At 65.4% G+C, this 56,978-nt stretch carries 48 protein-coding genes (1 of these 48 running past the window's edge); 24 read left to right on the top strand and 24 right to left on the bottom strand.

Features of this window, described 5'->3' with window-relative positions; all coding sequences use genetic code 11:
• The 7 genes from ACVJNE_RS15825 to ACVJNE_RS15795 all read left to right on the top strand — a co-directional run.
• Positions 1–1,432, top strand: partial view of a sugar ABC transporter ATP-binding protein gene (locus ACVJNE_RS15825; protein ID WP_499567081.1) — the 3' portion only. Its footprint begins 71 nt before the window's first position; the window shows 1,432 of its 1,503 coding nt (coding positions 72–1,503); the start codon falls outside the window, past its left edge; it ends in the stop codon at positions 1,430–1,432.
• Positions 1,432–2,415, top strand: coding sequence for an ABC transporter permease (locus ACVJNE_RS15820; RefSeq protein WP_499567079.1), 984 nt, complete (start codon positions 1,432–1,434; stop codon positions 2,413–2,415). The genes ACVJNE_RS15825 and ACVJNE_RS15820 overlap by 1 nt, the downstream gene beginning before the upstream one ends.
• Entirely contained in the window at positions 2,412–3,407 is a 996-nt protein-coding gene (locus tag ACVJNE_RS15815; protein WP_499567077.1) for an ABC transporter permease, read from the top strand. Before ACVJNE_RS15820 ends, ACVJNE_RS15815 begins: the two co-directional genes overlap by 4 nt.
• Complete coding sequence (locus tag ACVJNE_RS15810; protein WP_499567075.1) at positions 3,404–4,423, top strand: LacI family DNA-binding transcriptional regulator; 1,020 nt, start codon at positions 3,404–3,406, stop codon at positions 4,421–4,423. The genes ACVJNE_RS15815 and ACVJNE_RS15810 overlap by 4 nt, the downstream gene beginning before the upstream one ends.
• 25 nt (positions 4,424–4,448) lie before the next feature.
• Positions 4,449–5,693, top strand: a complete 1,245-nt coding sequence (locus ACVJNE_RS15805; RefSeq protein WP_499567073.1) for a Gfo/Idh/MocA family protein — start codon at positions 4,449–4,451, stop codon at positions 5,691–5,693.
• A gap of 10 nt (positions 5,694–5,703) precedes the next feature.
• Positions 5,704–6,609, top strand: coding sequence for a carbohydrate kinase family protein (locus ACVJNE_RS15800; RefSeq protein ID WP_499567071.1), 906 nt, complete (start codon positions 5,704–5,706; stop codon positions 6,607–6,609).
• 63 nt (positions 6,610–6,672) lie between these two features.
• On the top strand, positions 6,673–7,038 hold the full coding sequence (locus ACVJNE_RS15795; protein WP_368802804.1) for a cytochrome c oxidase subunit II: 366 nt from the start codon (positions 6,673–6,675) through the stop codon (positions 7,036–7,038).
• Here ACVJNE_RS15795 and ACVJNE_RS15790 read toward each other — a convergent pair.
• The gene (locus ACVJNE_RS15790; protein ID WP_499567069.1) at positions 7,032–11,636 is read right to left on the bottom strand and encodes a translocation/assembly module TamB domain-containing protein; all 4,605 of its coding nucleotides are present in this window, start codon (positions 11,634–11,636) and stop codon (positions 7,032–7,034) included. The genes ACVJNE_RS15795 and ACVJNE_RS15790 overlap by 7 nt on opposite strands.
• Positions 11,636–13,501 (bottom strand): autotransporter assembly complex protein TamA, encoded by a 1,866-nt coding sequence (locus ACVJNE_RS15785; RefSeq protein WP_499567409.1) that lies wholly within the window; start codon positions 13,499–13,501, stop codon positions 11,636–11,638. The genes ACVJNE_RS15790 and ACVJNE_RS15785 overlap by 1 nt, the downstream gene beginning before the upstream one ends.
• A 291-nt stretch (positions 13,502–13,792) precedes the next feature.
• Here ACVJNE_RS15785 and ACVJNE_RS15780 point away from each other — a divergent pair, with 291 nt between their 5' ends.
• A complete protein-coding gene (locus ACVJNE_RS15780; RefSeq protein ID WP_421929866.1) occupies positions 13,793–13,978 on the top strand; it encodes a DUF3008 family protein in 186 nt (61 codons plus the stop codon).
• 228 nt (positions 13,979–14,206) lie between these two features.
• On the opposite strand, the gene ACVJNE_RS15775 is transcribed toward ACVJNE_RS15780, so the two are convergent.
• The 5 genes from ACVJNE_RS15775 to ACVJNE_RS15755 are packed head-to-tail and all read right to left on the bottom strand — an operon-like array spanning position 14,207 to position 18,213.
• Complete coding sequence (locus tag ACVJNE_RS15775) at positions 14,207–14,698, bottom strand: GAF domain-containing protein (protein ID WP_499567067.1); 492 nt, start codon at positions 14,696–14,698, stop codon at positions 14,207–14,209.
• Positions 14,699–14,706: 8 nt separating this feature from the next.
• Positions 14,707–15,450 carry an ABC transporter ATP-binding protein gene (locus ACVJNE_RS15770; protein WP_499567065.1) on the bottom strand — a complete coding sequence of 248 codons (744 nt, stop codon included), beginning with the start codon at positions 15,448–15,450 and terminating at the stop codon, positions 14,707–14,709.
• Positions 15,447–16,283: an ABC transporter ATP-binding protein gene (locus ACVJNE_RS15765; RefSeq protein ID WP_499567063.1), complete on the bottom strand. Its 837-nt coding sequence runs from the start codon at positions 16,281–16,283 to the stop codon at positions 15,447–15,449. The genes ACVJNE_RS15770 and ACVJNE_RS15765 overlap by 4 nt, the downstream gene beginning before the upstream one ends.
• Complete coding sequence (locus ACVJNE_RS15760) at positions 16,280–17,185, bottom strand: ABC transporter permease (RefSeq protein ID WP_499567061.1); 906 nt, start codon at positions 17,183–17,185, stop codon at positions 16,280–16,282. Before ACVJNE_RS15760 ends, ACVJNE_RS15765 begins: the two co-directional genes overlap by 4 nt.
• Positions 17,186–17,190: 5 nt before the next feature.
• Positions 17,191–18,213, bottom strand: a complete 1,023-nt coding sequence (locus ACVJNE_RS15755) for an ABC transporter permease (RefSeq protein ID WP_499567407.1) — start codon at positions 18,211–18,213, stop codon at positions 17,191–17,193.
• A gap of 294 nt (positions 18,214–18,507) precedes the next feature.
• Here ACVJNE_RS15755 and ACVJNE_RS15750 point away from each other — a divergent pair, with 294 nt between their 5' ends.
• From ACVJNE_RS15750 to ACVJNE_RS15740, 3 genes are all read left to right on the top strand, one after another.
• Positions 18,508–19,104 (top strand): helix-turn-helix domain-containing protein, encoded by a 597-nt coding sequence (locus ACVJNE_RS15750; RefSeq protein ID WP_499567059.1) that lies wholly within the window; start codon positions 18,508–18,510, stop codon positions 19,102–19,104.
• Positions 19,101–20,693, top strand: coding sequence for an ABC transporter substrate-binding protein (locus ACVJNE_RS15745; RefSeq protein ID WP_499567057.1), 1,593 nt, complete (start codon positions 19,101–19,103; stop codon positions 20,691–20,693). The genes ACVJNE_RS15750 and ACVJNE_RS15745 overlap by 4 nt, the downstream gene beginning before the upstream one ends.
• An 81-nt stretch (positions 20,694–20,774) precedes the next feature.
• Entirely contained in the window at positions 20,775–21,875 is a 1,101-nt protein-coding gene (locus tag ACVJNE_RS15740) for a M24 family metallopeptidase (RefSeq protein WP_499567055.1), read from the top strand.
• A gap of 38 nt (positions 21,876–21,913) precedes the next feature.
• On the opposite strand, the gene ACVJNE_RS15735 is transcribed toward ACVJNE_RS15740, so the two are convergent.
• Together ACVJNE_RS15735 and ACVJNE_RS15730 are read right to left on the bottom strand one after the other, a co-directional pair.
• Positions 21,914–22,042 (bottom strand): hypothetical protein, encoded by a 129-nt coding sequence (locus ACVJNE_RS15735; protein ID WP_444725371.1) that lies wholly within the window; start codon positions 22,040–22,042, stop codon positions 21,914–21,916.
• 41 nt (positions 22,043–22,083) lie between these two features.
• On the bottom strand, positions 22,084–23,250 hold the full coding sequence (locus ACVJNE_RS15730; RefSeq protein WP_499567053.1) for a diphosphate--fructose-6-phosphate 1-phosphotransferase: 1,167 nt from the start codon (positions 23,248–23,250) through the stop codon (positions 22,084–22,086).
• 171 nt (positions 23,251–23,421) lie between these two features.
• Here ACVJNE_RS15730 and ACVJNE_RS15725 point away from each other — a divergent pair, with 171 nt between their 5' ends.
• A complete protein-coding gene (locus ACVJNE_RS15725; RefSeq protein ID WP_499567051.1) occupies positions 23,422–23,727 on the top strand; it encodes a hypothetical protein in 306 nt (101 codons plus the stop codon).
• 5 nt (positions 23,728–23,732) lie between these two features.
• Here the strand turns inward: ACVJNE_RS15725 and ACVJNE_RS15720 are convergent, their stop codons facing one another.
• The 3 genes from ACVJNE_RS15720 to ACVJNE_RS15710 form a co-directional block, all read right to left on the bottom strand.
• The gene (locus ACVJNE_RS15720; RefSeq protein ID WP_499567049.1) at positions 23,733–26,183 is read right to left on the bottom strand and encodes a GcvT family protein; all 2,451 of its coding nucleotides are present in this window, start codon (positions 26,181–26,183) and stop codon (positions 23,733–23,735) included.
• Between the two features lie 214 nt (positions 26,184–26,397).
• The gene (locus ACVJNE_RS15715; RefSeq protein ID WP_499567047.1) at positions 26,398–27,582 is read right to left on the bottom strand and encodes a pyridoxal phosphate-dependent aminotransferase; all 1,185 of its coding nucleotides are present in this window, start codon (positions 27,580–27,582) and stop codon (positions 26,398–26,400) included.
• 19 nt (positions 27,583–27,601) lie between these two features.
• Positions 27,602–30,055 (bottom strand): GcvT family protein, encoded by a 2,454-nt coding sequence (locus tag ACVJNE_RS15710; protein ID WP_499567405.1) that lies wholly within the window; start codon positions 30,053–30,055, stop codon positions 27,602–27,604.
• A 183-nt stretch (positions 30,056–30,238) separates the two neighbouring features.
• Here ACVJNE_RS15710 and ACVJNE_RS15705 point away from each other — a divergent pair, with 183 nt between their 5' ends.
• Positions 30,239–30,949 carry a nitroreductase gene (locus ACVJNE_RS15705; RefSeq protein ID WP_499567045.1) on the top strand — a complete coding sequence of 237 codons (711 nt, stop codon included), beginning with the start codon at positions 30,239–30,241 and terminating at the stop codon, positions 30,947–30,949.
• 6 nt (positions 30,950–30,955) lie between these two features.
• Here ACVJNE_RS15705 and ACVJNE_RS15700 read toward each other — a convergent pair whose 3' ends face one another.
• Positions 30,956–31,873: an AraC family transcriptional regulator gene (locus tag ACVJNE_RS15700; protein WP_499567043.1), complete on the bottom strand. Its 918-nt coding sequence runs from the start codon at positions 31,871–31,873 to the stop codon at positions 30,956–30,958.
• A 207-nt stretch (positions 31,874–32,080) separates the two neighbouring features.
• Between ACVJNE_RS15700 and ACVJNE_RS15695 the strand changes: the two genes are divergently transcribed.
• Positions 32,081–32,221 (top strand): hypothetical protein, encoded by a 141-nt coding sequence (locus ACVJNE_RS15695; RefSeq protein WP_173190697.1) that lies wholly within the window; start codon positions 32,081–32,083, stop codon positions 32,219–32,221.
• A 106-nt stretch (positions 32,222–32,327) separates the two neighbouring features.
• The gene (locus ACVJNE_RS15690; protein ID WP_173190699.1) at positions 32,328–32,576 is read left to right on the top strand and encodes an Atu4866 domain-containing protein; all 249 of its coding nucleotides are present in this window, start codon (positions 32,328–32,330) and stop codon (positions 32,574–32,576) included.
• Between the two features lie 15 nt (positions 32,577–32,591).
• Here the strand turns inward: ACVJNE_RS15690 and ACVJNE_RS15685 are convergent, their stop codons facing one another.
• Positions 32,592–33,455: an AraC family transcriptional regulator gene (locus ACVJNE_RS15685; protein WP_499567041.1), complete on the bottom strand. Its 864-nt coding sequence runs from the start codon at positions 33,453–33,455 to the stop codon at positions 32,592–32,594.
• Between the two features lie 30 nt (positions 33,456–33,485).
• Between ACVJNE_RS15685 and ACVJNE_RS15680 the strand changes: the two genes are divergently transcribed.
• Complete coding sequence (locus tag ACVJNE_RS15680) at positions 33,486–33,893, top strand: DUF2000 family protein (protein WP_499567039.1); 408 nt, start codon at positions 33,486–33,488, stop codon at positions 33,891–33,893.
• 36 nt (positions 33,894–33,929) lie between these two features.
• Here ACVJNE_RS15680 and ACVJNE_RS15675 read toward each other — a convergent pair whose 3' ends face one another.
• Together ACVJNE_RS15675 and ACVJNE_RS15670 are read right to left on the bottom strand one after the other, a co-directional pair.
• A complete protein-coding gene (locus ACVJNE_RS15675) occupies positions 33,930–34,448 on the bottom strand; it encodes a hypothetical protein (protein WP_499567037.1) in 519 nt (172 codons plus the stop codon).
• Positions 34,449–34,565: 117 nt separating this feature from the next.
• Positions 34,566–35,186, bottom strand: coding sequence for a TetR/AcrR family transcriptional regulator (locus ACVJNE_RS15670; RefSeq protein ID WP_499567035.1), 621 nt, complete (start codon positions 35,184–35,186; stop codon positions 34,566–34,568).
• A gap of 93 nt (positions 35,187–35,279) precedes the next feature.
• Between ACVJNE_RS15670 and ACVJNE_RS15665 the strand changes: the two genes are divergently transcribed.
• On the top strand, positions 35,280–36,026 hold the full coding sequence (locus ACVJNE_RS15665; RefSeq protein ID WP_499567403.1) for an SDR family NAD(P)-dependent oxidoreductase: 747 nt from the start codon (positions 35,280–35,282) through the stop codon (positions 36,024–36,026).
• Positions 36,027–36,236: 210 nt separating this feature from the next.
• Here the strand turns inward: ACVJNE_RS15665 and soxG are convergent, their stop codons facing one another.
• The 4 genes from soxG to ACVJNE_RS15645 are packed head-to-tail and all read right to left on the bottom strand — an operon-like array spanning position 36,237 to position 41,343.
• Positions 36,237–36,824 carry a sarcosine oxidase subunit gamma family protein gene (gene soxG / locus ACVJNE_RS15660; RefSeq protein ID WP_499567034.1) on the bottom strand — a complete coding sequence of 196 codons (588 nt, stop codon included), beginning with the start codon at positions 36,822–36,824 and terminating at the stop codon, positions 36,237–36,239.
• On the bottom strand, positions 36,817–39,810 hold the full coding sequence (locus tag ACVJNE_RS15655) for a sarcosine oxidase subunit alpha family protein (protein ID WP_499567032.1): 2,994 nt from the start codon (positions 39,808–39,810) through the stop codon (positions 36,817–36,819). Before ACVJNE_RS15655 ends, soxG begins: the two co-directional genes overlap by 8 nt.
• The gene (locus ACVJNE_RS15650) at positions 39,807–40,070 is read right to left on the bottom strand and encodes a sarcosine oxidase subunit delta (protein ID WP_499567030.1); all 264 of its coding nucleotides are present in this window, start codon (positions 40,068–40,070) and stop codon (positions 39,807–39,809) included. Before ACVJNE_RS15650 ends, ACVJNE_RS15655 begins: the two co-directional genes overlap by 4 nt.
• 10 nt (positions 40,071–40,080) lie before the next feature.
• A complete protein-coding gene (locus ACVJNE_RS15645; RefSeq protein WP_499567028.1) occupies positions 40,081–41,343 on the bottom strand; it encodes a sarcosine oxidase subunit beta family protein in 1,263 nt (420 codons plus the stop codon).
• A gap of 183 nt (positions 41,344–41,526) precedes the next feature.
• On the opposite strand from ACVJNE_RS15645, the gene ACVJNE_RS15640 reads away from it, so the two are divergent.
• From ACVJNE_RS15640 to aspS, 5 genes are all read left to right on the top strand, one after another.
• Positions 41,527–44,025, top strand: coding sequence for a mechanosensitive ion channel domain-containing protein (locus ACVJNE_RS15640; RefSeq protein WP_499567026.1), 2,499 nt, complete (start codon positions 41,527–41,529; stop codon positions 44,023–44,025).
• Positions 44,026–44,115: 90 nt separating this feature from the next.
• A complete protein-coding gene (locus ACVJNE_RS15635) occupies positions 44,116–44,391 on the top strand; it encodes a hypothetical protein (RefSeq protein ID WP_499567024.1) in 276 nt (91 codons plus the stop codon).
• Positions 44,392–44,560: 169 nt separating this feature from the next.
• Entirely contained in the window at positions 44,561–47,122 is a 2,562-nt protein-coding gene (locus ACVJNE_RS15630) for a GcvT family protein (RefSeq protein WP_499567022.1), read from the top strand.
• A 97-nt stretch (positions 47,123–47,219) separates the two neighbouring features.
• Positions 47,220–48,041: a DUF1194 domain-containing protein gene (locus ACVJNE_RS15625; protein WP_499567020.1), complete on the top strand. Its 822-nt coding sequence runs from the start codon at positions 47,220–47,222 to the stop codon at positions 48,039–48,041.
• A gap of 130 nt (positions 48,042–48,171) precedes the next feature.
• The gene (gene aspS, locus ACVJNE_RS15620; RefSeq protein ID WP_499567019.1) at positions 48,172–49,962 is read left to right on the top strand and encodes an aspartate--tRNA ligase; all 1,791 of its coding nucleotides are present in this window, start codon (positions 48,172–48,174) and stop codon (positions 49,960–49,962) included.
• A 578-nt stretch (positions 49,963–50,540) separates the two neighbouring features.
• Here aspS and map read toward each other — a convergent pair.
• Positions 50,541–51,338, bottom strand: a complete 798-nt coding sequence (gene map, locus ACVJNE_RS15615) for a type I methionyl aminopeptidase (protein ID WP_499567017.1) — start codon at positions 51,336–51,338, stop codon at positions 50,541–50,543.
• Positions 51,335–51,547 (bottom strand): ParD-like family protein, encoded by a 213-nt coding sequence (locus ACVJNE_RS15610; protein ID WP_499567015.1) that lies wholly within the window; start codon positions 51,545–51,547, stop codon positions 51,335–51,337. The genes map and ACVJNE_RS15610 overlap by 4 nt, the downstream gene beginning before the upstream one ends.
• Before the next feature lie 161 nt (positions 51,548–51,708).
• Between ACVJNE_RS15610 and ACVJNE_RS15605 the strand changes: the two genes are divergently transcribed.
• Positions 51,709–52,341, top strand: coding sequence for a pyroglutamyl-peptidase I (locus tag ACVJNE_RS15605; RefSeq protein WP_499567013.1), 633 nt, complete (start codon positions 51,709–51,711; stop codon positions 52,339–52,341).
• A gap of 35 nt (positions 52,342–52,376) precedes the next feature.
• Here ACVJNE_RS15605 and ACVJNE_RS15600 read toward each other — a convergent pair whose 3' ends face one another.
• Entirely contained in the window at positions 52,377–53,555 is a 1,179-nt protein-coding gene (locus ACVJNE_RS15600) for an aq_1923 C-terminal domain (RefSeq protein WP_499567011.1), read from the bottom strand.
• A 219-nt stretch (positions 53,556–53,774) separates the two neighbouring features.
• On the opposite strand from ACVJNE_RS15600, the gene parC reads away from it, so the two are divergent.
• Positions 53,775–56,054 (top strand): DNA topoisomerase IV subunit A, encoded by a 2,280-nt coding sequence (parC, locus tag ACVJNE_RS15595; RefSeq protein ID WP_499567009.1) that lies wholly within the window; start codon positions 53,775–53,777, stop codon positions 56,052–56,054.
• A gap of 91 nt (positions 56,055–56,145) precedes the next feature.
• Here parC and ACVJNE_RS15590 read toward each other — a convergent pair whose 3' ends face one another.
• Positions 56,146–56,448 carry a hypothetical protein gene (locus ACVJNE_RS15590; protein ID WP_499567007.1) on the bottom strand — a complete coding sequence of 101 codons (303 nt, stop codon included), beginning with the start codon at positions 56,446–56,448 and terminating at the stop codon, positions 56,146–56,148.
• Between the last annotated feature and the right edge of the window lie 530 nt (positions 56,449–56,978).

Below are 56,978 nucleotides of genomic sequence, written 5' to 3'. Positions count from 1 at the left end.
CGACCTCAAGGGCGGTGAAGTGCACGTGTTGATCGGCTCGAACGGGTCGGGCAAGAGCACGCTTTGCAAGATCGTCGCCGGTTCGGTGAAGCCGGACGCCGGCGAGGTCATCCTCAACGGCCAGCCCGTCACCATCGCCGGCCCGCAGGCTTCCCGCGCGCTCGGCATCGGCATTTTCTATCAGGAGCTCAGCCTGTCGGCGCGGCGTACGGTCGCTGAGAACATCCTGCTCCCCGACCTGCCGATGAAGGGCGGGCTGTTCGTCGATCGGGCCGCACTCGCCAGCCGTGCGGCGGGCTACATCGCGGAGTTCGACGGCGTTTCCGGCGAAGGGTTCGCCGCCGACACGCCCGTTTTCAAGCTGCGCGCCGACCAGCGCCAGCTCGTCGAGATCATGAAGACGCTGGCGACCGAGGCGCCCATCCTCATCTTCGACGAGCCGACCTCCGCGCTCGACCGGGCGCAGGTCGAACGGTTCTTCGAAATCCTTAAGCGGTTGAAGGGCGAGGGCAGGGCCATCGTCTTCATCTCGCACCGCATGGACGAAATCTTCGCCATCGGCGATCGTGTCACCGTCATCCGCGACGGCGAGACGGTGGCGACCTCCAACATCGCCGAAACGGATGTCCCATCCGTCATCCGCCAGATGGTCGGGGAGCATGACGAGGTTGTCGCGGCCCCGCCCGCCGCACCGGCCGTATCCGGCGATACCGGCATCGCTCTCAGCGTGGAAGGCCTCGGCGGAAGCGGCTTTGCTGACGTGTCGTTCTCTGTCGCGCGCGGTGAAATCCTCGGTTTCGGCGGGCTGCACGGGCAGGGCCAGTCGGCGGTTTTGCGCGCGATCTTCGGCGCCACGCCGCATGCGTCCGGCGCCATTGCGGTGCGGGGCGAGCCTTTCGCCGCGGCCAACCCCCGTCAGGCGATCGCCCGTGGCGTTGCCTATGTGTCGGGCGATCGCGGCCGCGACGGGATCGTGCAGGGCAGGCCGATCCTGGAAAACGTGACGCCGGTCCATTTCCTGCGCAACCGGCTGCGCATCGTGCGTCCGGGAGAGCTGCAGAAGAAGGCGGCGGGGCCGCTCGACGCGCTCAAGACGAAGTTCCAGACCATCGACCATCCGATCAATTCGCTGTCGGGCGGCAACCAGCAGAAGGTAGTCATCGCCCGCTGGCTGATCGACCGGCCAGACGTCCTCTTGCTCGATGATCCCACCAAGGGCATCGACCTTCAGGCCAAGTCGGATCTCTTCGCGCTGATCCGCCAGCTTGCCGGCGAAGGTCTCGGCATCGTGCTCTATTCGTCCGAAGATGCCGAGCTCCTGGCCAATGCCGACCGCATCCTCGTCTTCAACTCGGGCAGCGTCACGCGCGAGCTGAGCGGCGAGGACCGCACCCGTTACAACCTCTATCACGCCGCTTACGAGGCCGCCTGATGACGAGCCTTTCCGCTTCATCCCAACGCAGCGGCTTTGCAGCCGCAATCGAGCGCCTGCCATTCCTGCCCGCCGTGCTCATTCTGGTCGCTCTCATTGCGCTCAATGGCTGGTTCGAGCCCAATAGCCTCGGCTTCCGCGCCGTCACCGGCCTCGTTAGCACCTATTTGGCGCTGATGATGCTGGCGATTGCCCAGACCTATGTGGTCATGGCGGGCGACATCGACCTGTCCGTGGGCGCGATCCTGTCGCTGGTCAACGTTGTCGTCATCGTGCTGATGGACCAATGGGGTGGGGGCGGATTGACGGTTCTGGCGGCCTGTTTCGGCGGCATCCTCACCGGTCTCGCCTGTGGACTGGTCAACGGCCTCGTGGTCGCGGCCCTCCGGCTCCAGGCGATCGTTGCGACCTTTGCCACCTCGATCTTCTTCACCGGCCTTGCGCTCTACGTGCTGCCGGTTGCGGGAACGCCGGCGCCGGCCGCGTTCTGGCGCACCTATGGCGGCCGCATACTCGAAATCCCGTTCGTCTTCTGGGCTGTGGCGGTGCTTGCGCTCCTCCTCGTGGCCTTGGTGCGCACGCGGCTGACCACCTTGCTGCTCGCCGTCGGCGACGATGCGCAGGGCGCCTTCCAGAGTGGCCTGCCGGTCGTTGCCATTCGCATCAAGGGCTATGTGCTTTGCGGCCTGTTCGCCGCGCTTGCCGCACTCTGCATCACCGGTGACACGGCCAGCGGCGACCCGTTGGTCGGCGGCAAGATGACGCTCTACAGCGTCGCGGCCGTCGTTCTCGGCGGCAGCGCGCTTTCAGGCGGCAAGGGCACGGTGGTCGGCTCGCTGGTTGGCGCGCTCATCATCGGTCTCATCAATTCGCTGGTGTTCTTCGTCGGCACGCCATCCGAGTGGCAGAACCTCGTCCAGGGCCTCGCGATCCTCATCGCGCTAATGGCCGGCGTCTTCGTCGGCCGGAGGGTCGGACAATGAGCGCACCGGCAAGCACCCAAAAGACGACGCCCGGCGGCAATGCCGTGCTCGATCTCGTCAAGCAGCCCATCGTCGTCGCTCTGATTCTGATCGCCGTTTTGCTCGCCCTTGGCGAGGCGCTGTCGCCCGGTTTCGCCTCGCTGCAGCAGATCCTGCGGCTGGCCATCGTGGCCGCATTGCTCGGCATCGTGGCGGCCGGCCAGAACCTCGTCATCCTCGGCGGCCGCGAAGGCATCGACCTGTCGGTGGGCGGTGTCGTCTCCCTGTCGGCGATCCTAGCCGGCAACATCATGTCGGGTCAGGATGGCGGCATCCTGCCGGCCGTTCTCGCCTGCGTGGCCGTCGGCGCTCTCTTCGGGCTCTTCAACGGCCTCGGCGTGACCTTGCTGCGCATCCCGCCGCTGGTCATGACGCTGGGCATGCTGGGCGTGCTTCAGGGGCTGCTGGTGGTCATCCGCCAGGGCATCCCCTCCGGGCGCGCAGCACCCGCCCTGTCGCAATTCGTGTCCCAGCCGTTCCTGTTTGGCCTGCCCGGCATCATCTGGCTGTGGATCGCGATCGGCCTGTTCATGGCCTTCCTGCTCAAGCGCACCGTGTTTGGTCACCGCATCTATGCGGTCGGCTCCAACGAGCAGGCGGCGTTCATGGCGGGCGTTCCGGTGCGCACCATCAGGGTGGCGCTGTTCATGCTGTCGGGCATGTTCGCGGCCATCGCCGGCATCTGCCTGCTCGGTTATTCCGGCTCGTCCTTCGCCAATGTCGGCGAGACCTACATGCTGCCGTCGATCATCGCCGTGGTGCTGGGCGGTACGCCGCTTGCCGGCGGTCGCGGTGGCTACACCGGCACGATGGCAGGCGCCATGCTGCTGGTGGTGCTGCAAAGCATCCTGACGACCATCAACATCGACGAATCCGGCCGCCAGATGATCTTCGGTGCCACGCTTCTAGTGCTGATGCTGTTCTACGGCCGCGGGAAAGCGATGCGGGGATGAACAGTCGCGCCAAGATCAAGGACATCGCGGCGTCGGTCGGCGTATCGCCGGCAACCGTCTCGCGCGCGCTGACCGGGTCTGGCCTCGTGGCGGAACCCACGCTCAGCCGCATCCGCGAAGCGGCGCAGAAGATGCATTATCGCCCCAACGTCTCGGCGCGCAACCTGCGCACCCAGCGTTCGATGGCGGTGTTGATGGTCGTACGCGACGTCGGCAACCCCTTCTATCTCGAGATCCTCAAGGGCGTGGAAACGACGGCCCGCGAGGCCGGCTACTCCGTCCTCATGGGCAACACCGAGAACAACCCCGAGCGCGAGGTCGAATATTTCGACATGCTGCGCGACGGCCATGCCGACGGCATGATCCTGATGACGGGCAAGCTCCCCGACCGCGCCGGCTATTCCGAACAGGTGCGTGGCCTGCCCGTGGTTGTGGCACTGGAAGAGATCGCCGAAAGCGGGCTCCCGCACGTCATGATCGACAACGAGGCCGCATCGCGCCGCGCCGTCGAGCATCTGATCGGCCTCGGCCATCGCCGCATCGCCCACATCACCGGCCCCGTGCCCGAAATCATGAGCCTGCGCCGTCAGGACGGCTATCGTCGCGCCATGGCCGCTGCGGGGCTGCCGATACCGGAGGGATACGAACCGGTAGGTGATTATCTTCTGCATACCGGCGAGCGCCTTTGCCGCGACCTGTTCTCGCTGGCCGAGCCGCCCACGGCCGTCTTCGTTGCCAATGACGAGATGGCCTTCGGCGCGATCAACGAGCTGCGCCGCATGGGGCTCGACGTGCCCGGCGACGTGTCGGTGGTCGGCTTCGACGACCTTTTCCTGAGCCAGGCCTTCCACCCGCCGCTGACCACCGTCAGCCAGCCGCGCATGGCCATCGGCCAGCAGGCGATGGAGCTGCTGCTGCGCGTCTTCTCCGACGAGGGCGTGGCCCCGTCGGCGGTGGAGATGCCGACCGAACTCAAGTTGCGCGGATCCACTGCGGCGCCGCGCGCCCAATCCTGAAAAGACAGAACAACGGAGACAACCCATGGGCTTCGAGCCGAAGAACACGCTGCGTATCGGTCTGGTCGGCACGGGCTTCATCGCCCAGTTCCATCTGCGTTCGATGCTGGGCGTACGCAACGTCGAGGTGACGGGCGTCTACAGCCGCAGCGGCGACAAGCGGCAGAAGATTGTCGAGCTGGTCGACGAGCTGGGCCTTGGCCACTGTACCGCGCATGAGAGCCTGGAAGGCCTGCTGCAGGCCGGCGATGTCGATGCGGTCTGGATTCTCTCGCCCAACCACACCCGGCTCGACATCATGCGCACCATTCATCAGGAGGTGACGGCTGGGCGTTCGAAGATTTTCGCCGTCGCCTGCGAAAAGCCGCTGGCGCGCACCATCGGCGAGGCGCGCGAGATGCTTCGGCTCGCCGAGGAGGCCGGCCTCAACCACGGTTACCTCGAGAACCAGGTGTTCTGTACGCCCGTCATTCGCGGCAAGGAGATCATCTGGCGCCGCGGTGCATCGACCACCGGCAGGCCCTATCTGGCGCGCGCGGCGGAGGAGCATTCCGGCCCGCACGAGGCATGGTTCTGGCAGGGCGACAAGCAGGGCGGTGGCGTGCTGTCGGACATGATGTGCCACAGCGTCGAGGTCGGCCGACACCTGCTGACGGCGCCCGGCGCGCCGCGCAATTCGCTCACCGTCAAGGCTGTCAACGGCATGGTCGCCAACCTCAAATGGACGCGCCCGCATTATGCCGACCAGCTTCGCGAGCGTTACGGGGCCGAAGTCGACTACCGCAATCGCCCGTCCGAGGACTTCGCCCGCGCGACGATTTCGCTGGAGGACGAGGAGGGCAACGAACTGGTGATAGAGGCCTCGACCTCCTGGGCCTATGTCGGTGCGGGTCTGCGCATCCAGCTCGAGCTGCTGGGCCCGGAATATGCGATGGAGTTCAACTCGCTGGCGACCGGCCTGAAAGTCTTCATGTCGCGCGCCGTCACCGGGTCGGAGGGTGAGGACCTCGTCGAGAAGCAGAATGCCGAGCAGGGGCTGATGCCGGTGCTTGAGGACGAAGCCGGCGTCTACGGCTACACCGACGAAAACCGCCACATGGTGGAGTGCTTCCGCAAGGGCGAGACGCCCCTCGAGACCTTCCACGATGGCCTCGCCGTCGTCGAGATGCTGATCGGCCTCTACCGTTCGGCAGAGACCGGTCAGACGGTGAATTTCCCCGCGCCGGAGCTGGAAGACTACGTGCCGCCCGTCGCGCGTCCCCGGGCCTGACGGTCGCACCGTGGAAGCCGAACGCATTCTGGTTCTTGGCAACGTCAACGTCGATCTCGTCATGGGCGAGGTCGACGGCTGGCCTGCCGTCGGCACGGAGGTGATCCTCCCACGCAGCGAGATGCGTGCGGGCGGCTCCGCCGGCAACACAGCTCTGGCTTTGTCGGGCCTGCGCGTCCCCCACCGGCTGGTCGCCTCGGTCGGCACCGACATGATGGGCGACTGGCTCGCCGGCTGCTTCGACGACGCCTACTCGACATGGATCGCGCTGGATGGCGCCACCACGCTGACGGTCGGCATCGTGCACAAGGGCGGCGACCGCGCCTTCTTCACCACGACCGGGCATCTGGCCGTCGCCGGTGTCCGGGAACTCCTTGCGCACGCTCCGCAAGCGCCGGCAGGCAACGCCTACGCCATCATTTCCGGTGGCTTCCTGATGCCCGAGATCGAGCGCGAAACCTCCACCTTGATCGCCGCGCTGCAGGCGAGGGGCTGGAAAGTAACCATCGATCCCGGCTGGCCGCCCGCCGGCTGGACGGCACAGACCCGCGAACTGATGCGTGTGTGGCTGGCTGCGGCCGACATCGCGCTCATCAATGCGGAAGAGGCGAAGGGCATCGCCGCGGCGGATACGCTCGATGCCGCGATGATGTCCCTGCGCCCGGAAGCGGCTTCGGACCGGATGCTGGTGGTCAAGAGCGGCGCCGACGGGGCGATTGTTATCCAGCGCGACGAGACGATCGCCATCGAGGCGCCCAAGGTCGAGGTCATCGACACGGTCGGAGCCGGCGACACCTTCAATGCCTGCTTCCTCTCCGTGCTCGCGCGCGGCGGCAGCCTGCGCGAGGCCGGCGAGGGCGGTGTCCGCGCCGCCTCCAGCGCCATCTCCACTTTCCCGCGACGTTACGACCTCTGATCCACCCTCCACGGGTGGAGCGTTTTCCACCTCTGCGCGTTGTTTGCGCAGAGGAGACTGATCATGACTGAGATACTCTGGCTGCTGATCGTTATAGGCGGCCCCATTTTGATCGCCGTACTTTTGGCATACGCGATGCTTAATCGCCGGAAACGCTCGACAGGCGAGGTGGCCGCGCAGCGCAGTGCCACGCGCCAGCTCTACGAAGAGAAGGAAAAGCCTGCTCCCGCGCCACTCAACAAAGTGGCGACGCCCGACGAGTCGCGTGAAACGCCTGCGACGCGCTCCCTGCGCGCCGAACGGGCTCGCGCAGACGCCGAAGAAGAACTGGAAGAGGGGCTGGAAGACACGTTTCCCGCCAGCGATCCGGTTTCAGCCACGTCCACCACAACCACCGGCGCGCCGAAGCAGCGCCGCAACGGTCAGTAGTCGCGCTCGAAGAACACGCCGAGGGACGAGTCGCCGTCGCTTCCGAGCGAGCCGCGCGCCTTCAGTTCCTCGGTGATGTCGAGATTGATCGTCCCGCGCGTCGAGCCCTGCGCGCCGGCTTCCACGCCCAGATAGATGTTGTGGCTGATGTAGCGGCCAGCCCGCACGGCCGCATTGCCTTCGCTGTCGGTCACGACGTCGAGATCGTCGAGGCCCGTCGCGTTACGCAGGCTGCCGAGCAGCGAGGTGTTCGAGCCGCCCGCCAGTTCGGCCGCCGCTGCCGCAAGCTGCGCGATCTGCAGCGGCGACAATTCGCTCAGGCCCCGGTTGAAGATCAACCGCGCCAGCACCTCGTCCTCCGGCAGCTCCGGCTGCGAGGAGAACGATATGTCGAGATCGGAAATGCGTCCCGACACCGTGATGAACACCGTGATGTCATCGCTACCTGAACGGGCGACGAAGTTGAGGAACGGATCGAGGTCCCCCACCATCGTTACCGTGCCTTCGTCGAAGGTGATACGCTGGGCGAGGATCGAAAGCCGGCCGCGAATGAGGTTGAAGCCCCCCACCGGCTGGATGTCGGTCACCGGCCCCGTAAGCTGCACGCGCCCGCCGAGTTCCGCGTCGAGCCCTCGGCCGCGCACGAAGATGCGGGCAGGGGCGTTCACACCGACATTGAGCCGCAGCACGCTCGGCCGCGCCGAGGGCGTCGGCGTGCCGTCATTGGCCCGCGCGCGCTCCAGTGTCCGCTGTACGCCGGGCGGTGGGTTTCGGTGGATGACGTCGATGGAAGCAGCACCTCCGGCCAGATTGTCCGGCACGGTGATCTCCGCGCGCTCGACATTGATTTCGCCCGCAAGTACCGGATCCCGGGTCAGCGCGCCGGTAACTGCAAGGTTGCCGTTCACCGTTGCGACCACCATGTCGCCGTCTGCATAGCGCGCCTGGTTCAGCGCGACGCGGATGTCGGCCGGGAAGCCCGCCGCTGCGTTGGTCGACATCGTACCGCTGGCGCTCAGGCTGCCGCCGGCCGACAGCGCGGCGTTTGCCGAGCGGATGGTCACGGTCTCGCCGTCGATCGACGCCATCACGTTGATGTCGCGCAGGCCGACATTGCTTTCGGGATCGATCACCTGCGCGCCGTTGGTCGAGGCCATGCCGCGGATGACTGGCTGCTGAATGCTGCCTGACACAGAGCCGCTGAGCTGCACGACGCCGACGAGCTGCGTGCCGCGGTCGGCCAGGAAGCGGTTCGCCAGCGACAGCGGTGCAGCGCCGTTGAGGTTCACGGAAAGGCCGTTGCCGGAAAGGGGCACCGTGCCGCTCGCGTCGAGCGACAGGCCGGCCGGTCCGCTTACCGAAACGGCCGAAAGGGTCACCGCCTGATCGGCGAAGCGGCCCGCTGCGGTCGCGTCAAGCGAAGCAATGCCTGCCGCCTGCAGGGGAGCGGCGCTGAGGCTGCTGCCGCGCAGGTTGAAATTCGCCTGCGGCGCGCTCGTCGTCCCGGCAACCCGCGCGGTTCCGGTTATGGTTCCGCCGAGGTTCTGGCCGGGCGCAACGCGGTTCAACGCCGCCAGCGGAAACGCATTGAGGTCGATGTCCAGCGCGAGCTGGCCGTCATCGAGCGGCACGCCTCCGCGCACATCGGCGCGCAGGCCTTCCGGGCTGCTGATTGCGGCGTCCACATTCAGCCGCTGGCCGGTCGTCTCGCCGCTCGCCCGCACGGTTAGTGAGCTTTGTCCCGCCTGCTGCAACGCAGCCGCGGTAATCGCGTCTCCACTGAGCGTGAATCGCGCGTTCGGCGCGTTGCGCTCGCCGGAAACGGTCGCATCGGCGTTGAGCGTGCCGCCGAGGCCGAGGTCCGGACGTACCAGATTGGCAATCGACAGCGGCAGCCGCGCGATCGAAACGTCGAGGTCGATGGTCCGCGCGATGTTGCCGTCCGCCGAGATGCGTCCACCGGCGACGTCGACGGCCAGCGAATCGATCTCGATGCTGTCGCCGACGATCAGCAGAGATGCCGGTTCCAGCAGGCGGGCGGTGACGACGCCCTGGCCGAGCGACGCTTCCTCGAGACCGATGCGGAAGCCATCGCCTTCAGGGGCAAGCGCGCCGCGTGCCCGCGCCTCGGTGCCGTTATCCAGCGTGGCGTCGGCCTCGAAGGCGGTGGTCTCGCCGCTGCTCTGCGCGCTCGCGTTAAGGGTCGCGACTTCGACGCCGCCTGCAACCAGCGCCTCCGCCCTGATGGTGCCATCAACGACCGGCACGCCGAAGAGGTCTTCGAGCTGCGCTTCGATGTCGGCCTGGCCGAGCTGCGTTTCGCCCATGCGGAAGCCGCGCACGGTCGCCTCCGCCGTTGCGTTCTGTTTGCCTTCCTCGGTTGCGGAAAGCGCCACAGTCGCATCGACGGCACCTGCCGCTTCAACGAGGAACAGGGCGGCAGCCGTCGAGATGTCTGCGGCGTCGACAGCCAGATCGCCGTCGAGCAGGCCGGTCGGGCCCTGCGTGACCGATCCGGTGAGCCGTGCGCCGCCGGCGGTGAATTCGAGGTCGCTTAGGCGGCGCTCGCTGGCCGCTGAAGCAACGCCAGCCGAGAGCTGGACGCGCACGCCGTCGAGGAAAGCGTCGCCGCCGACCGTGCCAGCAACCGCGCCGCCGTCCAGCGTGCCGTCGAAGGCGATCTGTGCCTGCGTCAGGCGCTTGCCCGCGAGGCTGCCGTCGGCCACCCGCGCTAGCGTGTTGATGGCGATTGGCCCTTCGCTGCCGGAAAGCCGTCCGCGCGCTTCGAGCCGGCCCTGCGCCTGCTGCGATACGAGCGCGAGGTCGGAAAGGGTCAGCGCGTAGTCGAAATCGGCCGCGCCCGTGGCGATGGTGCCGTCTGCGGTCAATTCGATACGCTCGTTGCCGACGCGCAGGTTCTCGGCGGACAGCCCGTTCTCGCCGCGCGCGACCCGGCCGGTTATCGTTGTTTCCCCGCCCAGCAGATTGTCCGCGGCCTCGATCCCGATGCGCAGTTCGTTCGCCGCACTGTCGATCGTGAGGTCGAACGCGCCGCTGACGGGCCGCACCTCGCCATTGGCGCGCAGGTCGAGAGAGCCTTGCAGGTCGCGGCCTGCGAGGCCGGAGAAGGGCGCTATGCTTTGCGCCTGAACCGCCATGTCGCCGTTGAAGGCCAGTTCGGCGATCGTGCCTTCCAGCGAGACCGATAGGCCGTTGCCGGAAAGCACCGCGTTGGCGAGGTCCACTGGCGCGCCGGCGTTCCATGAGCCGTCGACATCGAGTGTGATCTCGTCGCCCAGCGCCTCGCTCACATCCGCGCGGGCTGCGATGATGCCCGACAGGGCCCCGTCGACGCCAAAGGTGATGCTGCGCGCGTCCGGCCGGTCGAGGTTGCGGGCGAGCCCGCCGAGATCGAAGACTGCGCGCTCGGCGGTGAACTCGGGCGTCGCCAGCGCGTCGACCGCGATTTGGCCCGACCATTCTTCGCTGCCGGCTTCGCCGAAGGAGAGGTCCACCGTGGCGCGTCCGACGGTCGTCTCGCCGCCCGGCAGCGGGAGCACCACGCGCTCGTCGCTGCCGTTGTCGATCGTCGCATCGAGGTTCAGACGGCGCAGAAACCCGTCGGCCTGCGTTTCGGCTGTAGCCTGCAGCGACAGTGCCGCGCTGCGCAGATCGAGCGTATCGAGCCGCATGCCGCCTGCATCCTTGACGACGCCGCGCGCCTCGAGCGTCGTTTCCGCGCCGAAGAAGTCGCGGAACTGTACCGGGATCAGCCTTGCGATCGGCCCGGAAAGCTCCGCGCCATAGGCCAGGCCTTCGTCCTGTCGGCGGATCTGCGTGATGCCGCTCAGCACGCGCTCGCCGTCGGCGTCGAGCGCCAGCGTCACGTCGAGGCTCGACAATGGCCCCGCGCCGGTAACCTCGAGAGCGACCGGTGGCCGGCCCTCGATATTCAGCGCGTTGGCGACAATGCCGTCTGCCGGTTCGGAAAGCTTCAGATCGAGGTCCAGCTCCTCGGTTTCGTTCGCATAGGTTGCCGTCAGGCCGAACTGCCCGCCGGGGCCGTCCAGTCGCGTGATGTCGAGAGCGGTATCGAGCGAACCGTCTTCCAGCCGGATGCGGCCCGCGACCGAAAGCTCGGATTCAAGGCCGAACACGTCCTGTCCGAAGCTGATCGAAGGCACTTCCAGCGCATCCAGATTGATCGCGATGGGTAGTTCGGGGATCTGGAACGAGCTCGATTCCGGCGCCGGCAGGCTTTCGTCCGGGATCGGCTTGCGAACCACCTCGATCCGTTCGGCGCTCAGCGTGTCGATCTGCAGGCGCTGCCGCAACAACAGCGTCGTCCGGCTCCATACGATGGAGGCGTTGACGATGCGCAGCCACACACCTTCATTGTCGGCGACGGTGATCTGGCCTATCTGCGCATTGGAGGACAGAGCGCCCTGGATGCCCTGTATCCGGATCTGACGGTTCGGCGCGGACAGCCGGTCCTCGATGAAGGACATCAGGAGCCCGCGTTCCTCTTCCGGCGTTTCCTGCTGCGCAAGGGCAGGGGCCGTCATTAGGAACATCAGAAGGGCGGCGAGAATGCGCATCAGAATGCCTGTCCTATGCCGACATAGACGCCGACGCTGGGATCGCCCTCCCGGCGGTCGAGCGGAACGGCCACGTCGAGCCGGATCGGCCCGAGCCCGGTGATGTAGCGCAGGCCCACACCAGCGCCCACCCGCACATCCTCGTTGAAGCTCGGGATCGTGTCCTCGCCGACATAGCCGGCATCGACGAACCCGACGACGCCGATGGAATCGGTGACGCGAACGCGCGCCTCGACCGATGCTTCCGCCAGCGAGCGGCCGCCGATCACATTGCCGGCGGCCGTCGGCACACCGATATTGCGGTAGCCGTAGCCGCGTACCGAGCCGCCGCCGCCGGCAAAAAACAGCATGTCCGGCGGCAATTGGGCGATCGAGGGCCCCGTCAGCATCCCCAGCTTGAGCCGACCAGCCAGCACGAAGCGGTTCTCCGCGCCGAACCCGTAATAGGCGCGGGCCTCGGCGGTGGCTTTGAAGGCCGGGTTGCCGTATTCGAACTCGTAGAACGGATAAGCGGTCGCCTCGAGGAACAGGCCCTCGGTTGCGTCTGCGGCGTTGTCGCGGCTGTCATAGCTGAGGCTGCCCGACACGCCGATGGTGGTGAAATCGCGCCTGCCGAATTCGTCGTCGTCGAAACGCGCCCGCCCACCCATCAGGAACAGCTTGGCCGACAGCTCCTCGCTGAAGAGGTGCGTGAAGCCGCCGGTCGCGGTGACGGCGGTGCGGGTATAGGCGTCAAGCACCTCGCGGTCGCCGAAGAGCGATGCCGTGAAATCGGTATCCGGCGTATAAACGCCGGGCTTTACGAAGGTCGCGCCCACGCGATAGGTGAATTCGTCCGGTTTGAAGGTTTCGCCGATGCCAGCGACCTTGGCTTCGACACGCAGCCGCTCGGCGCGCCCGAAGAGGTTGCGGTGCAGCCAGAAGGTCTCGAGCCCCAGCCCGTCGATGGTCGAATAGGTGCCGCCGACACCGAAGCGGCGCGGCAGCCGTTCCTGCACGATATAGGTGATCGGCAGCATGCCGTTGGCGTCCAGCATCTCCGCTTCCTGGAAGCGTGCGGCGCGGAAGACGTCGAGGCGGGCGATGCGGGTGCCGGCCCGCTTGATGTCGTCGGGGTCGTATTCCTGCCCCTGCCGTAACCCGGTCATCCAGGCGAGCCATTCCGGGTCGATCCGCTCCGCGCCCTCCACGGTCACCGGTCCGTAATAGGCCTTCTGGCCCGGATCGACGGTAATGCGTGCATCGATGACATCGGCATCGTGTGCCGCCTCGACGCGCCGGTCGGCTATCTCGGCCTTGGCATGACCCTGCTGGCGCCAGGCTTCCACCGCAAGCCGCTCGGCGCGCAGCACGGCGCCCGACTTTGCGACCTCACCAGCGGCGAAACCTTCGTCACGCGGGTCGTCGACCTCGTCGCGGCGGTTGGTTGCCGGCGGCGCCTGGTTGACGATCTCGGCCTCGCGGAAAGTGAAGAGGGGGCCTGGATCGACGGTCACCAGCACGGTGGCCGGCTCGGCCAGCGTGGCATCGGGCGCAAGCTCGGCGGCCTCACGTCCGTCTATGCGGATCGAGATCGTGCCGCCGTAGCGTCCTTCGGAATAAAGCGTCGCAAGCAGCCGGCGATAGTCGCCACGGGCCTTTGCCAGCAGGCCGGCAGCACCCGAGGCCGGTTCCTCGCGGTCGGCCCATAGCGTCGAGGCGCCGCGCAGCTTTCGCTCCAGCCCGTCCTCGTCCTCGCCGACGGCGAACTCGACATCGTAGTTCTGCGGCTCGCCGATCACCAGGTCTTCCTCGGCCGGTTCATCGCGGCCGAAGAGCTTGAGCCCGAAAATCTCGAACGCATGTGCGGGCAGCGGCGCGGCCATGGCCACGCACACGACACCCGCAACGACACGGAAAGCCAATCCTGGAGACGACCTGCGCCCGATCAAGCGTACACCTTACACATCACAACAATCGCGCTGGCTTCTGGCTGCCACCGGCGCGATTATCGATGTCATAACCTTAAGAATCCGCTTTCAACGGACCGCACCCGGGGCAATCTACCGATGCGGCACCCCCTTGTCCAACGCCCCCCGGTCACGGAATGTTACGGAACATCCTGTTGTTCTTCACGTTTTCTTGTTTCGGCGGGGCTGCGGAACAGGAGCAAGACCATGCCCGCAACATCCAAGGCACAGCAGAAGGCAGCCGGCGCGGCGCTTGCCGCCAAGCGCGGCGAGATCAAGAAATCCGAGCTGCAGGGCGCCTCCCGCGAAATGTATGAATCGATGACCGAAGACCAGCTCGAGGAATTCGCGGAAACCAAGCGCAAGGGCCTGCCGGAAAAGAAATCCGACTGATCGCCAGTCCTGCCCTGCGTCCTTCGAGGCTCGCTGCGCTCGCGCCTCAGGATGAGGAGGTGGTTTGTGAGCCCATGACGTCGGGGTTCGATCTGCTCGCACTTCAAGATGAAGATGGCAGTTTGTCGAACCCGCTGCATTATCGGCTCGATGCACAACATCCCTCATCCTGAGGTGCGAGCCGTAGCGAGCCTCGAAGGACGCACCAGGGGATTTGAAGGGCCGATATTACCGTGCCGCCAGGAACGCGGCGATTGCCGGTATCCGCAAATGATCGACCAGCGCCACGCGGCCGGGCGTGAAGTGACTCTCGACATCGAGCATGTTGACGGTTCCCAGCACCTTGCCGCGCACGAAGACCGGCATGTTGACGCAGGAGCGGCAGCCGAGCGAGCCGATCAGCTCCCAGTCGGGGAAGTGGCCCGCGATCGCCTCCAGCGTGTTGGCGACGAACAGTTGCTTGCCGATGACCACCTGTTCGAACCAGGGATCGACGGTGATCGGCTTGGTCCCGGACACCGGATAGGCCTCCGGCATGTTGGTATAGAGCCGCCGTGCGACTTCGGCGTCGAGGTCGACCGTCGTCACCGTGAACAATTTCGCGCCGACAATCTGCTGGGCCAGCGCCTGCAATGCCTGCCAGGGCTTCTGCGGCCCGGTTTCCTCTGCGATGGCGCGGTGAAATGCGCCGAGCGCGGCTTCGATGTCCTGCGATGTCATGGGTGTCCTCAGGCGGATAGGCGCGTCGTGCTCTTTTCTACGAGTTCGCGCGAATAGGGGTCGGTCATGGTGTTGGTCTTGAGTGCGTCGACCGTCGCCACCTCCACGATGCGGCCCTGCCGCATGACGGCCAGCCGGTCGCACAGGAAGGAGACGACAGGCAGGTCGTGGGTGACGAGGATGTAGGTCAGGCCCTGTTCGCGGCGCAGGCGCTTGAGCAGATTGAGGATTTCGGCCTGGACCGAGACGTCGAGCGCCGAGGTCGGCTCGTCCAGCAGCAGGATTTTCGGCTTGAGCATCAGCGCGCGGGCAATCGCCACGCGCTGCCGCTGCCCACCGGAAAGCTGGTGCGGCAGCCGGAACCGGAATTTCGGGTCGAGCCCGCAGGCCTCCATCATCTCCGGCACCCGCTTGTCGGCCCCGCCGATGCCGTGGATGGTCAGCGGCTCCGACAGCGTCGCGTCGACTGTCTGGCGTGGATGCAGCGATCCGTACGGATCCTGAAACACCATCTGGCAAAGTGCCGCGAATGTCCGGTCGATGCGCTTTCCGCGCGCCTTGCCGAACAGCGAGATTTCGCCTTCCCAGTCCGGCGCGAGCCCGGTAATGGCGCGCAGCACGGTCGATTTGCCGGACCCGCTCTCACCCACCAGCCCGAAGCATTCGCCCTCGGCGATGTCGAGCGAGAGGCCTTCCACGACAAGGGTTTCGCCGTAGGAGATGTCGAGGTTGCGCAGTGAGATCGCGTTCATGCCGTCTCCCACTGGCTTCGGGCGAGCACGGGAAGCTCCTCGCGCGTTTCATCCAGCCGCGGCACGGATGCCAGCAGGCCGCGCGTGTAGGGGTGCGTGGCCTTGTCGAGTTCGCTCGCCCGGCATTCCTCCACCACCTCGCCGCGATACATGACGAGGATGCGGTCGCAGAAGGCGGAAACCAGATGCAGGTCGTGGCTGATGAAGATCAGCCCCATGCCGTTTTGGGTGATCAGCTCGTCGATGATCTTCAGCACCTCGCCCTGCACCGAAACGTCGAGCGCCGAGGTCGGCTCGTCTGCTATCAGGATCGATGGGGCAGGGATCAGCATCATGGCGATCATCACGCGCTGGCCCATGCCGCCCGAGACCTCATGCGGGTAGAGGTCGAACACCCGTTCGGGATCGCGGATCTGCACCGCCTCCAGCATGTCGAGCACCCGCTGGCGTATCTGCTTGCGCGGCAGCTTCTCGTGCACGGCCAGAGCCTCGCCGATCTGCTCGCCGACGGTCAGCACCGGGTTGAGCGAGAATTTCGGGTCCTGCATCACCATCGAGATGCGCGCGCCGCGCACCTTGCGCATCTCGCGCTCGGAGATCGACAGCAGGTCCTTGCCGTCGAAGCGCAGCCTGTCAGCGGTCACCACCCCCGGCGCGCGGATGAGGCGCAGGATCGAGCGCCCCGCCATCGACTTGCCGGAGCCGCTTTCGCCGACGATCCCCAGCCGCTCGCGGCCGAGCGAGAAGGAAACGCCGCGCACCACCTCCACCGGGCCGGTTGCGGTGGGAAAGCGCACCCGCAGGTTCTGCACGTCCAGCAGCGGTTCGCTCATTGCTTGCCTCCGCTCTTGGGGTCGAGCACGTCGCGCAAGCCGTCGCCGAGGAAGCAGAAGCCGAGAGAGACGATCACGATCGCGAAGCCCGGCATGGTGGCAACCCACCACTGGTCGAGGATGAAAGCGCGGCCACGCGAAATCATCGCACCCCATTCCGGCAGCGGCGGCTGCGCGCCGAGCCCGAGGAAGCCGAGGCCCGCCGCCGTCAGGATGATGCCGGCCATGTCGAGCGTTACCCGGATGATGACCGACGACGAGCACAGCGGCAGGATATGGCGCAGGATCACCCGCGCGGCGGATGCGCCCTGCAGGCGGATCGCGGCGATGAATTCGGAGTTGCGGAAGGTCAGCGTCTCGGCGCGTGCAATACGCGCATAGGCCGGCCACGACGTGATCGCGATGGCGATGACGGCGTTCTCGATGCCCGGCCCGAGTGCCGCGACGAAAGCGAGCGCCAGTATCAGCTTCGGCATCGACAGGAATACGTCGGTGATGCCCATCAGGATGCGGTCAGTCCACCCGCCGAAATAGCCTGAAATGGCCCCGACGATCAGGCCGAGCGGCGCTGCGATCGCCGCCACCAACAGCACGATCACCAGCGTGATGCGCGAGCCGTAGACGATGCGCGACCAGATGTCCCGCCCGAGCTCGTCGCTGCCGAGCCAGAATTCAGGCCCCGGAGGCTGCAGCCGGTCGGTCAGCGTGCCGGCATAGGGCGAGTGCGTCGCGAAGAACGGCGCGAAGACGGCCAGCACCACCAGCGTCAGGATGATCAGCGCGCCGATCACCGCAAGCGGGTTGCGCATCAGCGCCATGAAGACGCGATAGGAGCGCCCGAGCCGCGCCTGCATGCGCGAGGCGGGCGATTCCGTCAGAAGCCATTCGCGGGTCGTCGCCATCGTCCTCACCTCGCTCTCGGATCCAGCACGCGATAGAGCACGTCGGAGACCTTATTGATGGCGATGAACACCGCGCCTATCACCAGCGTCGCGCCGAGAACGGCATTCATGTCCGCATTGAGCAGCGCCGATGTCAGGTAGTTGCCGATGCCCGGCCAAGAGAACACGGTTTCGATCATCACCGAGCCTTCCAGAAGCCCGGCATAGGAGAGACCTATGACCGTGATCAGCGGCACGCGGATCGGCCTGAACGCGTGGCGCCATATCACCTGCCGCTCCGGTACGCCTTTCACGCGGGCGGTGATGACATATTCCTGGCTCAACTGGTCGAGCATGAAGGAGCGGGTCATGCGCGCGATGTAGGCGAGGCTGAAGAAGCCGAGGATCGAGGCCGGCAGCACGAGGTGGCTGACGGCATTCCGGAACACCGTCCAGTCGCCTGCGATTATGCTGTCCACCAGCATCAGGCCGGTCACCGTCGGCACCAGCCCGTCATAGAAGATGTCGAGCCGGCCCGGCCCGCTCACCCACTGAAGGCGGGCGTAGAAGAGCAGCAGCCCGATGAGGCCGAGCCAGAACGCGGGCACGGAATAGCCGAGCAGGCCGACGACGCGGATCGCCTGGTCGGTGAGGCTGCCGCGCCGTGCCGCCGCCACGACGCCCATCGGCACGCCAAGAACCACGCCGATGATGATGCCGAGCGTCGCCATTTCCAGCGTGGCGGGGAAGACGCGCGCGAGGTCCGAGGCAACAGGCCGGCCGGTGGTGACGGATGTGCCAAGATTGCCGGTCAGCACGTCTCCGACATAGGATGCGAACTGGATGATAAGCGGCCGGTCGAGCCCCATCTCCACCCGCACCCGCTCATAGACTTCCTGCGGCGCTCGGTCGCCGACGACGGCGAGCACGGGGTCGATCGGGATGATGCGGCCGATGAAGAAAGTGATCGCCAGCAGCCCAAGGAAGGTAAGCGCGATGGTGATCGCGAACGCCCCCGCGGACATCGCGAAACGCCTGCCTGCGCGCATTCGGCCGCCAGCCGCGCTCGTCTGGGCACGGCCGATACCCGGCTCGACTGCTGGTTCGATCGACAAGCTGAGATTGCTCCGCTGGCGTCGCACGATCTGTCGATACTACCCAACAGGAAAAACGCGCGCTCTCGAAATTTCAGACTTGGATAATACAAATAATTTTGCTTGTATCAAAAAAATTTTGATGGAGTGCGCCGGCCTGTGAATATCCCGCAGCACCAAAGCCCGGCCCAGCAATCGGCGCAGCCGCGTGTGGGCGCGTTGATCCGGGCGCGTCGGCGCCAGTTGCACATGACGTTGCAGGCACTTGGCGAGGCGGCCGGGCTCTCCGTCGGCTTCCTCAGTCAGGTCGAGCGTGACCAGGCGACACCGTCTCTGGGCGCGCTTGCGGGGATCGCACGCGGCCTTGGCGTCGATATCGACTACTTTGTCGCCACGCCGTCGATCGGCAACGGCGTCACCCGCGCCGGCTCGCGCCAGACCTTCTCGCTGCCGGGCTCATCGGTGATGTACGAACGCCTCCACGCCGAGTTTCCGGGCAGGGGGCTTTCGTCCTTCGTCATGATCGTGCCGCCGGGCCACCATTCCGAGATGGTCCATCACGAGGGCGACGAGCTGCTCTACGTCCTCGACGGCGAGATCGCGCAGACGGTGGACGGCGAGACGATCCGCCTCGGCGCCGGCGACAGTCTCCATTTCAGGGGCTCGAGCGACCATAGCTGGGCCAATGAGAGCGACCGGCCGGCACGCATTCTGTGGACCGGCACCATGGCGCTCCTGCGTCCAAGGCAGGAGACAGACCGCCACCACGCGGCCGACACGGACAGAAACCCGGCGGTCGTCACCGAACTCAATCACGCCACTTCAGCAGGGAGAACAAAACCATGAAAATCCTCAAGCAGGCCGTGCTCGCAGCAATGCTGTCGACCGCAGCGCCCTTCGGTGCCACGTTCGCCGCCACTCCGGCCGACGTGCTGGTCGTCGCGCAGAACATCGACGACATCGTCGCCATCGATCCGGCCCAAGCCTACGAGTTCTCGTCGGGCGAGCTCGTCACCAACATGTACGACCGGCTCGTGCAGTACGAGCCCGAGGATCTGGAGACGCTTGCCGGCGGTCTCGCCTCCGAGTGGACTGTCGACCCGGAAGGCAAGACCATCACGTTCACGCTGCGCGACGGCGTGACCTTCCATTCCGGCAACCCGCTGCGGCCCGAAGACGTGCTGTTCTCCTTCAGGCGCGTGGTGGTGCTGGAGAAGGCGCCTGCCTTCATCCTGACCCAGCTCGGCTGGACCGCCGAAAACATCGAGGAGATGGTCACGCTTGGCGACAATACCGTCACCATCAAGTATGAAGGCGACTTCTCGCCCAACTTCGTGCTCAACGTGCTGGCCTCGCGGCCGGCGTCAATCGTTGACGAAGCGACGGTGATGGAAAACGAGGTCGACGGCGATTTCGGCAACGCCTGGCTCAACACAAATTCGGCTGGCACCGGCCCGTTCAAGCTGCGTGTCTATCGCCCGGCGGAACTGGCGACGCTCGACGCGAACCCCGACTATTTCAAGGGCGCACCCAAGGTCGGTTCCGTCATCATCCGTCACGTTGCCGAGGCCGCGACCCAGCAGCTCCTGCTGGAATCCGGCGATGTCGACATGGCCAAGAACCTGACGCCAGACCAGATCGCCTCGCTCGAGGGCAAGGACAATGTGGAGATCGAGACCTACCCGCAGGCAGCCGTGCACTGGTTCTCCTTCAACCAGAAGGTCGAGGCGCTGACCAACGAAGCGGTGTGGGAAGCGGCCCGTTATCTTGTCGACTACGAGGGCATGGCCTCCACCTTCCTCAAGGGCCAGATGCAGGTGCATCAGGCATTCTGGCCGTCGGGTTTCCCCGGCGCTCTGAACGACACGCCCTTCACCTACGATGTCGAGAAGGCGAAGCAGATTCTCGCGGACGCCGGCGTCGAACTGCCGATCACGGTCACGCTGGACGTCATCAACTCGACGCCCTTCACCGACATCGCCCAGTCGTTGCAGTCGACCTTCGCCCAGGCCGACATCAATTTCGACATCGTGCCCGGCACCGGCGCGCAGGTCATCACCAAGTACCGCGCCCGCACGCATGAAGCGATGCTGCTCTACTGGGCGCCGGACTTCATGGACCCGCACTCCAACGCCAAGGCGTTCGCGTACAACGCTGATAACTCGGACGACAAATACGTCTCCACAACCACATGGCGCAACGCTTGGGCTGTGCCGGAGGAGATGAACAAGGAAACGATGGCCGCGCTCGCAGAACCCGATCAGGAAAAGCGAAACCAGATGTATATCGACCTCCAGAAGCAGGTGCAGGAGAAGGCGCCGTTCGTGGTGATGTTCCAGGCCGTCAAGCAGGTCGGCATGGCGCCGCAGGTCGAGGGCTTCGTCAACGGCGCGATTTCCGATTTCGTGTTCTACCGTCTGGTCGACAAGAACTGACCGGACAGTAGGCGGGCCGTCGGGGGCCGACGACGGCCCGCTTTCATTCTTCCCGACTTCTGATCAATTGAGGAAAATGCCGTGACGGATAGTGTCACCGAGCGCATTGCGCGCCTGCGCGAGAAAATGAAGCAGACCGGAACCGGGCTCGTCGCCGTCGGGCCGGGCACGCAAATGCAGTGGCTGGTCGGGTTCTATCCCCATCCCGACGAGCGCCCCTGCCTGCTGCTGGTGGGGCCGGAAAAGGCGGGCTTCCTGATGCCGGCGCTCAACGCTGAGGCGGCGAAGCAGCAATCTGGTCTGCCGATGTTCGAATGGGCCGACGCCGATGGCCCCGACGCGGCGCTCGCCGAGGCTCTTGCCGCGATTTTCCCCAACAAGCATGGCCGCATCGTGCTCGACGAGACGATGCGTGCCGACTTCGCCTTCCTGCTGGCCGACGCGCTTCCGGGTCTCGCCCGCGCCTTCACCGGCGATACGCTCGGCCTGCTGCGCTCCATGAAGGACGAGGAGGAATACCGCAGGCTTAAGGCCTGCGCCCTCCTCAACGACGAGGCGATGCAGGCTGCATGGGCCGCCATCAAGCCGGGCATGACCGAGATGCAGGTAGCTGACGTCGTACGCGGCCACTTCTCCGACAATGGCGGCGCACCGCTGTTCTGGATCGTCGGCGCCAGCGAGAACGGAGCCCATCCGCACCATGCCACCAGCGATCGCGTCCTGAAAGTCGGCGACGCCGTGGTGCTCGACATCGGCGGCCGGCGCGGCGGCTACCCGAGCGACATGACCCGTATGGCGATCGTCGGCGAGGCGCCCGAAGGCTACGCCGAGGTCCATGAGGTTGTTGAGCAGGCGGTGCAGGCGGCCCTGGCTGCGGCCAAACCCGGCGCGCAGGCAAAGGATGTCGACAAGGCCGCGCGCGACGTCATCACGGCTGCCGGTTACGGCGAGTACTTCGTCCACCGAACCGGCCACGGCCTCGGCATCGACGTCCACGAGCCGCCTTACATCACCGCCACCTCGGAGACGGTGCTGGAGGAAGGCATGGTCTTCTCCATCGAGCCCGGCATCTACCTGCCCGGACGCTTCGGCATCCGTCTGGAAGACATCGTCTTCCTGCGCGCCGACGGCCCGGAGATTCTGTCAGGCCTCCCGCGCCATGCGTTCTTGGCGAGGGTTTGAGGACTGGGCCTGCTTGAATCGCCGCGAAGTCGAGCGGTTCAGGCATGGATCCTCGGGTCAAGCCCGAGGATGACGACCGTATTCGGCGTCACCGTCAATCGCATGCGTTGGCGCTTGGCAGGCACCATATCCACCTCGTCATCCTCGGGCTTGACCCGAGGATCCATGCCTGAACGGTCTCACCCTGCCGACGGTAACGTTCCTCGCCTCACACGAAAGGCATTCCCGGATCGAAGCGTCTCGGCAGCAGGCGGTCGAGATAGGCGTGGCCCTTCGCTGACAACCGGTTCTCGTCCGGTTCCAGGAAATCATCCGGCATGTGCCGCGTCTTGCCGGCCACCGCCGAAAGCGGCACCAGCCGAATGACCGTCTTGCCGTCCTCCTCCTGCAGCGCCACAGAACCACCGCCGCGCGTGGCGGCGTCGAAGGCGAACACGCCCGCGTCGAACGCTTCCTGCGCGTCGACCGGGCTGATCATCCCGATATTGCCGCGCGGCAGGTAGCCGAACGTATCGACCCGCGCCCGCACGCCTTTCAGGTCTTCGGCCAGAATGCGCTCGATGGCCTGTCCGAGATCGGTGCCGGAGAGGCGCACATTGCCATGCGCGTCGCGCTCCAGCATCTCCGCCGGGATCAGGTCCTCAACCAGCGAGCGCCCCGACGCTGATGAAATGCCTTCCGAAAGCGCGATGATGCAGCGCCCGTGACGCGCCATCGTCGCTTTGACGTCGTCGACGAAGCGCGCGCGCTCGAACGCCCGTTCGGGCACGTAGACCAGATGCGGGCCCGAATCCTCGTCAAGCCGCCACGCGGCCGACGCGGCTGTCAGGAAGCCCGCATGCCGCCCCATGACGATGCCGGCATAGATGCCGGGCAGGGCGCGGAAATCGAGGTCGACGCTCAGGAAGGCCGATGCCACGAATTCGGCCGCCGAGATGAAGCCGGGCGTGTGGTCGTTTTCCTCCAGGTCGTTGTCGATGGTCTTCGGTGCGTGCACGAAGGTGATGGACCCGCCCGAAGCGTCGGTCAGGATCTGCTGGGTGCCCGCCGTATCGTTGCCGCCGATATAGATGAAGGCGTCGGCGCTTACCTTGCGCAGGCCGGCAAGGATCGTCTCGCAATAGGCTGCATCCGGCTTGTCGCGGGTGCTGCCCAGCGCTGCGCTCGGCGTCGCAGCGATTCGCCGCAGCTCGTCCTCGGACCGTCCCCCGAGATCGACATAGTCGCCGTCCCTGATGCCGCGCACACCGTGGCGCGCGCCGAGCACGCGGCAGCCGGGATGTCGCCGCCGCGCTTCGAGCACCGCGCCTGCGAGCGTCTGGTTGATGACGGCGGTTGGCCCTCCGCCTTGCGCGATGACGATCGTTTCGCTCACGGCGCTCCTCCCTTGATGTCGAGCCATCATTAAATCGATTTAGCAATCCATGCAACGCCGCCGGGTCGGCATCACGTTTGCGCGCGCTGGCACCAATCCGCAGTGCCAACGTGCAACGATTCTGCTAATTCCGTCGTTGAAGGGCGTTCTTGCAATGGAAAGGAACGTTGGATGACACCTCGTTTCGTTGTTACGGTCGCGGCTCTGGCCGCCTTAGCCGTCCCGGCGCTTGCGCAGGGTCGGCCCGATGCGCGCACCATGACCTGCGGCCAGGTTCACGGACTGATCGACCAGCGCGGTTCGGCTGTGCTGACCACCGGGCGCTACACCTACGATCGCTATGTCGCCGACCGCCGGTTCTGCATGATGGAGGAAACCGTGCGGACGGTCTCCATCCCGACCAGCGACACCGGCGATTGCCCCGTCTATCTGTGCGAGCTCGACAGCCGCGACCCGATCTGGGACCGTGGAAACTGACCGATTTAGGCTCTGACCCGCTCGGCCTTCGGATCGTAGAGCGGCCGCAGCGACGCATCCGCTGCAACCCGCACGCCTCCGATCTCGACTTCGTAGCGTGAAGCGAGTACTTGCGCTTCGCTTTCGCCGGGGCAGGGCACGTATCCCAGCCCCACCGCGCCGCCGAGATGATGGCCGTAATTGCCTGACGTTATCGTCCCGACGATCTCCCCGTCGCGCAGGATCGCCTCGTTGTGGAACAGCAGTGGCTCGGCATCGCGCAAGCGGAATTGCACCAGCCGGCGTGACAGGCCGGCTTCTCTTTTGGCCAGCACCGCGTCTCGGCCCACGAAGTCTCCCTTGTCCGCCTTCACCGCGAAACCGAGGCCGGCCTCCAGCACATGGTCTTCGTCGGTAATGTCGTGGCCGAAATGGCGGAACGCCTTTTCGATCCGGCAGGAATCGAGCGCATGCAGGCCGCAGAGTTTCAAGGCCATCCCGTCGCCGGCTTCCGCGATCGCCTCAAACACATGCGCCGCCTGATCCGACGAGACATAGAGTTCCCAGCCAAGCTCGCCCACATAGCTGACCCGATGCGCGCGGGCGATGCCGTAGCCGATCTCGATCTCAGCAAACGTGCCGAAGGGATTCTTTTGATTCGAGAAATCGGCCGGGCTCACCTTCTGTATCAGTTCGCGCGAGCGCGGCCCCATCACGCACAGTACGGCCTCGCTGGCGGTCATGTCCGTGACGGTCACGAACGCCTCGCCGACATGCCTCCGGATCCAGGCGAGGTCGCGTTGCAGCGTCGCCCCCGGCACCACCAGCAGGAACGCGGTTTCGGAAAGCCGCGACGCCGTCAGGTCGCTCTCGATGCCGCCGCGCCGGTTGAGCATCTGCGTATAGACGATGCGCCCGGTCTCCACGTCGACATCGTTGGCGCAGAGCATTTGCAGGAAGGCGCAGGCGTCGCGCCCCTCAAGCTTGATCTTGCCGAACGAGGTCATGTCGAACAGGCCGACGCCTTCGCGCACGGCTAGATGTTCATCGCGCTGGTTTTCGAACCAGTTCTGCCGCCCCCATGAATAGCGGTATTCGCGCTCCTGGTCCGGCCGCGCAAACCAGTTTGCGCGTTCCCAGCCGGCAGTTTCGCCGAACACCGCGCCACGCGCCTTAAGGTGCTCGTGGATCGGCGAGCGCCGCACCCCACGCGCCGAAGTCATCTGGCGATAGGGGAAGTGGTCGGCATAGAGCAGGCCGAGCGTCTCCCTTGACCGGTCGTAAAGATAGGTCCTGTTGGCCTGGAACGGCTGCACACGTCTGATGTCCACGTCCCACAGGTCGAAGGGCGGCTCGCCGCCCTCCATCCATTGCGCCAGAGCCATGCCGGCGCCACCCGAAGATTGGATGCCGATCGAGTTGAAACCGCAGGCTACCCAGAAATTGCGCAGGTTCGGTGCCTCGCCGAGATAGTAGCGGTCGTCGGGCGTAAAACTCTCCGGCCCGTTGAAGAAGGTATGGATGCCGACGTCGGCCAGCAGCGGCATGCGCCGCACCGCCTTGTCGAGGATCGGCTCGAAATGGTCGAAATCCTCCGGCAACTGGTCGAAGCAGAAGTCCTCCGGGATCGGCTGGCCAAGCGGCGGCCATGGCTTCGCCACCGGCTCAAAGGCTCCGAGCAGTATCTTGCCCGCATCCTCCTTGTAATAGGCGCATTCGTCGGGCACGCGCAGCACCGGAAGCTGCCCCAGCCCCGCGATTGGCTCTGTGACGATGTAGAAGTGCTCGCAGGCATGCAGCGGCACCGCCACGCCCGCCATCGCACCCACCCCATGCGCCCACATGCCGGCGCAGTTGACGACGTGCTCGCAGGCGATGTGCGCCAGCTCGCCGCCGGCATCCACGTCCACGCCGGTCACGCGGCCCTTGTCGCTGCGGATCGCGGTCACCTTGACATTCTCGACGACCCGCACCCCGCCACTGCGCGCCCCGCGCGCCAGCGCCTGGGTGATGTTGGTGGGGTCGCCCTGGCCGTCGCGGGGAATGTAAACTGCGCCGGCGACATCGGCGGTTTCGAGATGCGGATAGCGCTCCTTCACCTCGGCGACGGAGATGTCCTCGACCTCGACGCCGTTGGCACGGCCCATCGTGGCGGAGCGCAGCAGTTCTTCCCGGCGTTCCGCCGTCAGCGCCACCGAGATGGAGCCGCACTGGCGCATGCCGGTGGCGATGCCGGTTTCGTCTTCCAGCTTCACGTAGAGGTCGGCCGTGTATTTCGCCAGCCGCGTCATGTTGGCGCTTGCTCGCAACTGCCCGATCAGCCCCGCCGCATGCCATGTCGTGCCGCTGGTCAACTGCTTGCGTTCCAGCAGCACAATGTCGATCCAGCCGAGCTTGGCCAGGTGATAGGCGACCGAGCACCCGGCCACCCCGCCGCCGATGATCACGACACGCGCGGAGGCGGGCAGGGCGGTCATGCAAGCGTCCCCGTCTTTACAACTTTGAACGATTTCGCCCGGTCACCCCCACCCTTTATCCCTCCCCTCAAGGGGGAGGGGTACGCCAGCGTCGCGCTGTTCCTTACAGCTAGACACCTGGCGGAAGGGTGGGCGCTGCGTGGATGTCCTCCCTCCCCCCTGTGGGGAGGGGTAAGGGGTGGGGGTATGTCTCCGGAGTCGGTCGTCAAAGCCATCACGCCGCGTCCCGCTTGTAACCGCCAATGAACCGTTTCAGCCGCGATGCCGCCTCCCGCAGCACCGCGTCCGGCTGGCACAGGCTGATGCGGATATGGCCTTTCGCGGCGTCGCCGAAGCTGCCACCCGGCATCACCGCGACCTTTTCGGCCTCCAGAAGCGCCCAGGCGAAGGCCTCGCAGTCGGGCTCCAGCGCCGAGACGTCGAGCATCACATACATGCCCCCTTCCGAGCCGCGCATCGTCACGCCGTTCATGCCCCTGATCGCGTCGAGGAATACGGTCCGGCGCTTGGCATAGCGCTCGGCGATGTCGGCGACGCCGTGGCCGTTCTCCAGCGCGTCGACGGCCGCTCGCGAAATGAAGTCCGGCAGCCCGTAGGTGGAGACGAGGTTGAGGCTGATGAGCATGCTGACGAAGTCTTCCGGCCCGGTCAGCCAGCCGATGCGCCATCCCGTCATCCCATGGCTCTTCGACATCGAATTGACCACCAGCGTGCGTTCTTCCATGCCCGGCAGCGAACGGGGTGAAACGTGCCTCCGCGCGCCGGCGATGGTCCAGTAGACCTCGTCGGAGATCAGCCACAAATCGTGGCGCCGGCAGACATCGGCGATGCCTTCCAGCGTCTCGTGCGTATAGACCGCGCCGGTCGGGTTGTTCGGTGTGTTGATCAGGATCGCCCGCGTCCGCGGCGTTATCGCCGCCTCGATGGCTGCTGCCTGCGGCTGGAAGCCGTCCTCAGCGTGCGCATCCACGATCGAAATGTCCACCTGCGCGGCGCGGAAGGTCGGCGGGTAGGTGGCATAGAAGGGTGCCACGATGATGGCGTGATCGCCTGCGTCACAGGACGCAAGTGCCGATGCAAAAAGCGCGGCCTGCCCGCCCGGCGTCGACAGGATCTGCGCGGGCGATGTCTCCACTCCCGTACACGCACTCGTCGCCTTCGCCATCGCCGCCCGCAGGCGCGGGATACCCGGAAGCTGCGTGTAGTGGTGATGGCCGGCCCGCACCGCGCGCACGCAGGCCTCAACAGTTTCGGCTGGCGTGTGGAAATCATGGTCGCCCACCGACAGCATGATGATCGGCTCGCCCGCCTGATGGCGCGTCATCGCCTCGAAATGCACCTCCCAGCCATCCTTGCCGGAAGGTGTGATGCCAGAAACGCGGGATGAAGGCTTGGGCATGGGGAGTCCAGTCTATGTTTCAGTTTTTCAGGCGCAGGTTCTGCGGGTCCCAGAGCGGTCCATCGCCGTGCACGGTGGCAGCGAAGCGCTCGCCGAATATCTCGATTTCGATAGCCTGTCCGGGCACAGCAAGCTCGCTGCGCAGCATGCCGAGCGCGATCGACTTGTCCACCCTGTGCCCGTAGCCTCCTGACAGCGTCTCGCCGACGATCCTGCCGTCGTGCCACAGCGTCGACATGTAGGGCGCATCGCACGGTCCCGGCGCGTCGAGGGTCAGCACCGCGAAGCGCTTGGTCACGCCGGCCTGCTTCTCATTGAGAAGTGCAGTCTTGCCGATGAAATCCGGCTTGTCCCAGCGCACGAACCGTTCCAGCCCACCCTGAAGCACCGTGTAGTCCGTCGAAAGCTCCGCCTTCCAGGCACGGTAGCCCTTTTCCAGCCGCAGCGAATCGAGCGCGAACATGCCGAATGGCTTCAGCCCATGCTTCTGTCCGGCCTGCCAGACAGCATCGAAGATCGCGGCAGTGTCCTCTACCTTGGTGTGGATTTCCCAGCCGAGTTCACCCGCGAACGACACGCGCACGAGCTGGCACCAGCGCTCGCCGATCTGCGCAGACTGGTGCGTCAGCCACGGTTGCGTCAGATCAGCTTGCGTCACCTCCTGCAGGATCGCGCGCGCGTTTGGCCCGGTCAGAATCTGACAGGAAAACGCGTCCGTGACGTTCTGCAGCGAAATCTCAGCATCAGCCGGCAAGTGATTCTGCAACCATTCGAAATCGTGCTTCTCTGCCACCGCGGCTGTGATGAGAAAGAAGAAATCGTCGGCCAGCGCCATCACCGACATCTCGGTCTGGATGCGACCCTTGTCGTCCGCGAAATAAGCAAGCCCGATCCGCCCGGGCTTCGGCACCGCGCCGGTAATCAGCGAGGAGAGCCAGTCGCGCGCGCCGTCGCCCTGCACCCTGAACCGAGAGAACCCCGGCAGGTCGAGGATGCCTGCCGCGTCGCGCACAGCGTGGCATTCCTCGCGGATGCGGGAAAACCACGGCCCGTCGCGGTCGAATGTCTGCGTTGCCTCCTCCGAGATGTCGTCGCCCTCATGCGCATACCAGTTGGCGCGCTCCCAGCCATTGTAGGCGCCGAATTGCGCGCCGAGTGCGGCGATCCGGTCGTGGATGGGCGACAGCTTCCGCCCGCGTCCCGCCGGCCAGGAGTGGCGCGGGAAGTGGATCGCATATTCGTGGCCGTAGACCTCCATGCCCTTCGCCACCGCGTAGTCGCGGTCGGCAGCAAAGGACGTAAAGCGGCGCGGGTCGCACGACCACATGTCCCATTCGGTAGCACCTTCCGTCACCCATTCGGCCAGCACCTTGCCCGCGCCGCCCGCCTGCGCGATGCCGAAGGTGAAAACGCAAGCCTCGAACGCGTCCGGCACACCGGGCATAGGGCCGATCAGCGGGTTGCCGTCCGGCGCATAGGGGATCGGTCCGTTGATGACCTTGGAAAGCCCGGCCGTGCCGAGGATCGGCACCCGCGAGACGGCGTCGTTCAGGTACCATTCCAGCCGCTCCAGATCGTCCGGATAGAGCTGGAACGAGAAATCCTCCGGCATCGGGTCGTCCGGTGTCGCCCAGTGCGCTCGGCAATTGCGCTCGTAGGGGCCGAGATTCATGCCGTATTTTTCCTGCCGCAGATAATAGGACGTGTCGACGTCGCGTAAGAGCGGCAGCTTGCGGCCGGCGCCCTCGAACCATGCCTTCAGCTCCGGGATTTCGTCGAAGAGGATGTACTGATGGCTCATCACCATCATCGGCACGTCGCGGCCGAGCAACCTGCCGACCTCAGCCGCGCGGTAGCCGGCGGCGTTCACCACCTTCTCACAGCGGATTTCGCCCTTTGCGGTGGTCACCACCCATTCGCCGCGCTCGCGCCGCACCGCCGTCACCGGGCAGAAGCGCACGATCGTCGCGCCCATGTCGCGCGCGCCTTTGGCCAGCGCTTGCGTGAGCTGCGCGGGATCGATGTCGCCGTCATTCGGGTCGTAGAGCGCGCCTTCCAGCTCGTGCGTCTCGATGAACGGGTAGCGCGACCGGATCTCGTCCGGGCCGATGATGTCGAGCTCCATGCCCTGGTAGCGGCCCATGCCTTTCGCGCGCTGGAACTCCCGCATCCGTTCGCGCCCATGCGCAAGGCGGATCGAGCCGGTCACGTGGTAGTTCATCGGGTAGCCGACTTCTTCCGCCAGCCCGCGATAGAGCTCGGCCGAATAGCGCTGCATGTTCATCAGCGACCACGACGAGGAGAAGGTCGGCACGTTGCCGGCCGCGTGCCATGTCGAGCCGGAGGTCAGCTCGTTCTTCTCCAGAAGCACGCAGTCGGTCCACCCAGCCTTCGCCAGATGGTAGAGCGACGAGACGCCGACAGCGCCGCCGCCGATGATTACCACGCGCGCCTGTCCCGGCAGTTCGGCCATCATTTCCCCTCTTTTTGTTCTTTTCAGCGAGCTTTTCACGATGCAGGCCCTTGGTGGAGAGACAAGCGGATGCACGCATTTGTGCCAAAGAATTTGATTGCGGAACGGGATTCGCCTATTCCGGGCGAAAATTTGGCGGCATCACGCGCGGTTCCGCCACACCGCATACCGAAAGGCTGGGGCATGCTGGCACCCGACAACAACAGGCAGGGCACCGACGAGCAGGAAATCGTGGACGAGGCGCTCACGTCGCGCCGCTCGGTCCGCGCCTTCCTTCCGACCCCCGTAGACGACGAGACGGTCAAGGACATCCTGCGCGTTGCGGCGCGCGCGCCTTCGGGTACCAACATGCAGCCCTGGAAGGTCTATGTCGTCACCGGCGACAAGAAGCAGGCGCTCAGCGACGCGATCCTGAACTCGGGCGTGCGGGCCGAAAAGGCCACATGGGACGAATATCGCTACTATCCCGATCAGTTCTTCGAGCCATACCTGACGCGCCGTCGCGCCGTCGGCTTCGCGCTCTATAGCCTGCTCGGCATCGGCCGGCGCGACACCGACCGGATGCGCGCCCAGCACGACCGCAACTTCGTCTTCTTCGATGCGCCCGTCGGCATGATCTTCACCATCGACCGCCGGCTCAACCAGGGCTCGTGGATCGACCACGGCATGTTCCTGCAGTCGATCATGATCGCGGCGCGGGGCAGGGGCCTGCACACCTGCCCGCAGGCAGCGTTCGCGCCCTATCATCGCCAGATCAGGCCGCTTCTGGGCATTCCCGACGAGGAGATCGTCGTGTGCGGCATGGCGCTGGGCTACGAGGACGCCTCGAAGCCTGAGAATTCATTGCGCAGCGAACGCGCGCCGCTGGACGAATTCGTCAACTTCGTCCGCTGACCCGCTTCAAACCTCCACGAAGCGTTCCGGTGCCGCGCGCAGCCGGTCGATGTCGCGTCGGGGCGGCGCGCCGAACAGGCGGCTGTATTCGCGGCTGAATTGCGACGGGCTGTCGTAGCCGACCCGGTGGCCGGCCGATGCCGCGTCCAGCGCCTCGGCGAGGATCAGCCGCCGCGCCTCCTGCAGCCGAAGCTGCTTCTGGTATTGCAGCGGGCTCAGCCCCGTCACTTCCTTGAAGTGGAAATGCAGCGACGACAGGCTCATGCGCGACTCGGTTGCCAGAACTTCTGCCCGGAACGGCTCGGTGAAATTGGCCTGCAGCCACCCGATGGCGCGGCTCACCTGCTGCGCTCGGCTTTCGCCCGTGGCGATCTCGCGGAGACGTCCGGCCTGCGGCCCGGTCAGAAGCCGGTAGAGGATTTCACGCTCGATCAGCGGCGCCAGCATGGCGATGTCGCCCGGCGCGCCCAGCAACCTGACGAGGCGAAGCGCTGCGTCTGCGAGGCTCGGTGCGGCCTCCGACACGGCGATCGCCAACGGCTCGCGCGAGCGGTCGACAGGCGGCAGCCTCATCTCGAAGATCAGGCTTGCCAGCATCGCCGGGTCGAGTTCCAGCTTGAAGCACAGATACGGCGCGTCCGGCGTCGCCTCGACGACCTGGCCGGCCATCGGCACGCCGACCGAGATCACCAGGCACTGCCCGGTGCCGTAGGTGAGCATGTCCTCGCCCAGCAGAACCTGCTTGCGGCCCTGCGCCACAATGCAGAGCGCGGGGTGCTGCACGCCGTGCACCGGCGCGGTCGCCTGCGATGTCCGAAAAAGCGAAAGACGCGGCACTTGCGTTGTATGACAGCCATCGACGGGCGCGAATCGGACAATTTCTTTCGCCAGCTCGCCGATCGGCGCAAAAGCGTTTTCTTGCATGATGTGCCTCCTTTCCCATGAAGCACTCGTAGTTTGTGTTGCCCGCTATGTATCAGCGGCCATCGCGCGTGAATAGACGCTTTCACGGACATTCGGAGGATCGTGCAATCTTTGCGGAGGGCTGTTCTACCGCCATGGCGGCATGATGCTGCATGTTGCACTCATCGCAGCGTCAGAGGCTGCGTCGAGCCGGAAAGGAGATCCACGATGACAAGAAGACACGACACCCGCCGCCGCCTGCCGCGGTCGCTCGACACCGGACCCCGTATCGTCGTCACCATGCCGCTGCTCGCCTCACTGGCGCGGCTGTTCCGCTCGTCGAAGCCCTCACGGTGGATGAATGGCTAGGCGCTGCAAGTCGGCCGCGCCCGCGCTGATCCTTTTTGCGGCATCATTCCTTTCGATCGCCGCAATGACCGTCGGCGCCTTCGGCAATCCCGCAAACGAGACGAACATGACAACGCAAGAAACCACGCATCCCTATGTCGGCATGTGGGCGACCGAAGACGGCCGCATCCGCCACGAGCTTCTGCCCAACGGCCGCTACGACGAAGCCCGTGGCAATCGCGAAAGCGCCTATCAGGGGCAATACTGGGTAAAAGGCAACCGCATCGAATATCTCGACGACACCGGCTTCCGGGCCGATGGCGAGTTCCGCGATGGTGTGCTCTATCATGCCGGCATGGTCATGCGGCGCAGATAAGCCTCATGCGGCCAATCAGGCCGCACTGCGTGACAGCGCGGCCCAGCGGCCCGGCGTCATGCCGAACGCCTTCTTGAAATGACGGTTCATGTGGCTCTGGTCGACGAAGCCCGAGGAGATGGCTGCGTCGGCCAGGCCTTGTCCTTCACCGATGAGGCGCTTCGCCCGGTCCAGCCGGCGCATTACCAGATAGCGGTGTGGGCTGGTACCGAGCGCGCGGCGGAATTGCCGGGCGAGCGTAAAGCGGTCCAGCCCGCTCACGTGTTCCAGCTCGGCCGAGCCGATCCCCGCTTCGTGGTGTTCCGTCAGATATGCGCAGCAGCGGGCGATGGCTTCACGCGCGATGGTGCCCGCATGTCCGCGCTCCTTGCCGGCGTGAAGGGCCAACGCGTCGGCCAACAGCACCATGCGGTCGTCGAGCGCGATGTCCTCCATCTCGTTGTCGAGGTCGGCAAGCATCGACGCCACGATCGCGCCCAGCCGCGCGTCGGCGACTACGCCGGTCGGCACGAAGGGCAAGCTCGCATGACTGCCGCCGGCCTCCAGCAGCCTCGCGGGGTCGAGATAGAGCATGCGATAGCGCAGCCCCTGCGGCGTTCCCGCGCCGCCGTCATGGATTTCGTCCGGGTGCAGCACCACGACCTCACCCGGCAGGCTGTGCCACGAAACGCCGCGATAACGGAATGTCTGCACGCCCTCGATGGTGACGCCGATTGCGTAGGTGTCATGCCGGTGCGGCGCGTAGCCCTCGCCGGCAAAGCGCGCCTCGATCCGCTCGAGCCCCCGCACCGGTTGGCCAGAACGGATCCAGTCGCGCGCCCCGTCTCCGCACAAACGTCCAAGACCGATCGCCTCGCCGTCGGGTAGGGGGCGGGTCATGAGGTTTCATCCGTTTGAAAGGTCACAGGCATGTTCGACACCAAGATAGCGATCGTGGTCCGGGAGGATCTGGCGATGTGGCAGAAGCTCAACGTCACGGCCTTCCTGTCCACCGGCATCGCATCGCAATCACCTGAGGTAATCGGCGAACCCTACCGCGACAAGGTGGGCAATGTCTTCAACGCGATGTCCATCCAGCCGATTGTCGTGATGGCGGCCGACCTTGCGACGATGGCCAGGATACATGGCCGCGCCATCGAGCGCGGCGTGCAGGCCTCGGCCTATGTGGAGGAGATGTTTGCGACCGGCCACGACGCTGCCAATCGCGCGGTCTTCGCCGAAACCGGCCCGGACGACGCCCGCATCGCCGGCCTCGCCTTGCGTGCCGACAGGAAGCTGGTCGACAAGATCACCAAGGGCGCGAAGCTGCATCCTTGAGGAACGGAAAGTTCCAGCCTGGTGGCACCCGCCTATTCAACAGGAGCCCTCCGCCTGGTGAGCCTTTCGGTAGGGACTGTTGCCTTCCCCGAACATCGCAAAACACTCGCTTTGATCGTCGGGAGAAAAGAACCGCAAACGTCGGTTGGCCCGGTCCACCGCCCCAACATAGTGCCAGGTCTCGGACCGAACGTTTTGCAGCTCTGTTCTGGGTACTTCGAAAGGACGGGCATTCTCGGGGATCGCAATGATTGTCGCGTCCCCGCCGCCACCCAGGATCGCAAGCCAGCCTTCGGGCGTGAGATAGAGACTAGCGCGTTGCGCCGGTCCCCAATCCTCCCACAGAATTCGGCGCAGCCTCCCATGCTGCGTGGCGACAAGAACTTCGTAGCGACCCTGCATCATCGAGTTTGCCCAGACCTGCACATAGGCCACGGCCGATCGGGTAGGGAGATAAACCGCCACTTCCTGGCCCGGCATTACCCAGAAGCGACCAACCAAAACGAACAAAATCGCACACAAGGCTCCGACCCACAGAATCACTGCACGCCACATAAACTACCCCTGCCAGACAGATGCAGACCTTCTTGACATATATCTGATCGCCCTCGCATGCGGCGTGGATAGGGCGACATGCCGGCTTTCTGGCGGTGCTAAGGGAAGAGAGCGGCTTCACCCGTGCTTCCGCCCGCCGGTCAGCCCGTCCCATGCGGCCATCGCGCCCTCCGCCACGGCCATCAGCGTTTCGCGGCTGGCGCCGTCGCGGGCCTGGACCGACATGCCCTGTTGGACGGTTACGTAGAACGCGGCCACGCCGTCGCAGTCGGTGCCTGTCGGCAATTCTCCCTTGTCCACGGCCCGGCGTAGCCGCGCGGCAAGATCGGTGACGTTGTCCGCGCGCATCTTGCGTAGGGCCGCACAGACGGCCTCGCTGCCGGCGTCGTCCGCGTGCAGCGCGCCCAGCACGATCAGGCAGCCGCGCGGCTTGTCCGGCTGTGTGAACGAAAACGCGGTCGCGCGCAGGAAGCCATCGAAAGCTTCACGGGCGGTAGGCGCTTCCTCAACGGCAAGCCAGATCTCGGGCGACTCCGTGCGGCCATAAAGCGACACCGCCTCGTGAAACAGCGCTTCCTTGGAGCCGAAGGCAGCGTAGAGGCTTGGCGGGTTGATGCCCATCGCCGCCGTCAGCTCCGAAAGCGACGCGCCGGCAAAGCCCTTTTGCCAGAAAAGCTCCATCGCACGCGCAAGCGCTTTTTCGCGGTCGAACTTTCGCGGCCTGCCTCTCTCGGCCATGTCTTGCTCCTTTTTTATCGAGCGATACATAAATTGCTTGACGCGTCGCCGCAAGGTGGGAGAGAGATATGTATCGAATGATACATAATGGAGATTTCAATGACCAACCTGGCAGGCAAGAAGGCATTCGTGACCGGCGGCAGCCGCGGCATCGGCGCTGCGATCGTGCGACGGCTGGCGGCGGAAGGCGCCGACATTGCCTTCACCTACACCCGCTCCGTGGAGAAGGCGGGCGAAGTCGCGAGTGCAGTCGAAGCTGAAGGCCGCCGCGCCATGGCGATACAGGCCGACAACCGCGATCCGGATTCGGTGCGTACCGCCGTCGAAAAGGCAGCGAAGACGTTCGGCGGGCTCGACATCCTCGTCAACAGCGCCGGCATCTACGAGGAGGCCTCGATCGACGAACTCACGCTGGAGGATTTCGACCGCACGCTAGACGTCAATCTCCGCGCGGCTTTCATCGCCTCACGCGCCGCCGTCGACCACATGCCCGATGGCGGCCGCATCGTCGCCATAGGCAGCAATCTTGCCGTTCGCGTGCCGTTTCCGGGCATCAGCCTCTACGCGATGAGCAAGTCGGCCCTGATAGGTCTCACCAAGGGGCTTGCCCGCGATCTCGGCTCGCGCGGCATCACCGCCAATGTGGTTCACCCCGGCTCGACCGACACCGACATGAACCCGGCGACCGGCGAGGGCGCGGATGTCCAGCGTTCGATCATGGCCATCCCGCGTTTCGGCGATCCGGCGGAAGTCGCAGGGCTTGTCGCCTGGCTGGCAGGACCGCAGGCGAGGGGCGTCACAGGCGCAGAATTCACCATAGACGGCGGCGCGAATGCGTGACGCGCGTCGGGATCTTTTCAGGTTTTTACAGAAACACCCCCTCCGGCGCTTCGCGCCACCTCCCCCGTAAACAGGGGAGGAACCGAGGTTGCGGGCGGCCGCAGCGTCCGATCCTCCCCTGTTTACGGGGGAGGGGGACCATGCGAAGCATGGTGGAGGGGGCGTTCCCTTTGCTCTTTGCGGTCCCGAGAAATTCTGAAATGCTATAGCCTACTTGACCTCGTAGCCGACATCTTCCGCGCTCTGGCAGAGCACCTTCCAGAAACTGCGCGCGAATGAGCGGAAGACATAGATGTCGAAGCACTGCGCGTCCGTTCGCTGGATCGAGGCGGATATGTCATGATGCGCCGTGGCTCGCCCCTCGCCGACCGGAAAGCCGGCGAGGGAAAAGTCGATGGCGAAAAGCTTTGAGAGCACCCACTCGGCTTGGTCGCCCTCCACACGGATCGCAGTGCGGCCGTGCGACAGGTCGGTGACGGTGCCGGTTTCGATGCCGACCGCGTTGGCGAGCGTTTGCGCCAAGCCTTCGGCCTGGTCGACAAGAAGGAACCGGCCTGGTCCGATGCCGAAGCCAGCCCGGCTTTCTTGCTTCGCGCCGGCGCGCGGCCTGTCCCCGAGGTCGAGCGAAACCGCAGCGCGGACCGCCTCGAGCAGCGCGATTCGCTGTCCCGGCCACGCCGCTACCTCGACGATCGAGCCGGGGCGGGTCTCGCCGATGACGACGCCGACACCTTCGGCAAAATTGCCGTGCGAGCCTGGACGATACGCGTCGCCCAGCGGTGAAGCCTGTTCAACCATGCATGCGGCTCCCCTCGGGATCGAACATGTGGTGGCTGACGATCTCCACCGGTCCGAAGCGTTTTCGCAGCGGGTCGGAAAGCCAGGCGCGGCTGCCATGCCGCGCCTTGCCGCCCTTCACCAGCGCCAGCCCGACATAACGCCCTAGCGCCGGCGAGAAGCAGTTGGCTGTCACATGGCCGATCGAGCCGTGCGGGTCGGCCGGGTCCTGTTGCGCGTCCACGAGGTGGGCGCCGTTGCCGAAGGCGCGATTGTCGAGCGCGACGACGCCGACGAGCTGCAGCCGGTCGGGTGCAGTCAGCCCCTCCCGATCCATCATCGCCGAGCCGACGAACGGCTTCTTCTTCGACAGCATCCAGTCGAGATGCAGGTCGCGCGCCGTCGTCCGCCCGTCTATCTCCGAGCCCGTGACGTGGCCTTTCTCGATCCGCAGCGTACCCAGCGCCTCCAGCCCGTAAGGCACCATGCCGAATGGCTTGCCGGCCTCCATCAGCGCTTCCCACACCTGCAACCCGTGCCCGGCGCCGCAATAGACCTCGAAGGCCATCTCGCCGGAAAACGAGAGGCGGCAGATCGTCACCGGCGCCCCGTCGATCTCGCCACGCACGATACCCATGAAGGGCAGCGTTTCGTTGTCCACAGCCGTTCCCGTCACGCAGGCCGCCAGCACCGCGCACGCTTTTGGACCCGCCACGGCCGCGCCGGCCCACTGGTCGGTGACGGAGGTCAGGTGGACTCCCAGCTCCGGCCAGACGATGTCGAGCAGATACTCCAGATGCTGCATCACCTTGCCGGCGTTGGCCGTCGTCGTGGTCATCAGGAATTCGTGTTCGCCAAGCCGCCACGTCGTTCCGTCGTCGAAGGCAAGCCCGTCCTCGCGCAGCATCAGCCCGTAGCGCGCCTTGCCCACCGGCAGCGTCGAGAACATGTTGGTATAGACGCGGTCGAGGAACACGCCCGCATCCGGCCCCTGCACGGCAATCTTGCCCAGCGTGGAGACGTCGACGATGCCGACGCCGTCGCGCACGGCGGCTGCCTCGCGCACATAGGCCTGTTCCACCGTCTCGCCCGGCAGGCCGTAGATCTGCGGGCGGAACCACAGCCCGGCGGCAAGCATCCGCGCGCCGTGCTCGGCGTGCCAGTCGTGCATCGGCGTCAGCCGCTCCGGCCGCAGGTCGCCATGCCGTTCCGCCGCGAGCGAACCCAGCGACACGGGCGAGAAGGGCGGCCGGAACCGCGTCGTGCCCACCTCCGGGATCGCCTTGCCGGCAGCCTGCGCCATGATCGCAAGGCCTGGCACGTTGGAGGTCTTGCCCTGATCGGTCGCCATGCCAAGCGTGGTATAGCGCTTCAGGTGCTCGACCGAGACAAACCCCTCGCGGTGCGCGAGCCGCACGTCCTCGGCCGTTACGTCGTGCTGCAAATCGACGAAAGCCTTGCCCTTGGCGCCGATCTCGAACACCGGCGCCGGCGCCACGTCCAGGTCACCGGTCTCGACCTGCGGCGGCTTCCTGCGCGACGGCTTCTGCCCGCACGCTGCGGCACCGGCCGCCAGCCCCTCGACGATCGCCTCCTGCGTGGTGAAAGCGCCTGTGAACGCGCCGGCTCCAAGCCATTGCTGCAACGGCTCCGGCGGCAGGAACGCCTGCAGCCGCTCATCCCAGCGCGCCGCGCCGCCGGCCTGGCTCGCCAGATGGATCGCCGGCGACCAGCCGCCCGAGACGGCGAGGCAGTCGGCCTCGATGCGCCGCGTGTCGCCCGAAAGCGCGCCGGTCGCAGCGTCGAACCGCTGCACCGAAATGTCCTTCAGCGCGTTGCCACCCGAGGTCGCGACCACCGCATGGCCGGGCAGATGCTCGGCCCCGGTCTCCACCGCCAGCGCCAGTGCCGCCGCCGAGACTTCACGGCGCACGTCGACGATCGCCGCGATCCGCGCGCCCGCGCGATGAAGCGCTGCGGCTGCCCGGTAGGCGGTGTCGTTGTTGGCGAACACCGCGATTGTCTCGCCCGGCAGCACGCCGAAAGCGCCGGCATAGCGTTGCGCGGCACCGGCGAGCATGACACCGGGGCGGTCGTTGCCCGGAAACACCAGCGGCCGCTCGAACGCGCCGGTTGAAAGCACGACACGCCCCGCCCGGATCACCCAGTGCCGGTGGCGCGGCTCGCCTTTACCCGCCGGTCGGTGGTCTGCCACGCGTTCCAGCGCCGCCAGCACATTGCCATCGTAATAGCCCCAGACGGTGGTGCGCGGCAGGATGCGCACATTCTCCATCGCTGCCAGTTCGCCAGCCACCCGTGCCGCCCATTCGGCGGCGGGCATGCCGTCGATCGTCTCGCCGCTCCATCGTGCCGAGCCGCCCGGAAGCGGGTCCTGCTCGGCAAGCATTACCTGTTTGCCACTCGCCGCAGCCGCGCGCGCCGCCATCAGCCCGGCTGGGCCGGAGCCCACCACCAGCACGTCGCAGAACGCGTTCATGCGCTCGTAGCGTGCTTGGTCCGTCGCATGGCCGGCGCGCCCCAGTCCCGCCGCCCGGCGGATGAACCACTCGCACAGCATCCAGAATCGCGCGCCCTTCAGCGGCCCGACCACCGGCCCCATGAAGGTCTTGTAGTAGAAGCCGGCAGAGAACAGCCCGCCGAACAGCCCGTTCACCGCGCCGATGTCGAAGCCGAGCGAGGGAAACCGGTTCTGACTTTCCACGACCAGACCGTCGAAAATCTCGATCGTCGTGGCCGGCACGTTCGGCTCGCGCACCGCGCCGTTGACGACGGTCACCAGCGCCGAGGGTTCGTCCACGCCGGCCGAAAATATGCCGCGCGGCCGGTGGTATTTGAACGACCGGCCAACCACCGAGACACCGCTAGCGAGCAGCGCGGAGGCGAGCGTGTCGCCCGCATGGCCCGTCATCGGCTTGCCGTCGAAGGTGAAGCGGATCGTGCGTGTGCGGTCGACCTGCCCGCCGGCATTGGCGCGGCGCCCGCTCATGCGTCGTCCCCGCGCACCAGGGTCACCGAGGAAATGGCATGCGTCACCGTGTTGCGTGTCACGACCAGATGCGCCCGGCACCCGGCGGAATGCTGCCAGTATTCGCGATGCTCCCCGGCGGCGTTGGTGCGCTCATAGACATAGCGCTCCCATTCCGTGCCGGTGGGCGAGGCGGGGTCGGGCCGTTTACGGTTGGCGTCGCCCTGATAGGTGAACTCGCCGACGTCGCGCGGGCCGCAATAGGGGCAGGCGATCAGCATCCGGGCCTCCTCAGTGCAGTCTGGGTGTCGCGCCGACACCCTTCTCGTCGATCAGGATGCCGCGCCGGAACCGGTCGAGCGTGAACGCCGCGTTGAGCGCATGCGGCTCGTCGCGGGCGATGGTGTGGGCAAAGCACCAGCCCGAAGCGGGCGTCGCCTTGAAGCCGCCATAGCACCAGCCGCAGTTGAGATACATGCCCGGCAGCGGCCCGGTGGTGATGATCGGCGAGCCGTCCATTGACATGTCCATGATGCCGCCCCACGAGCGCAGCAGCCGCACTCGCGAAAAGCCCGGAAACATTGCCACGAACTCGCTGGCGACATCCTCCACCACGGGCAGGTTGCCGCGCTGCGCATAGGAATTGTAGCCGTCGATGTCGCCGCCGAAGACCAGCCCGCCCTTGTCGGACTGTGAGGCGTAAAGATGGCCCGCGCCGAAGGTGACGACCGTGTGCAGCACGGGCTTGAGCGATTCCGACACGAAAGCCTGCAGCACATGGCTCTCGATCGGCATCTCGTCGACACCTGCGAGCTTCATCACCCGGCCCGTGGAGCCGGCAACGGCGACCGCAACCTTGCGCGCGCGAATGTCGCCACGCGTCGTCGTCACGCCCACCACGCGGTCGCCTTCGCGCAGGAAGCCGGTCACTTCGCAATTTTCCAGTATGTCGACGCCGCGCCGGTCGGCCGCGCGCGCATAGCCCCAGGCAACCGCGTCGTGCCGCGCGGTGCCGGCGCGCGGCTGCATCAGCCCTCCGACGATCGGAAAGCGTGCATTGGCTGAAACGTCCAGTCCCGGCACCATGCGGCCCACGGCTTCCGCGCCGACCACAAGCTCGGCATCGATGCCCTCGTGCCGCATCGCGTTGCCACGCCGGGCGAAATCGTCGAGCTGGCCGGGCGTATGGGCAAGGTTGAGGATGCCGCGCTGCGAGAACATGACATTGTAGTTCAGGTCGTGGGAAAGCCCTTCCCACAGCTTCATCGAGTGCTCGTAGAAGCGCGAGTTCTCAGGCAGCAGATAGTTCGAACGCACGATGGTCGTGTTGCGGCCGATATTGCCGGAGCCAAGCCATCCTTTTTCAAGAACGGCCACGTTGGTGAGCCCGTGTTCCTTGGCAAGGTAATAGGCCGTCGAGAGCCCATGCCCGCCTCCGCCGACGATCACCACGTCATATTCGGGTTTCGGCTCGGGCTTGCGCCACGCCGGTTTCCAGTCGCGATTGCCGGAAATGGTGTTCTTGAGGAGAGAGAAGATGGAGTATTCAGCCATGGTCCCCAGCCGGGTCTGCAAGCCGCAGGTCTCGCCAAGCTATAGGCCGGCGCCCCGGGCCAAGGCAAATATTTCGCCATCGGCTTTCGCTCCGCCGACTCTACGGCGGGTGGCAAGCTTGCCGCTGCCGCGACGCTCGCCTATCAATGCCGCCCTGACTCCATCTTTGGAACGCCGTTGCGCATGAAATCGCCGTCTCTCTTTTCCCGCCTGATCGCTGTGCTTGCGTTGCTGGTGGCGATGATGAGCTTCGCGCCTGCGGTTTTTGCGCAGAACGGGGCGGCGCCGGCGCAATCGGGCCAGACGGTTTCGGCCTCGCCGGCCGTCGGTCCCGGTGTCGTCGCCGAACAGCGCGACAAGCTCGACCGCTACGGAGCGACTGCCGACCAGTACCAGACGCAGATGCGGGCCAACGCCCACAACGACTCCGCCCTTGTCGACGTTCGCGGCGGGCTGGAGGAGCTGTCGCGCGACCTGATTGCAAGCGGTGTGGCGTTTCGGCCCCGGTTGAATACGATCAACACGAGGCTGGACGAGATCGGCCCGCCCCGCGGTGAGGATGAGCCGCCTGAGCCGCCGGCGTTGACGGCGGAGCGGCAGACGCTGATAGACGAGAAGGCCGAGATCAATACGCTGATCGGCCGGGCGGAGTCGCTGTCGCTGCGGGTCAACGGCATGATAGAGGAAATCAACCAGACCCGGCGCGACCTGTTCACCAACACGCTGTCGCGCCGTTATGACATCTCGTCCGCACTTAACGGCGAGGTGCTCGGCGATCTCGCGGCCGAAACCCGCAGGCTTTCCGCCGCCGTCTCCTCCTGGACGCGATTTGTCCTCAATTTCAAGTTGCAGGCGGTTCTGCTCGCGACCTTCTACGCGCTTGTAGCCGCCGGCATCCTGATGATCGGGGGGCGGCGGCTCTTCGGCAATCTCTTCGATGCCGACCCGGCCATCGAGAATCCGTCCTATCTCAGCAGGCTTTCCGTCGCCTTCTGGTCCACGCTGCTGCCGTCTGCCGCGCTCGGTGTGTTCCTCGCAGGAACGTATTTTTTCTACAACTACTACGGGGTCCTGCGCTACGACATCGCGCAGCTCATGGTGACGCTTTTCAACGTTATCGCCATTGTCTTCTTCGTCTATCGTCTTGCGCGGGCGGTCTTCTCGCCGCGTCTCCCGAACTGGCGCCTGCTGCCCATGCAGACTGGTGCAGCCCGCGCGCTCTTCTGGGTCAGCCTTCTCGCCGCGATCGTCACCGGTGCCGATTTCTTCGCCAGCAAGATCAATGAGGTGATGCAGTCGCCGCTGTCGCTGACTGTCGCCAAGAGCCTGCTGGCGACCGTAATCGTCGGCCTCCTGGTGATCGTATTCGGGCTGGTGCGGCCCTACGTCGACGAGGACGGCAAGTCGCGCGGTTGGAATTCGTACTTCAAGGCGCTGGTTCTTGTGCTGGGCGCCGGCACTATCCTCGCCGCGTTCCTGGGTTATATCGGGCTTGCGCGCTTCATCTCGCAGCAGGTGGTCATCACCGGCGCGATCCTGTCGACGATGTATATCGGCTATCTGTCCGCCGGCGCGATCTCCGAGATCGGCGGTTTCATGAACACGAGCTTCGGCCGCCGGCTCGATCGCAAATATCACTTCGACGAAACCACTGAAGACCAGATCGGGCTTCTGCTTTCCATCGTCATAAACGTGCTTGTGCTGGCGGTCGGCATCCCGCTGATCCTGCTGCAATGGGGCTTCCAGTGGGGCGACATCCGCCTCTGGACCTACAACATCGCCAACGAGATACGCATCGGTTCGATCTCCATCTCGCTGATCGGCATCCTGACGGGGTTCCTGCTTTTCCTGGCCGGATATCTGGGCACGCGCGGCTTTCAGCGCTGGCTCGACGGCAAGGTTATGGCGCGCGGCAAGGTCGATGCCGGCGTGCGCAATTCGATCAAGACGGCGGTGGGTTATGCCGGCATCGCCCTTGCCGCCCTGGTCGGCATCTCGGCTGCGGGCATCGACCTTTCCAACCTCGCCCTTGTCGCCGGTGCACTCTCGCTGGGCATCGGTTTCGGCCTGCAGAACATCGTCAACAATTTCGTCTCCGGCCTGATCCTGCTTGCGGAGCGGCCCTTCAAGGTCGGCGACTGGATCGTCGCCGGCGGCATCTCTGGCACGGTAAAGAAAATCAGCGTCCGTGCCACCGAGATCGAAACGTTCCAGCGCCAGTCGGTGATCCTTCCCAACTCCGAGCTCATCAACGCGGCGGTTGGCAACTGGACCCATCGCAACCGGCTCGGCCGCGTCGACATCGCGGTCGGCGTTGCCTATCAGAGCGACCCGCGTCAGGTTCAGCAGATCCTCATGGAAATTATCCGCGCCCAGCCTCAGGCGATGAAGAATCCCGAGCCGATGGTGGTCTTCATTGGGTTCGGCGCATCCTCGCTGGATTTCGAAGTGCGCGCCTTCCTCTCCGACGTCACCACGCAGGTGGGCTTCATGAACGAGGTCCGCTTCCAGATTTTCGAGCGGTTCCGAGAAGAAGGCATCGAGATTCCGTTCCCGCAGCAGGATGTCTACATCAAGGAAATGCCGAAAGTGGCGGTCGAACAGGCTTTGCCACCCGCCGAAGCTGCAAAACCTGCGAAACGATCGACCCCGCAGGTGCGCCGTAAGGCCGCGCCGGAATAGCGTTCAGTTGGCGTTCAGCTTCAGGCCGCTATAAAGGAACGCGAAAAGGGCGAAAGCCCGAATGCGAACAGAGGCGGTGGACACACCGAAATGCCGATGAAGAACATGCTGATCATGACCGTGCTTGCTGGTGCACTCTTTGCCCCGACGGCGGCTTTCTCCGCGACGGTCACCAACCGCGACGGCTCCGCCCACACGCTGGTCGTCAGCGAAGGCGGCAGCCAGGTCGAGGTGAGCATCGGGGCAGGCGAGACGATCGAGATCTGTCCGCAAGGCTGCTTCGTCACCATGCCCAACGGTGACCGCGAGGTCCTCACAGGCCCCGAGACGCTCGAGATCGAGGGCGGTCGCGGCAAGATCCTCTAAGCCAAGCAACAGCGATTGCTTGACGGCCGGGCCAGCCCCGGCCGTTTGCATTTTGCGATTGCGGCGGCATGCCGTCGCGCCGCGTTTCGGCGATGTCGCAAACAGGCTGCAAACCGCCTGCTGCGCCGCCCTATAGTCTGCGCCGAAAACCATCTTGGAGTCGCGGGCAATGGCAGGGTTTCCGGAAAAGGCTAAGGTCGTCATCATCGGGCTCGGCGGCATCGTCGGCGCATCGATCGCGCACCACCTCATCGAGCGCGGCTGGGACGACATCGTCGGCATCGACAAGTCCGGCATCCCGACGGACATCGGCTCGACGGCGCACGCCTCGGACTTCTGTTACACGACCAGCCACGACTATCTGTCCGTCTGGACGACCCAGTATTCCATCGATTTCTTCGAAAAGATGGGTCACTACGCGCGCGTCGGCGGGCTGGAAGTTGCGCGCACCGGCGACGATACCTGGATGGAAGAGATCAAGCGCAAGGTCTCGTCTGCCAAGGCCTTCGGCACCCGCGCGCACCTCGTCACGCCGGAAGAAATCAAGAAGCTGTTCCCCCTGATCGAGGAGGACCAGGTCATGGGCGGCATGTTCGATCCCGACGCAGGCCTCGTCGTACCCCGCTCGCAGACGGTGGCCGGCAAGCTGGTCGACGCGGCGGAAAAGTCGGGCAAGCTGAAAGCCTTCGCCAACACGCCCGCCCAGTCGCTGATCGTCGAGAACGGTCGCATCAAGGGTGTGGTCACCCATCGAGGCACCATTTACGCCGATCACGTCGTCGTCTGTGCCGGCATCTGGGGCCGTCTCATCGCGGAAATGGTCGGCGAGGATCTGCCGGTCATGCCGGTCGATCACCCGCTCACCTTCTTCGGTCCCTTCAACGAATTCGAGGGCACGGGCAAGGACATCGGCTATCCGCTTCTGCGCGACCAGGGCAATTCGGCCTACATGCGCGACACCGGCGACCCGAAGACCACCGAGGGCGGCCAGATCGAGTGGGGCTACTACGAGACCGACAATCCGCGCCTCTGCCATCCGCGCGACATCCTTGAGAAGGATCAGGCGCGCCTGTCACCCTCTCAGCGCGACCTCGACATGGAGCAGATCATCGAGCCGCTGGAGCGCGCCATCGAGCTGACGCCGATACTGGGCGAACTGGGCTACAACGAGAGCCATTCCTTCAACGGCCTGCTGCAGGTCTCGGCCGCCGGCGGTCCGTCCTGCGGCGAAAGCCAGAAGGTGAGGGGGCTCTGGTACTGCGTCGCCATCTGGGTCAAGGATGGCCCCGGCTACGGCAAGCTCATCGCCGACTGGATGACCGACGGGCGCACCGAGATCGACCACAATTCGATCGACTACGCCCGCTTCTATCCCCACCAGCTCGAGGAAGGCTTCATTGAGGGCCGCACCCGCGAGGCCGCGCAGAAGATCTATTTCCCCGCGATCCACCCGCGCGAGCCTTATGCGACGGGCCGCAACGTCAAGCGTTCGCCCTTCTACGAGCGCGAGGTCGAGCTTGGCGGCTACTTCATGGAGCTCGGCGGCTGGGAGCGCGCGCACGGCTACGCCGCCAACGAGCACCTGCTCGAAAAATATGGCAACCGCGTTCCGGTCCGCGCAAACGAGTGGGACAACCGCCATTTCTGGCGCGTCTCCAACGCCGAGCATCTGGCGATGAGCGAGGATTGCGGCATCGTCAATCTGTCGCATTTCCACATGGTCGACATCGAGGGGCCGGACCATGTCGCGCTGCTCGAATGGCTGTGCGCGGCGAAGATCGGCGGCGACGGCAACATCGGCAAGGGCATCTACACCCACTTCCTCGATGACGAGGGCATGGTGCGCGCCGACTTCACCGTCTTCCGCATGGAAGACCGCTGCCGCCTCGTCAACGGCGCGGACGCCGGCCCGCGCGACTTCCACTACATGAAGCGCGTCGCCGAGGATCGCGGCCTCGACGTCACCATCACCGATGTCTCGGAGAAATTCGTCACCATCGGCATCTGGGGCCCAAACGCCCGCCAGACGCTGAAGAAGGTGGTTGCGGACCCGGCCGGCCTCGATCCAGAAAACTTCCCCTTCGCCGCCATCAAGCCGATCGAGATCGCCGGCAAGCGCGTCACCGCCTTCCGCATCTCCTATGTCGGCGAGCAGGGCTGGGAGCTGCACATGCGCTACGAGGACGGCCTTGCCGTCTGGGACTCGCTGCGCGCCACTGGCGTCATGCCCTTCGGCGTCGAGACCTACGCCAATTCGCGCCGCATGGAAAAGTCGCTCCGCCTGCAGAACGCCGACCTTCTGACCCAGTATAATCTGCTGGAGGCCGACCTTGCCCGCCCGAAGGTCAAGGAGGCCGATTTCCGCGGCAAGGCGAAGCATCTGGAATACAAGGCGCGCGACCACCAGCCGGCCATGCTCTGCACGCTGGTGATGAAGGAGAATACCGACAAGGCCGGCGTCGCCCGCTATCCCGTCGGCACCATGCCGGTGCTCGATCCCGAGACGGGCGAGACGCTGGTCGACGAACTCGGCCGCCGCTCCTACACCACCTCCATCGCCTACGGCCCGACCATCGGCAACAACATCGCGCTCGCCTATCTGCCCTGGGCATACTGCCAGCAGGGCCGCAAGCTGGCCGTCGAATATTTCGGAGAGACCTACCCGGTCGAGGTCGCCGCCGTCGGCTACCAGCCGCTCTACGACCCCGAAAACCTCAAGCCGCGGAGCTAACGGGTTCCATTAGCCGGTCGCGAAAACGTGAAGGGAAAAGGCCCGGCAGTCCGGGCCTTTTTCTTTCCAACGGCAACGCTTCCCCTATCCTTGCGTCATGTCATATGCTGCGCGACTAAAGCTTGCGTTGCAGGCTTGTCTTCCTCTGGCGATGGCTTCCGCCGCACCCACGGCGGCCCGCGCCGACATCGTCGACGTCGAGCTGATCCTTGCGGTCGACGTGTCGCTCTCCATGTCCCCTGGCGAACTCGCCATCCAGCGTGACGGCTACGCGGCCGCGCTCACCAGCCAGCAGGTCATCGACGCCATCCGCGACGGCGTCCACGGCAAGATCGCGATCACCTATGTCGAGTGGGCGGGCGTCACCGTGCAGAACATCGTGGTGCCATGGACCATCGTCAGCAATCATGAGGAAGCGCAGGCCTTCGCCGAGAAGCTGACGCTGCACCCGCCCAACAGCGCGCGGCGCACCTCGATCTCCGGCGCGCTGACCTTCGCCGGCGACATGTTCGCCGAAAGCCCCCATCGCGGCATGAAGCGCGTGGTCGACATCTCCGGCGACGGCCCCAACAATCAGGGCGGGCTGGTCGTCCCCGCCCGCGACGCGCTCGTCGAGCAGGGCATCACCATCAACGGCCTGCCGCTGATGACCACCGGCGGATATTCCAGCGTCTACGATCTCGCCAATCTCGATCTCTACTACGAGAACTGCGTCATCGGCGGGCCGGGCGCCTTCATGATCCCGGTCAACGACTGGGACCAGTTCCCCGAGGCCGTGCGCCGCAAGCTGGTACTCGAGCTCGCAGGCGGCCCGCCGACTCACGCTCACATCGTCCCCGCCGTCACGCGGGATTCGACCGACTGCGAGGTCGGCGAGAAGATGTGGCGCGACCGCTCCTGGATGTGGGATAATCGCTAGCTTCGCGTCCGGCAGTGCGCGCCACCCGTCATTACCTTGACAAATCGCGCCTCCCATGCGCTTTTCCGCGCGAATTTCAGGGCGCGTGATGCGCCTGTTGCAAGCTTCTGACAATCGAAAGACTTTCCCCATGCATCGTTACCGCAGCCACACCTGCGCACAGTTGAGAAAGGCCGATGTCGGCCAGACCGTCCGCCTCTCTGGCTGGGTCCATCGCGTGCGCGATCACGGCGGCCTGCTGTTCATCGACCTGCGCGACCATTACGGCCTCACCCAGGTGGTCGCTGATCCGGATTCGCCGGCATTCTCGATTGCCGAGACCGTGCGCGGCGAGTGGGTCATCCGCGTCGACGGCGAGGTCAAGGCGCGCACCGCCGAGACCGTCAACGCCAACCTGCCGACCGGCGAGATCGAGGTTTTCGCGCGCGACATGGAAGTGCTGTCCGGCGCGAAGGAGCTGCCGCTGCCGGTCTTCGGCGAGCCGGATTATCCGGAAGACATCCGCCTCAAATATCGCTTCCTCGACCTGCGCCGCGACACGCTGCACCGCAACCTCGTCCAGCGCACGAAGATCATCGCCGAGATGCGCAGGCGGATGGCCGATGTCGGCTTCACCGAATATTCGACGCCGATCCTCACGGCTTCCAGCCCCGAGGGCGCGCGCGACTTCCTGGTGCCGAGCCGCATCCACGAGGGCAAGTTCTACGCGCTGCCGCAGGCGCCGCAGATCTACAAGCAGCTCATCATGGTCTCCGGCTTCGACCGCTATTTCCAGATCGCGCCCTGCTTCCGCGACGAGGATCCACGCGCCGACCGCCTGCCGGGCGAATTCTACCAGCTCGACCTCGAAATGAGCTTCGTCGAGCAGGACGACGTTCTGGCGACCATGGAGCCGGTCCTGCGCGGCGTGTTCGAGACCTTCGCCAACGGAAAGCCGGTCACGCAGTCCTTCCCCCGCATCGCCTATGACGAGGCCATGCGCAAATACGGCTCCGACAAGCCGGACCTGCGCAACCCGATCGTCATGGAAGACGTGTCGGAGCATTTCCGCGGCTCGGGCTTCAAGGTCTTCGCCAACATCCTCGCCAACGATGCGAAGGCGGAGGTCTGGGCGATCCCGGCGAAGACCGGCGGCAGCCGCGCCTTCTGCGACCGCATGAATTCGTGGGCGCAGGGCGAGGGCCAGCCGGGGCTGGGCTACATCTTCTGGCGCAAGGAAGGCGACAGGCTCGAGGGTGCCGGCCCGCTGGCGAAGAACATCGGCGAGGAGCGCACCGAGGCGATCTGCCAGCAGCTCGGCCTGGACGATGGCGACGCCTGCTTCTTCGTCGCCGGCGATCCGAAGAAGTTCGTCGCCTTTGCCGGTGCTGCGCGCACCCGCGCCGGTGAAGAACTGAACCTTGTCGACCGCGACCGCTTCGAGCTGTGCTGGATCGTCGACTTCCCCTTCTACGAGTGGAACGAGGACGAGAAGAAGGTCGATTTTGGCCACAACCCGTTCTCCATGCCGCAGGGCGGCATGGAAGCGCTGGAGGGGCAGGACCCGCTCACCATCAAGGCCTTCCAGTACGACATGGTCTGCAACGGCTTCGAGATCGCGTCGGGCGGCATCCGCAACCATCTGCCCGAGACGATGGTGAAAGCGTTCGAGATCGTCGGCCTCGACAGACAGACGGTCGAAGACCGCTTCGGCGGCCTCTATCGCGCCTTCCAGTACGGCGCGCCGCCCCATGGCGGCATGGCGGCCGGCGTCGACCGCATCGTCATGCTGCTCACCGGGGCAAAGAACCTCCGCGAGATCACCATGTTCCCGATGAACCAGCAGGCGCAGGACCTGCTGATGAATGCACCGGCGGAAGCCTCACCCGCGCAGCTTCGCGAACTGCACCTGCGCACGGTCGTCTCGAAGAAAGACGACTGAGCACTGTGCAGCCAGACATATTTGTCTGGCATCGCACAAAGATGGCTGGGAAAGCCAGACTGGAACAGGGGGACGGCGTTCGTCGGCCCGCCGCTGCTCTGGCGGCAGGTCGCGCCTCGGCCGGACAATCGCGCTGAAGATCACGAGCGTTGCGGCGGCTTCGTACCCCCACCCCTTACCCCTCCCCACAAGGGGGAGGGGTTCTGAAGCGTAGGTGCCGGATCGCACGCGATCGACGGGGAGCTCAACGCAGACGTCTCCCTCCCCCTTGTGGGGAGGGGTGAGGGGTGGGGGTAGCTCCATATCAGATGTCGCTCCCGTTTGCCGGAAGGCGAGACACGCGGTTCGACCCTGCTAGTGCGTCATCTCGGTCGTTCGCGCCGCCCCTCATCGCCCTGCCGGGCACTTCTCCCCGTGAAGGACGGGGAGAAGAGAGCCTTCATCATCGCTTTCGCCAATCACCGGCGTTGAAGAACAGCCGCGAAGCAAGCGGCCGGCATTTCCTTGCCCTCGCTTGCGGGGGAGAGGTGTCGAGGCGGAGCCGAGACGGAGAGGGGGAACCCCGCTCCACCGCTGCATCACCCGACCCCCACCGCCACCCTTCTGCCCAACCCCGCACCGCGCTCGTCGGCGCGCAGCGTCAGCACCGACACGCCGGACACCGTGACCGCCACGGTGTGCTCGAACTGCGCTGAAAGCGATCCGTCCCTCGTCACCACGGTCCAGCCGTCGTCCTGCGTCTTCACGCTCCGCCGGCCCCGGTTGAGCATCGGCTCGATGGTGAAGACCATGCCCTCGCGCAGCACCGGGCCGGTTCCGGGCTTGCCGAAATGCGGCACCTGCGGTTCCTCGTGCATCTCCCGCCCGATCCCGTGCCCGCAGAATTCGCGCACCACCGAATAGCCGTTTCGCTTGGCGTGCCGCTCGATCGTCCATCCGATATCGCCGAGTGTCGCGCCCGGCCGCACCGCGCCAATGCCTAACCACAGCGCCTCGTAGGTGGTCTGCACCAGCCGTCTGGCCGCGGGGTTCACGTCGCCGACGAGGTAGGTCTTGCTGGAATCGGCGATATAGCCGTCCTTCTCCAGCGTGATGTCGAGGTTGACGATGTCGCCGTCTCCAAGCACGTCGGCCTGCGAAGGCACGCCGTGGCACACCACCTCGTTGATCGAGGAGTTCAGTACGAAACCATAGCCATATTGGCCCTTGCTCGCGGGCCGGGCCTTGAGGTCGTCGACGATGAAGTGCTCAACCATGTCGTTGATCTCCAGCGTCGATTTACCGGCCAGTGGCGTGCGGTCCAGCAGCTCGAACACCGACGCCAGCAGCCGGCCGGACGCGGCCAGCAGCGCCAGTTCCTTCGGCGTCTTGATCAAGCGTCACCCATGGCCAGCGACGGGGCCGAAACACCTGCCGAGCTCATCTCGCGCTGAATGATCTCCGAGAAGCTGAGCGTCGGGTTGGTCTCGCACAGCATGCCGATCTTGATCCAGAACACGGCCTGCGCGTTGATCGACCGGCACGATACCTTGCTGGCCCTGCGCAATTGCTCGTGCAGGTCGTCGTCAATGTTCACGATGCCCACTGAAGTCTCCATATATGGTTCGTATATGAAGCATATATTCGATGCGGCATGGAAATCCAAGACCGCCAGCGACTCGTCCGGCAGTAAAAGGGCCGGTCGCAGGCCGTTTGAACCCCGCGCAAATTCGATTGGCTTTGGTTGCGTGCAGGCTATAGTGGCTCGTGTTCACGCGCCCGCCACGCATCCTCGTCACAGGTTTCTCGGTGTTTCCCGGCGCGCCGGTCAACCCGACTGAGGCGCTTGCCGGCATTCTCAACGATGAGCCCCCGGCAGGCGTCGAGGCGTTTCGCGCCGATGTGCTGGCTGTCGAATACGCGACGATCGCGGATCGCCTGTCGGCGATCGGCCGCGAGTTCCTGCCCGACATCGCGATCCATTTCGGTCTGGCTCGGGAGTGCAGCGGTTTCCGGCTGGAGCGCGTTGCCCGCAACAGCCATGACGGCGCGCGCCCCGACCAGTCGGGGGCATTGCCTTCGGCCGCGCGCGTCTGTGCCGGGCCGGACCGGCTCGCCTCGACCCTGCCGCTCGACCTCATCGCCGAGCGTCTCGAAGGCGCGGGCCTGCCTGTCGAATGGTCCGACGATGCCGGCGGCTATCTCTGCAACACCGTCTTCACGCTGTCGGCCGCCCATGCCTGCGATGGCCTGCGGCCCGTCATGGCGGGTTTCGTGCACGTGCCGCCGCTGAAGGAAGCGGAACCGGACCACGCGGCCGCAATGGCCATCGACGATCTCGTCGCCGGCGCCAACATCGTCATCGCCGCCTGCATCGACGAGTGGAACGTCCGCGCCTGAAAATGAAAGGCCCGGTCTGAACCGGGCCTTTTTCGTCAGTCGTTGGCGGTGACAGTCACGCCCAGCGTCTTCGTCAGCTCTTTCGGCGCGCTCATGGCGCCGGCTGCGATCAGTGCGAAGGGCACCGGGGCAGGCGGGGCGGCGGTGATGCGCAGGCTCTGCGGGTCATCGAGGAAGGCGGAGACCGCCTGCGTGATCTTGGCCGTCAGGTCCGGGTCGCCCAATTGGGCCAGCACGAAGGGCAGGATCGCCTTTGCCTGGTTGGCGACGTCGCTTGCGCTCATGTTCTGCTGCGCGGCGACAAAGTCCAGCACCTTGCCGGTGAGCGAGTCGTCGTCGAACGCGATCTCGGCGCGGTTGAACGAGAGCTGCTGCGCCAGCCCCAGCATGGCCATGCCCTGGGCCGATTTGTCGCCGTCGGGATTGGCGAGCGTCTGCTGCTGGAGTTCGCGCAGCGACGCGATGAAATCGGGCGTGTAGCCGGCCAGGTCGAAAGACAGGCCGAATGTGCCTGCACCGTCCACGGTTACGTCGTATTGCGAAAGCTCGATGCGGCCGTCCGTCGGCTGCCAGCTTCCCTCCATCTCCAGATAGCCCTGCAGTTCCTCGTAGCCCAGCGCCTGCATGATGGCGCGCTGCTGCGGCTCCAGGAACGAAAGGTTCACGGTGAACCCATCAGCCCCGCCGGTGAACGACATCGGCTCGCCGGCCTCGCCCGCGGTGACTTCCGCCTGGAGGTCGGTGAGGCTGAATATCTCGTTGCCCTGCGCGGCGACGCTCATCGAAGCGACGGCGATCGTCTCGTAGAACAGGAAACCGCCATAGGCGTCGCGGTCTTCCTCGCTGGGCAGCAGCAGGCCGGTCATCTCGACGCCTTCGACCGCCACCGAGCCGCCGTCGTCCGACATCGAATAGTCGTCCGCCTCGAGGCGCTCGATCCTGTAGCCCGAATCGACTTCCGAGATGCCGCTGAGCGTGATGTCGCTGATCGGGGTCGACTTGCCGTCGACCGTGACCGTGACGCCCGAGAGCACGGCGTCGTCCCCACTTATGTCGGCACTCGCCCAGTCGAGCGTCACGCCCTGGTCGGCGCTCAGCGCCTTCAGCCGGTCCAGCGCCTCCTCGACCGCCTGCGCGGATGCGCCGGTCACGGCGAGGCCGCCGAACAGGGTGGAGAGCGCAAGTGCCCGCAATTGCTTATGGATTATCGACATGGATCATTCCTTGAAAAAACCGCGTTGCCCGGCGCCGCACCCAACCGGGTGCCGCGAAGCGTGACATCGCGGCAAGATTGACTTATTTCGCCTGGAACGCAAATCAAAGCGGCCCGGCTCGCGTTTCTGTGTAAACGGTCGGTTTCGCCTCCCGCTGCCGCCTGCGGCGCGAGGCGATTGCGGCTTGCCCCGAATCACCCGCTCAAGTAACCGGATTTCATGGGAAAAGACCTTATTCCGCCCGGCTCCGACGGGGGCGATCACATCGAGCCGGTCGATCTGCGCAAGGCGCTCGAGGAACGCTACCTTGCCTATGCGCTCTCGACCATCATGCACCGTGCGTTGCCGGATGTGCGCGACGGGCTGAAGCCCGTCCATAGACGCATCATGCATGCCATGCGCCTGCTGCGCCTCAACCCCGAGCAGGGCTTCGCCAAGTGCGCCCGCATCGTCGGCGAGGTTATGGGCAAGTTCCACCCGCATGGCGACCAGTCGATCTACGACGCGCTCGTGCGTTTGGCGCAGTCCTTCTCCGTGCGTTACCCGCTGGTCGACGGGCAGGGGAATTTCGGCAATATCGACGGCGATAACGCGGCCGCCATGCGCTACACCGAGGCGCGCATGACCGAGGTCGCCACCCAGCTTCTGGAGGGCATCACCGAGGACGCGGTCGATTTCCGCCTCACCTACAACGAAGAGGACGAGGAGCCGGTCGTGCTCCCCGGCGCCTTCCCGAACCTGCTCGCCAATGGCTCGTCCGGCATCGCCGTCGGCATGGCGACCTCGATCCCGCCGCACAACGCCGCCGAACTCTGCAAGGCAGCCCTCCACCTGATCGACCATCCGGACGCGCAGGTCGAGGACCTGATGACCCGCGATCCGGCCGACGACCCGGACGAGAACATGGTCCGCGGGCCCGACTTTCCCACCGGCGGCATCGTGGTCGATTCCTTCGACGCGATCCTCGAGGCCTACAAGACCGGCCGCGGCTCGTTCCGTGTCCGCTCGAAATGGCATACCGAGGATCAGGGCAGGGGTGTCTGGCAGATCGTCGTCACCGAGATCCCCTACGGCGTGCAGAAATCGCGGATGATCGAGAAGATCGCCGAACTGCTTCTGGCTCGCCGCCTGCCGCTGCTCGACGACGTGCGCGACGAGAGCGCCGAGGATATCCGCTTGGTGCTGGTGCCCAAGAGCCGCACCGTCGACCCGGCCATACTGATGGAATCGCTGTTCAAGCTCACCGAGCTCGAAAGCCGCTTCCCGCTCAACATGAACGTGCTCTCGCGCGGCAAGGTGCCGGGCGTCATGTCGCTCAAGCAGGTGCTGCAGGAGTGGCTGGAGCATCGCAAGGACGTGCTCGTCCGCCGCTCCCGCCATCGCCTCGCCGAGATCGTCCGCCGGCTGGAAATCCTCGGCGGCTACCTGATCGCCTATCTCAATATCGACGAGGTCATCCGCATCATCCGCGAGGAGGATGAGCCCAAGCCGGTGATGATGGCCCGCTGGGACCTGACCGATCTGCAGGCCGAATCGATCCTCAACATGCGCCTGCGCTCGCTGCGCAAGCTGGAGGAATTCGAGATCCGCAAGGAGTTCGACGCACTCACCGCCGAGAAGGAGCAGATCGAGGCGCTGCTCGCCTCCGACGCCAAGCAGTGGAAGACGATCCGCTGGCAGGTCGAGAAGCTGCGCGACCAGTTCGGTTCCCACACCGAGCTCGGCCGCCGCCGCACCCAGTTCGCGGACGCGCCCGAGCATGACGAGCAGCACATTGCCCACGCGATGATCGAGCGCGAGCCCGTTACCGTTATCGTGTCGGAAAAGGGCTGGCTGCGCGCGATGAAGGGGCATCTGGCCGATTTCGAGGGCCTGTCCTTCAAGGAGGGCGACAAGCTCAAGCTCGCCTTCCATGCCCAGACCACCGACAAGATCCTCGTCTTCACCACCGGCGGCAAGTTCTACACCATCGGTGCCGACCGGCTGCCCGGCGGGCGCGGCCATGGCGAGCCGATCCGCATCATGGTCGACATGGACAACGAGCAGGACATCGTCACCGCCTTCGTGCATGACCCGTCGCGCAAGCTTCTCCTCGTGTCGCATCAGGGCAACGGCTTCGTCGTGCCCGAGGGCGAGGTGGTGGCCAACACCCGCAAGGGCAAGCAGGTCATGAACGTCAAATCGCCCGACGAGGCCAAGATCTGCGCCCCGGTTTCGGGCGACCATCTCGCCATCGTCGGCGAGAACCGTAAGCTCATCGTCTTCCCGCTCGCCGACGTGCCAGAGATGACGCGCGGCAAGGGCGTGCGCCTGCAGAAATATAAGGATGGCGGCGTATCCGACGCAAAGAGCTTCGCGATGGAAACCGGCCTGTCATGGACGGATTCCGCCGACCGCACTTTTGTCAAGACGCGCGAGGAGCTGGCCGAATGGATCGGCGCCCGCGCCGGCGCGGGCCGCATGGTGCCGAAGGGTTTCCCGAGGACGGGTCGGTTCTAGCGCGCCTCAGATAGCCGCGGGAATGACCACAATAAAAAAAACCCCGCTGGCGGTAGCCAGCGGGGTTTTTCACAATACGGCGATGCCGTTATCAGAACGTCATGACGTGTGAGCAGAGCGCCGTGCCGTCCGTACCGCGGTTGGCTTCGGCCTCGCACTGCTCACGCAGCAGCGCACGCTGCTCTTCCGTCAGTCCGGCATAGTTGGACTGCATTTCTTCGACGGAACGCATCTCCGTCATGGTGTCATCGGTGTAGAAACCGCCAACCAGCGCGGGATCCATCATAATCGGGCTGTTGCCCTGACCGTCGGTTGCGGCGTCGGTTGCAGTCTGCGCGAAAGCCGAACCGGCAAAGGCGGCACACAGGGCGGTAGCGATAAGAATACGTTTCATCTTTAGGGCTCCTTCGTTGTTTTCGTGATCGAGTCCTGACGATCGGTGAAGCAACGTATGCTTGCGGAAAATAGTTCCGCGCAATTTTGTTGCGAGGGCAATTTCCGTGTTCACGGGTGAGTGATCGATGAGCCGGAAGCGAGGCTGGACCGCTGGCGACCGAGTGGCGAGCGGGCGGCGCAGAGCACATGAATTTGCAGGCTTGGGCGTCGCGCACATTTCGTTTCGGCATTTGCGATGCGGAATATTTGGTCCGCTGCTCATGGCACAAGCTGCGATTGTGCTCTAAATGAGGTTGACACTTTTCCCCACGCCTGTCGCCGAGGTCGCTTGAAGCACCAAACTCAACTCAACGACGAAACGCGCCGCTCGGCGGCTCTTCACAGCTATAACGTGATGGATTCACCACGTGAGGCAGAGTTCGACGACATAGCCATGAATAGCCCCTAGATTTGTGGACGCCTTCTTCCCTAAATTTGAGGCAAGGAGGCCATGATGGGGACCGGCAATTTCAGTGACGAGTTCAAGCG

The sequence above is a fragment of the Mesorhizobium sp. DxT genome (assembly GCF_058448885.1).
Note: the sequence above shows the minus strand (reverse complement) of the source record. Positions and strands in the feature narration are given on the sequence as shown.

Excerpts from the sequence above, each read along its gene's own strand:
- ACVJNE_RS15815 (WP_499567077.1), top strand. The coding sequence starts at position 2,412 with ATGAGCGCACCGGCAAGCACCCAAAAGACGACGCCCGGCGGCAATGCC.
- aspS (WP_499567019.1), top strand. The coding sequence starts at position 48,172 with ATGCATCGTTACCGCAGCCACACCTGCGCACAGTTGAGAAAGGCCGAT.
- ACVJNE_RS15795 (WP_368802804.1), top strand. The coding sequence starts at position 6,673 with ATGACTGAGATACTCTGGCTGCTGATCGTTATAGGCGGCCCCATTTTG.
- ACVJNE_RS15805 (WP_499567073.1), top strand. The coding sequence starts at position 4,449 with ATGGGCTTCGAGCCGAAGAACACGCTGCGTATCGGTCTGGTCGGCACG.
- ACVJNE_RS15655 (WP_499567032.1), bottom strand. The coding sequence starts at position 39,810 with ATGAGCGGGCGCCGCGCCAATGCCGGCGGGCAGGTCGACCGCACACGC.
- ACVJNE_RS15690 (WP_173190699.1), top strand. The coding sequence starts at position 32,328 with ATGACAACGCAAGAAACCACGCATCCCTATGTCGGCATGTGGGCGACC.
- ACVJNE_RS15785 (WP_499567409.1), bottom strand. The coding sequence starts at position 13,501 with ATGGCCGCGCCGCTGCCCGCACATGCGTTCGAGATTTTCGGGCTCAAG.
- ACVJNE_RS15680 (WP_499567039.1), top strand. The coding sequence starts at position 33,486 with ATGTTCGACACCAAGATAGCGATCGTGGTCCGGGAGGATCTGGCGATG.
- ACVJNE_RS15670 (WP_499567035.1), bottom strand. The coding sequence starts at position 35,186 with ATGGCCGAGAGAGGCAGGCCGCGAAAGTTCGACCGCGAAAAAGCGCTT.
- ACVJNE_RS15700 (WP_499567043.1), bottom strand. The coding sequence starts at position 31,873 with ATGCAAGAAAACGCTTTTGCGCCGATCGGCGAGCTGGCGAAAGAAATT.
- ACVJNE_RS15695 (WP_173190697.1), top strand. The coding sequence starts at position 32,081 with ATGACAAGAAGACACGACACCCGCCGCCGCCTGCCGCGGTCGCTCGAC.
- parC (WP_499567009.1), top strand. The coding sequence starts at position 53,775 with ATGGGAAAAGACCTTATTCCGCCCGGCTCCGACGGGGGCGATCACATC.
- ACVJNE_RS15755 (WP_499567407.1), bottom strand. The coding sequence starts at position 18,213 with ATGCGCGCAGGCAGGCGTTTCGCGATGTCCGCGGGGGCGTTCGCGATC.
- ACVJNE_RS15735 (WP_444725371.1), bottom strand. The coding sequence starts at position 22,042 with ATGGATCCTCGGGTCAAGCCCGAGGATGACGAGGTGGATATGGTGCCT.
- ACVJNE_RS15790 (WP_499567069.1), bottom strand. The coding sequence starts at position 11,636 with ATGCGCATTCTCGCCGCCCTTCTGATGTTCCTAATGACGGCCCCTGCC.
- ACVJNE_RS15810 (WP_499567075.1), top strand. The coding sequence starts at position 3,404 with ATGAACAGTCGCGCCAAGATCAAGGACATCGCGGCGTCGGTCGGCGTA.
- ACVJNE_RS15715 (WP_499567047.1), bottom strand. The coding sequence starts at position 27,582 with ATGCCCAAGCCTTCATCCCGCGTTTCTGGCATCACACCTTCCGGCAAG.
- ACVJNE_RS15645 (WP_499567028.1), bottom strand. The coding sequence starts at position 41,343 with ATGGCTGAATACTCCATCTTCTCTCTCCTCAAGAACACCATTTCCGGC.
- ACVJNE_RS15630 (WP_499567022.1), top strand. The coding sequence starts at position 44,561 with ATGGCAGGGTTTCCGGAAAAGGCTAAGGTCGTCATCATCGGGCTCGGC.
- ACVJNE_RS15650 (WP_499567030.1), bottom strand. The coding sequence starts at position 40,070 with ATGCTGATCGCCTGCCCCTATTGCGGCCCGCGCGACGTCGGCGAGTTC.
- ACVJNE_RS15600 (WP_499567011.1), bottom strand. The coding sequence starts at position 53,555 with ATGTCGATAATCCATAAGCAATTGCGGGCACTTGCGCTCTCCACCCTG.
- ACVJNE_RS15625 (WP_499567020.1), top strand. The coding sequence starts at position 47,220 with ATGTCATATGCTGCGCGACTAAAGCTTGCGTTGCAGGCTTGTCTTCCT.
- ACVJNE_RS15685 (WP_499567041.1), bottom strand. The coding sequence starts at position 33,455 with ATGACCCGCCCCCTACCCGACGGCGAGGCGATCGGTCTTGGACGTTTG.
- ACVJNE_RS15765 (WP_499567063.1), bottom strand. The coding sequence starts at position 16,283 with ATGAGCGAACCGCTGCTGGACGTGCAGAACCTGCGGGTGCGCTTTCCC.
- ACVJNE_RS15725 (WP_499567051.1), top strand. The coding sequence starts at position 23,422 with ATGACACCTCGTTTCGTTGTTACGGTCGCGGCTCTGGCCGCCTTAGCC.
- ACVJNE_RS15675 (WP_499567037.1), bottom strand. The coding sequence starts at position 34,448 with ATGTGGCGTGCAGTGATTCTGTGGGTCGGAGCCTTGTGTGCGATTTTG.
- ACVJNE_RS15710 (WP_499567405.1), bottom strand. The coding sequence starts at position 30,055 with ATGGCCGAACTGCCGGGACAGGCGCGCGTGGTAATCATCGGCGGCGGC.
- ACVJNE_RS15770 (WP_499567065.1), bottom strand. The coding sequence starts at position 15,450 with ATGAACGCGATCTCACTGCGCAACCTCGACATCTCCTACGGCGAAACC.
- ACVJNE_RS15820 (WP_499567079.1), top strand. The coding sequence starts at position 1,432 with ATGACGAGCCTTTCCGCTTCATCCCAACGCAGCGGCTTTGCAGCCGCA.
- ACVJNE_RS15750 (WP_499567059.1), top strand. The coding sequence starts at position 18,508 with ATGACGTTGCAGGCACTTGGCGAGGCGGCCGGGCTCTCCGTCGGCTTC.
- ACVJNE_RS15720 (WP_499567049.1), bottom strand. The coding sequence starts at position 26,183 with ATGACCGCCCTGCCCGCCTCCGCGCGTGTCGTGATCATCGGCGGCGGG.
- ACVJNE_RS15780 (WP_421929866.1), top strand. The coding sequence starts at position 13,793 with ATGCCCGCAACATCCAAGGCACAGCAGAAGGCAGCCGGCGCGGCGCTT.
- ACVJNE_RS15590 (WP_499567007.1), bottom strand. The coding sequence starts at position 56,448 with ATGAAACGTATTCTTATCGCTACCGCCCTGTGTGCCGCCTTTGCCGGT.
- soxG (WP_499567034.1), bottom strand. The coding sequence starts at position 36,824 with ATGGTTGAACAGGCTTCACCGCTGGGCGACGCGTATCGTCCAGGCTCG.
- ACVJNE_RS15640 (WP_499567026.1), top strand. The coding sequence starts at position 41,527 with ATGAAATCGCCGTCTCTCTTTTCCCGCCTGATCGCTGTGCTTGCGTTG.
- ACVJNE_RS15745 (WP_499567057.1), top strand. The coding sequence starts at position 19,101 with ATGAAAATCCTCAAGCAGGCCGTGCTCGCAGCAATGCTGTCGACCGCA.
- ACVJNE_RS15635 (WP_499567024.1), top strand. The coding sequence starts at position 44,116 with ATGCCGATGAAGAACATGCTGATCATGACCGTGCTTGCTGGTGCACTC.
- ACVJNE_RS15705 (WP_499567045.1), top strand. The coding sequence starts at position 30,239 with ATGCTGGCACCCGACAACAACAGGCAGGGCACCGACGAGCAGGAAATC.
- ACVJNE_RS15775 (WP_499567067.1), bottom strand. The coding sequence starts at position 14,698 with ATGACATCGCAGGACATCGAAGCCGCGCTCGGCGCATTTCACCGCGCC.
- ACVJNE_RS15760 (WP_499567061.1), bottom strand. The coding sequence starts at position 17,185 with ATGGCGACGACCCGCGAATGGCTTCTGACGGAATCGCCCGCCTCGCGC.